Raw genomic sequence first — 57,671 nt, 5'->3', positions numbered from 1 at the left:
TCCACCCCCGGCCGGCTGGTCCTGCTGCCCGCCCTCCCCGCCTCCTGCCGCCAGGGCGAACTCCGGGGCGTGCGCACCCGGTTCGGCGCCTCGCTCGACCTCGGCTGGACACCGGACGGCACCGCGACGGCCGTCCTGCGCCCGGACCGCACCCACCGCATCGAACTCCGGACCCCCTCCGGCGCCGAACCGCTCGACCTCGTCGCCGGTCAGGACCGCGTCATCACGGTCGAGGCGGCACGGTAGTACCGGCGCACGTTCCGCCCCGCCCGGCGTCGGCGTCGGTGTGGGCGTGAGCGTCGGCGTCCACGGAAGCGTGACGCGGCAGGGCGGGAGCCGGGCGGCGCTACGGCCGGACGGGCGCCGGACCGGAGCTGGCCCGGACGGTCAGCTCCGGTGCGAGCAGCACGACCTCGTCGCTGCCGCGCCCGTCGAGCTTGGCCACCAGCTGCCCCACGGCCCGCCGGCCCATCTCCTGCGCGGGCACCGCGACCGAGGTGAGCCGCACCGAGGCCTGGGTGGCGACCTGTTCGGGGCAGACCGCGACCACCGACACGTCCTCCGGCACCGCCCGCCCCTGCTGGCGCAGCAGGGCGAGCAGCGGTTCCACCGCCGACTCGTTCTGGACGACGAACCCCGTGGTGTCGGGGCGCTCGTCGAAGACGCGGGCCAGTGTCGCGGCCATCGCGTCGTACCCGCCCTCGCAGGGCCGGTGCAGCAGCCGCAGTCCCAGCTCGCGCGCGCGGGTGCGCAGACCGTCGAGGGTGCGCTCGGCGAAGCCGGTGTGCCGTTCGTACACGGCGGCGGCCTCACCGATGACGGCGATGTCCCGGTGCCCCAGCTGCGCCAGATGCTCCACGCACAGCGCACCGGTCGCCCGGAAGTCCAAGTCGACGCAGGTGAGGCCTTCGGTGCTGGCGGGGAGTCCGATCAGTACGGACGGCTGGTGGGTGTCGCGGAGGAGGGGGAGCCGCTCGTCGTCGAGTTCGACGTCCATGAGGATCATCGCGTCGGCCAGTCCGCTGCCGGTGACGCGGCGCACCGCGTCGGGGCCCTCCTCGCCGGTGAGCAGCAGGATGTCGTACCCGTGGGTGCGCGCGCCGGCCGCGACCGCGATGGCGATCTCCATCATCACCGGCACGTACATGTCGGTGCGCAGCGGGATCATGAGGGCGATGATGTTCGACCTGCTGCTGGCCAGTGCGCGGGCGCCCGCGTTCGGGTGGTAGCCGAGCTTCCGGATGCTCTCCTCGACCCGCTGCCGGGTGGTGGTGGAGATGGACCGCTTGCCGCTGAGGACATAGCTCACCGTGCTGGCCGAGACTCCGGCGTGCTGGGCGACCTCGGCGAGGGTGACCATCCAGCTCTCCAAGTGGTGTGAAGCGCTTCGACAGCGCGCGGGACCGATAGGGGTGGGCGAGGGTGGTTCGACAGTAGCCGCAGTGGGGGACGGGTGTCCATAGGATGTCGAAGCGCTTCGACAGTGTAGTCCACCGCCATGGTCGACAGCCTTTTCCACCGCTTCCGCCGTCGCGTTCCCTTCTCCCGGTCCCCTCACGCAGTATCGGCCGAACGGCCGCACGAAGGGTGGCTGGGTCGCCCGGGATCGGGTACATACGATCGGGTAGCACCGACTAGTAACGTACGTCCGCAAGTTCGCGCAGGACGAATCGCGGCGAGGTGAGCCCCATGTCCGCACCACCCACCCCCTCCTCCCGACCCACCGTCACCGAACGTGAAGCCCGAGAGGTCGCGGAGGCGGCCCGGGAACAGGACTGGCGCAAGCCCAGTTTCGCCAAGGAACTCTTCCTCGGCCGCTTCCGCCTCGACCTCCTCCACCCCCACCCGCTCCCGGCCGAAGAGGACGTCCAGCGGGGCGAGGAGTTCCTCGCCAAACTGCGCGACTTCTGCGAGACGAAGATCGACGGCGCGGTGATCGAGCGCGACGCGCGGATCCCCGACGACGTGATCACCGGGCTGAAGGAGCTGGGCGCCTTCGGCATGAAGATCGACACCAAGTACGGCGGCCTCGGCCTGACCCAGGTCTACTACAACAAGGCCCTCGCCCTGGTCGGCTCCGCGAACCCCGCGATCGGCGCGCTGCTCTCCGCCCACCAGTCGATCGGCGTGCCGCAGCCGCTGAAGATGTTCGGCACCCAGGAGCAGAAGGACACCTTCCTGCCGCGCTGCGCCCGCACCGACATCTCGGCCTTCCTGCTGACCGAGCCGGACGTCGGCTCCGACCCGGCCCGGCTGGCCACCACCGCCGTCCGGGACGGCGACGACTACGTCCTCGACGGCGTGAAGCTGTGGACCACCAACGGCGTCGTCGCCGACCTGCTCGTGGTCATGGCCCGCGTCCCGAAGCCCGAGGGCGGCAAGGACGCGGCGGGCGGCAGGGGAGGCATCACCGCGTTCGTGGTCGAGGCCGCCTCCGAGGGCATCACGGTGGAGAACCGCAACGCCTTCATGGGCCTGCGCGGCCTGGAGAACGGCGTCACCCGCTTCCACCGCGTCCGCGTCCCGGCGGCCCACCGCATCGGACCCGAGGGCGCGGGCCTGAAGATCGCCCTCACCACCCTCAACACCGGCCGCCTCTCCCTTCCCGCGATGTGCGTCGGCGCCGGCAAGTGGTGCCTGAAGATCGCCCGTGAGTGGTCGGCGGTGCGCGAGCAGTGGGGCAAGCCGGTCGCGCTGCACGAGGCGGTCGGCGCCAAGATCTCCTTCATCGCGGCGACCACCTTCGCCCTCGAAGCCGTCCTGGACCTCTCCTCCCAGATGGCCGACGAGGACCGCAACGACATCCGCATCGAGGCCGCCCTCGCCAAGCTCTACGGCTCCGAGATGGCCTGCCTGATGGCCGACGAACTGGTCCAGATCCGCGGCGGCCGGGGCTTCGAGACCGCGGCCTCCCTCGAAGCCCGCGGCGAGCGCGCGGTCCCCGCCGAGCAACTCCTGCGGGACCTGCGCATCAACCGCATCTTCGAGGGCTCCACCGAGATCATGCACCTGCTGATCGCGCGCGAGGCCGTCGACGCCCACCTCTCGGTCGCCGGCGACCTCATCGACCCCGACAAGACCCTCTCGGACAAGGCGCGGGCGGGCGCGCAGGCCGGCGTCTTCTACGCCAAGTGGCTGCCGAAGCTCGTCGCGGGCCCCGGCCAACTCCCGCGCTCGTACGCCGACTTCCACCCCTCCGGCCATCCCGACCTCTCCGGCCACCTGCGCTACGTCGAACGCACCGCCCGCAAGCTCGCCCGCTCCACCTTCTACGCCATGTCGCGCTGGCAGGGCCGGATGGAGACCAAGCAGGGCTTCCTGGGCCGGATCGTCGACATCGGCGCGGAGCTGTTCGCGATGAGCGCCGCCTGTGTACGCGCCGAGCACCTGCGCACCAAGGGCGAGCACGGCCGCGAGGCCTACCAGCTCGCCGACGCCTTCTGCCGCCAGTCCCGCATCCGCGTCGAGGAACTCTTCGGCCGCCTGTGGAGCAACACCGACGACCTGGACCGCAAGGTCGTCAAGGGCGTCCTTGGCGGCGCGTACGAGTGGCTGGAGCAGGGCGTCGTCGACCCGTCGGGCGACGGCCCGTGGATCGCGGACGCGACACCGGGCGTCAGCACCAAGGCGAACGTCCGCCGCGCCATCGGCTGAGGCCAGGGCGCGGCCCGAAGACGGGTGGCGGGCCGGGGCCCCGTCGCGGGTGCGGGCCGGCCGTCGAGGAGCGCCCCGGCGTCCGGCCGGGAGCCGTGACCGTCCGCCGGCGCCGGGCGCAACGGTCTGGAGCGAGGCCAGTCGGTGTCCCGGCCGTTCCTCGTCCTGGGCGGGGCGCGCGCCGCCGAGCCGCGCCGGGGTGGGCGGAGCACGCTCGGACGCCCTGGCCCCGACCCCGGTCCACCTGGGGGCGGCCCGACCCGACCCCCGGCCCACGTGGGGGCGGCCCGACCCGACCCCCGGCCCATGTGGGGGGCGGCCCGGCGACTTGGCCCCGCAGCCGGGCCGGTCGTCGGCGGCGCCGAGCCGCGGCCCGAGCGGGCCCCGGGGCTCGTGCCGCCCGCCGTCCGCCCTGGCCCGTTCGGGCAAGCTCCCGGATTCCGCCTCCTGCCCCGACCCCTTGCGGGCGGGAGGGGGCCGGAAGGGCGTCCCGGCGATCCCCGGCGCGGGCGCGCGACACCCGGCCGAGGGACGCGCTGTCCTCCCGGAGGGCCGTTGCGGACACAATGGGGGGATGAGCGACAGTCCAGCCCCACTCGCCGACCCCCACCTCGTCTACGACCCGGTGGCGGGCGACGGCCCGAAGGACGTGGTGATCCTCGGGTCCACCGGGTCGATCGGGACCCAGGCCATCGACCTCGTGCTGCGCAACCCGGACCGCTTCCGGGTCACCGCCCTGTCCGCCAACGGCGGCCGGGTCGCCCTCCTCGCCGAGCAGGCGTACCGGCTGAGGGCGCGGACCGTCGCCGTCGCCCGCGAGGACGTCGTACCGGCGCTGCGGGAGGCGCTCACCGCGCAGTACGGCGCGGGCGAGCAGCTGCCCGAGATCCTCGCCGGACCGGAGGCGGCCACCCAGGTCGCGGCCTCCGACTGCCACACCGTGCTCAACGGCATCACCGGCTCCATCGGACTCGCGCCGACCCTCGCCGCGCTGGAGGCGGGCCGCACCCTCGCGCTGGCCAACAAGGAGTCGCTCATCGTCGGCGGCCCGCTGGTCAAGGCGCTGGCCAAGCCGGGCCAGATCATCCCGGTCGACTCCGAGCACGCCGCCCTCTTCCAGGCGCTGGCCGCCGGCACCCGCGCCGACGTGCGCAAGCTGGTCGTCACCGCCTCCGGCGGCCCGTTCCGGGGCCGTACCAGGGACGAGCTGGCGGCGGTCACCGTCGAGGACGCGCTCGCCCACCCCACCTGGGCCATGGGCCCGGTGATCACGATCAACTCCGCGACCCTCGTCAACAAGGGCCTGGAGGTGATCGAGGCCCACCTGCTCTACGACATTCCCTTCGACCGCATTGAGGTGGTCGTGCACCCGCAGTCGTATGTCCACTCGATGGTTGAGTACACGGACGGATCGACCCTGGCCCACGCCACGCCCCCCGACATGGGCGGGCCCATCGCCGTGGGCCTCGGCTGGCCCGAACGCGTCCCCGACGCCGCGCCCGCCTTCGACTGGAGCAAGGCCTCGACCTGGGAGTTCTTCCCGCTCGACAACGAGGCCTTCCCCTCCGTCGACCTGGCCCGGCACGTCGGACAGCTCGCGGGCACGGCCCCGGCGGTGTTCAATGCCGCCAACGAGGAGTGCGTCGAGGCGTTCCGCTCCGGCGCGCTGCCGTTTCTCGGGATCATGGAGACCGTCACGCGGGTGGTCGAGGAGCACGGCACCCCCCGTACGGGAACCTCGCTCACCGTCGCGGACGTCCTCGAAGCGGAGACCTGGGCACGCGCCCGGGCCCGGCAACTGGCGGCACAGACGGCGGAGGCCCGTGCATGACGACCCTGATGTTCATCCTCGGCATAGTCCTCTTCGCCGTCGGCCTGCTCTTCTCCATCGCCTGGCACGAGCTGGGCCACCTGTCCACGGCCAAGATGTTCGGCATCCGGGTGCCGCAGTACATGGTGGGCTTCGGGCCGACGCTCTTCTCGAAGCGGAAGGGCGACACCGAGTACGGGGTCAAGGCCATCCCGTTCGGCGGCTACATCCGCATGATCGGCATGTTCCCGCCCGGCGCCGACGGCCGCCTGGAAGCACGCTCCACCTCGCCCTGGCGCGGGATGATAGAGGACGCCCGCTCGGCCGCCTTCGAGGAACTTCAGCCCGGTGACGAGAAGCGCCTCTTCTACACGCGCAAGCCGTGGAAGCGCGTCATCGTGATGTTCGCCGGCCCGTTCATGAACCTGATCCTCGCGGTGGTGCTCTTCCTCACGGTGCTGATGGGCTTCGGCATCTCCCAGCAGACCACCACCGTCAGCTCCGTCTCGCAGTGCGTCATCTCGCAGAGCGAGAACCGCGACGACTGCACCAAGGCCGACCCGGCCTCCCCGGCCGCCGCGGCGGGCCTGCGGGCCGGCGACAAGATCCTCGCCTTCGACGGCGTACGCACCGACGACTGGGACAGGCTGTCCGACCTGATCCGCGCCAACCCCGGTGAGGACGTGCCGGTCGTCGTCGAGCGCAAGGGCGAGGAGATCACCCTCCACGCGACCATCGCCACCAACAAGGTCGCCAAGAAGGACTCCAACGGGCAGATCGTCCAGGGCGAGTACGTCACCGCGGGTTTCCTCGGCTTCAGCTCCGCCACCGGCGTGGTGAAGCAGGACTTCGGTCAGTCCGTGACCTGGATGGGCGACCGGATCGGCGACGCCGTCGACAACCTCGCCGCCCTGCCCGCCAAGATCCCCGCCCTGTGGGACGCGGCCTTCGGCGACGGACCCCGCGAGGCCGACTCCCCGATGGGCGTCGTCGGCGCCGCCCGCGTCGGCGGCGAGATCGCCACCCTGGACATCCCGCCCACCCAGCAGCTCGCCATGTTCGTGATGCTGGTGGCCGGCTTCAACCTCTCCCTGTTCCTCTTCAACATGCTCCCGCTGCTGCCGCTCGACGGCGGCCACATCGCGGGCGCCCTGTGGGAGTCGCTGCGCCGCGGCACCGCGAAGGTGCTGCGCAGGCCCGACCCCGGGCCCTTCGACGTGGCGAAGCTGATGCCGGTGGCCTACGTGGTGGCGGGCGTCTTCGTCTGCTTCACGCTGCTCGTGCTGGTGGCGGACGTCGTCAACCCGGTGCGCATCACCTGACGCCCGGACGGCCGGCGCAGGCGGGACCGAGCACCCGATCCGCTGACGGTCCGACGATCCGACGAGAAGCCCGATCCGGAGAGCATGTCCCTCCGGACCGGGCTTCAGTCGCCTCACCCGGCAGATGGACGCCAAAGGGTGCATCTCCCGTACGCCGCGTGCCCGGCGTTCATGTCGGTGCCGTAATCTCGAAGGCCGGAGCCCGCCGCTGAACGGGACCGGACCTTGATCCACGACTTGGGGTTGCACAGCAGATGACTGCGATTTCTCTCGGCATGCCGGACGTTCCGACCAGGCTCGCGGAGCGCCGCAAGAGCCGGCAGATCCAGGTCGGGACCGTGGCGGTGGGCGGCGACGCCCCCGTGTCGGTCCAGTCCATGACCACGACCCGCACCTCCGACATCGGCGCGACGCTCCAGCAGATCGCCGAGCTGACGGCGTCCGGCTGCCAGATCGTCCGCGTGGCCTGCCCCACCCAGGACGACGCCGACGCGCTGCCCGTCATCGCGAAGAAGTCGCAGATCCCGGTGATCGCGGACATCCACTTCCAGCCCAAGTACGTCTTCGCCGCGATCGAGGCGGGCTGCGCCGCGGTCCGGGTGAACCCGGGCAACATCAAGCAGTTCGACGACAAGGTCAAGGAGATCGCCAAGGCGGCCAAGGACCACGGCACGCCCATCCGCATCGGCGTGAACGCCGGCTCCCTCGACCGCCGCCTGCTCCAGAAGTACGGCAGGGCGACCCCCGAGGCCCTCGCCGAGTCCGCCCTCTGGGAGGCGTCGCTCTTCGAGGAGCACGACTTCCGCGACATCAAGATCTCGGTCAAGCACAACGACCCGGTCGTCATGGTCGAGGCCTACCGCCAGCTCGCCGCCCAGTGCGACTACCCGCTCCACCTCGGCGTCACCGAGGCCGGCCCGGCCTTCCAGGGCACGATCAAGTCGGCCGTCGCCTTCGGCGCGCTCCTCTCCCAGGGCATCGGCGACACCATCCGGGTCTCCCTCTCGGCCCCGCCGGTCGAGGAGATCAAGGTCGGCATCCAGATCCTGGAGTCGCTGAACCTGCGCCAGCGCGGCCTGGAGATCGTCTCCTGCCCGTCCTGCGGCCGCGCCCAGGTCGACGTCTACAAGCTGGCGGAGGAGGTCACCGCCGGTCTGGAGGGCATGGAGGTCCCCCTCCGCGTCGCCGTCATGGGCTGCGTCGTCAACGGTCCCGGCGAGGCCCGCGAGGCCGACCTCGGTGTCGCCTCCGGCAACGGCAAGGGCCAGATCTTCGTCAAGGGCGAGGTCATCAAGACCGTCCCCGAGTCCAAGATCGTGGAGACCCTCATCGACGAGGCCATGAAGATCGCCGAGCAGATGGAGAAGGACGGCGTGATCTCCGGCGAGCCCTCGGTCTCCGTCGCGGGCTGATCCGCCCGACCCTGCCGCGTCGCCCGGGGGGCGGCGCGGCATATGCACGACAGGTACAGTGCGGAGACCAGCTGATCTCAGGGTGAGGCCGCCGCACGTGTTGACGCAGACCACCTCCCGCGTGCTCGAACCGGGTGACCTGGAGGCCGCGCTCGCCGTCCTCGACCGCGAGCCGGTCGCCAACGCCTTCGTGACCGCACGCGTGCAGGTCGCCGGCCTCGACCCGTGGCGCCTGGGCGGCGAGATGTGGGGCTGGTACGAGCACGGCATGCTGACCTCGCTGTGCTACGCGGGCGCCAACCTCGTCCCCATCTGCGCCACTCCGCGCGCCGTCCGCGCCTTCGCCGACCGTGCCCGCCGGGCCGGCCGCCGCTGCTCCTCGATCGTCGGCCCCGCCGGCCCGACCGCCCAGCTCTGGCGACTCCTCGAACCGGGCTGGGGCCCCGCCCGCGAGGTCCGCACCCGCCAGCCCCTCATGGTCACCGACCGGCTGCCCGACGACATCGCCCCGGACCCCTACGTCCGCCGCGTCCGCAAGGACGAGATGGAGCGGATCATGCCGGCCTGTGTGGCGATGTTCACCGAGGAGGTCGGCATCTCCCCGATGGCCGGCGACGGCGGCCTGCTCTACCAGGCCCGGGTCGCCGAACTCGTCGGCTCCGGCCGCTCCTTCGCCCGCTTCGACGCCGACGGCAAGGTCGTCTTCAAGGCCGAGATCGGCGCCGCCACCGACCGCGCCTGCCAGATCCAGGGCGTGTGGGTGCACCCCGAGTACCGCGGCAAGGGCCTGGCGGCACCCGGCATGGCGGCGGTCCTGCGCTACGCCCTCGCGGACACCGCCCCGGTGGCGAGCCTCTACGTCAATGACTTCAACACGGCGGCCCGACGGACGTACCTCCGGGTGGGGTTCCATGAGGTCGGCGCCTTCATGAGCGTCCTGTTCTGAACCCGGCCCGGACGGCGGCCCGCTCCCGGACGACAACCGGAACGCCCCTGTAGGCTCCCCGCCATGGACCTCGTGATCGGCCCACTGGACCTCTCCGCGCACGTGGACGAGGCGCTGGCCGTCCAAGCCGCCGCGTTCGGCCTCGGCCCCGACGAGGTGGCCGTCCGCCGCCAGATCGTCCTGCGCCACATGACCTACGCGGGCGCCAGGGCCCTCGGCGCCACCGTCGAGGGCCGCCTTGTCGGCTTCGTCTACGGCATGCCCAACGACCGCGCCCACTGGTGGTCCACGGTCGTCGAGCCCTACCTCCGCGACCGGGGCACCGACGCCTGGCTCGACGACTCCTTCGTCATCACGGAACTCCACGTCCACCCGGCGCACCAGAACCGCGGCGCGGGCCGCGCCCTGATCACCACGATCACCGACGCCGCCGCCCAGCCCCGCTCGATCCTCTCCGCGATCGACCGGGACAGCCCCGCCCGCGGCCTCTACCACTCCCTCGGCTACCAGGACCTCGCCCGTCAGGTCCTCTTCCCGAGCGCCCCCAAGCCGTACGCGGTGATGGGCGCCACGCTCCCGCTGCGCAGGCGGTCACCGGCCGGTCGATAACCGATTTCCACCGCACCGGACCACCCGGCTAACCTCCTAGCACCACCCTTACGCAGCAGGAGACACGAGAACCATGGCCAACGCACCGGTCCAGCGCATGTCGAAGTTGATGGCGAAGACGCTGCGCGACGACCCGGCGGACGCCGAGGTCCTCAGCCACAAGCTGCTGGTCCGCGCCGGCTACGTGCGCCGCACCGCCGCCGGCCTGTGGAGCTGGCTGCCCCTCGGCAAGAAGGTCCTCGGCAACATCGAGCGCATCGTCCGCGAGGAGATGGACGCCATCGGCGCCCAGGAGGTCCAGCTCCCCGCCCTGCTGCCGCGCGAGCCGTACGAGGCGACGGGCCGCTGGGACGAGTACGGCCCCGAACTCTTCCGCCTCCAGGACCGCAAGGGCGGCGACTACCTCCTCGGCCCCACCCACGAGGAGATCTTCACCCTCCTCGTCAAGGACCAGGCGTCCTCCTACAAGGACCTGCCGGTCATCCTCTACCAGATCCAGAACAAGTACCGCGACGAGGCCCGCCCCCGGGCCGGCATCCTGCGCGGCCGCGAGTTCCTCATGAAGGACTCCTACTCCTTCGACGTCGCCGACGAGGGCCTCGCCGAGTCCTACGCCCTGCACCGCGCCGCCTACCAGCGCATCTTCGAGCGCCTGGGCCTCGACTACCGCATCGTCGCGGCCACCGCCGGTGCCATGGGCGGCTCCAAGTCCGAGGAGTTCCTGGCCCCCGCGGAGGCCGGCGAGGACACCTTCGCCGACTGCCCGAACTGCGACTACGCCGCCAACACCGAGGCGATCACCTACACGCTCACCCCGGTGGACGCGACCGGCGTCCCGGCCGCCGAGGACATCCCCACCCCCGACACCCCCACGATCGAGACCCTGGCCGCCTCCCTCGGCGTACCGGCCTCGGCCACCCTCAAGAACCTCCTCGTCAAGGTGGACGGCGAGATCGTGGCCGTGGGCGTGCCGGGCGACCGCGAGGTCGACATGGACAAGGTCGAGGCGCACTTCGCCCCGGCCGCCGTCGAGCTGGTCACCGCCGAGGACTTCGTCGGCCGCCCCGACCTGGTCCGCGGCTACGTCGGCCCGCAGGGCCTGGGCGAGAAGGTCACGTACATCGCCGACCCCCGTGTCGCGCCGGGCACCGCGTGGATCACGGGCGCCAACAAGGCCGACACCCACGCCAGGAACGTCGTGGCGGGCCGCGACTTCGAGGTCGACGCCTACGCCGACGTGGTCGTGGTCCGCGAGGGCGACCCCTGCCCGAAGTGCGGCACGGGCCTGAAGCTGGACCGCGCCATCGAGATCGGCCACATCTTCCAGCTGGGGCGCAAGTACGCGGACGCCCTCAAGCTCGACGTCCTCGGCCAGAACGGCAAGCCGGCCCGCGTCACCATGGGCTCCTACGGCATCGGCGTCTCCCGCGCGGTGGCCGCGCTCGCCGAGCAGCACGCCGACGACAAGGGCCTCGTCTGGTCCAAGGAGGTCGCCCCGGCCGACGTGCACGTCGTCGCCGCGGGCAAGGCGGTGCAGACCGAGCTGGCCCTGGAGGTCTCCGACAAGCTGGCCGCGGCCGGCGTCCGCGTCCTGGTGGACGACCGGGCGGGGGTCTCTCCCGGCGTGAAGTTCACCGACGCGGAGCTCATCGGCGTCCCCCAGATCCTGGTGGCCGGCCGCCGCTCCGCCGAGGGCGTCGTCGAACTGAAGGACCGCCGCACGGGCGAGCGCGAGGAAGTGACGGTCGAGGAGGCCATCACCCGCCTCACCAGCTGACCGGCACCGCGTTCCCCCGGGCGCGGGCCCGGGGCGACGCGGCCCGGCGTCGTCCGGTCACCCGGCGCGGGTGCGGGCGCGGGGTGGGGTGCGCGGCCCGGCGTAGCGGGGTGCCGCCGCGCCCACCCGTGCCGCCCCAGCGGCACGACTGCCCGCAGCGGCGGGCGGCGTGGCGACTGCCCGCAGACCAGCGAGGGCGGAGAGCCGCGCACGGCGGGGCGGGGCACTCAGGTGAGGCGGCCGGCAGGCGCGTACGGCGAGCAGGGACGTGTCGGGGGGTGTCCGCCCGCAGCGGTTGGCGCGTCAACGCCCCGCGCCTCTTCAAGCAACCGATTCCGCGCCGTTCCGAGGACGGACACCCCCCGGCGCGGCCCGACCCCCAGACAACGCACCGCGCTACGCGCACCCCCACAACCCGCACAGGCGCCGCAGGCATCCGCACCACCGCCGCAGGCACCCGCGCAGGCACCCGCAGGCATCCCGCGCCACCGCCGGAGGCACCCGCGCAGGCACCCGCAGGCATCCCGCGCCACAGCCGGAGGCACCCGTGCAGGCCTCCGCAGGCACCCGCGCCACAGCCGGAGGCACCCGTGCAGGCCTCCGCAGGCATCCCGCGCCACAGCCGCAGGCACCCGCAGGCATCCCGAGCCACCGTCGGAGACATCCCGCGCGACCGCCGGAGGCCCCGTCACAACCAGCCCGCGAACTCCAGCAACAGCTCCGCGTCCCGCTCCCGGCCCACCCGCCGGGCCCGTACCCCCGACTCCACCGCCCGGAACAGCGTCCAGCCGCGCAGCCGCTCCTGATCGACCTCCAGCGACTCCGCGAGCCGCTTGATCCGCCGCCGCGTCGTCGACGCCCCCGACGGCTGGGCGATCAGATCCTCCACCCGGTCCCGCACCAGCCGCGCCAGATCGAACGCGCTCTCCCCGACCACCGGATCGGGCCCCACCGCCAGCCACGGCATCCGGTCCCCGGCGAGCACCTTGCTCTGCCGGAACGTGCCGTGCAGCAGCCGCTGTTCCGACGGCCCGGCCAGCAACTCCTCGCGAGCCGCGAGCGCCGCGTCGACCAGCGGAGCCACCTCCGCGTCGGCCGCCGCGCCCGCCCGCATGGCCGCCGCCTGGCGCCCGGTCCGCTCGGCCACGGTCTCGAAGGAATGAGAGGCGGGCGGCTCCACCCACAGCCGCCGCAACGTCCCCGCCGCCTCCAGCAACGCCTTGGCCTCCGGCAACGACCGCACCGACACGTCCGGATGCAGCCGCTCGAGCAGCAGGACGCCCTCCTCGTCGCCCCCCTCGCGCACCTGCACGGCGCCCAGCCCGCCCCAGTGCGCGAGCGCGGCCCGCTCACTCTCCGGACGCGCCCGGGGAGGGGCGAGCTTCAGCACCGCCGGCGCCCCCTCGGCCGTCCGCACCAGCACCACCAGGCTGCTGCGCCCGCCGGGCACCTGCACCCGCTCCGCGGTCAGCCCCCGCACCGCCACGGCCCGCTCCGCCGCTTCGGGCAGCTTCGCCAGCCAGTCGTCACCGTCCGGCGCCGTCTCGCCGAGCGCCCTGATCAAACGCCGCGGCGGTTCGAATGCCATGCGCGAGCCGTTCCCTTCCCGTACGGAAAGCCGTACGCGTTACGCAGTCGGTGAAGCCGTCGCCGACGAGGCCGCCGGTCCCGTCGCCGTGTCGGAGGCATCCGGAGCGGGCCCCCGCCCGGTCGGCGTGCCGGCCCGCTCGGCGAGCCCAGGGAAGGCTACGCTCCCGCGCCGCCAGCGTGCCGCGCGGACCGCGGCCTCCCGCAGCCCACCGGCCGCCGTGGCCCGCAGGTCGCCCTCGGCCGCCCGCACCAGGTCGGAGTAGACCCCGGCCACCCGGTCCTCCAGCTGGGCCGCCAGCCGTACCGCCGCCGCCGAGTCCGGCACCGAGAACGGCAGCGCGTACCCGGCCGCCGCGGCGACCGGCTCACCGCCCAGGTCCCGCACGTCGCGCGCCAGCGCGTCCCGCCGCGCCCGGTGCGCGTCGTACGCCGCCCGTGCCTCGGTGCGTCGTTCCTCACCGATCCGCCCGCCGACGACCCCGTAGCCGTACACCGCCGCGTGCTCCGCCGCCAGCGCCGCCTGGACGGCGTCCAGCCGCCCGTCCTCCGCCTTGCTCACCCGTCACCCTCCGTCAGCAGGAACACGTGGGCCGCCCCGGCCGCCGCGACCGAGGCCAGCAGCCGCGCCGTCTCACCCGGCACGTCGAGCAGTGCATCGGCCCGCCGGTCGGCCAGCTTCCGCTCGGCGTCGGCGAGCATGCCCAGGGCGCCCTTCTCGTCCGCGGGCACGGCACCGGCGTCACGGGCCGCCGGCCCGGCGGCCCGGGCGGAGACCGAGGGCGAGACCGAAGCGGACGCGGCCGACGACGCGGCCGACGACGCGGCCGACGTCGCGGTCGACGACGCCCGAGGCGAGGCAGCCGCCCGCTCACCGCCGAAGGCCTCCGCGTGCCGTACGACCTCATCCCGCAGCGGCCCCAGCCGCTCCGCCAGCCCGGGATGCGCCGCGATCACCGCCGCGTACCGCCCGGCCAGGGCCTCGCTGTCCCGGGCCGCACGCGCGCGTGCCCGGTCGGCGGCCGACGGGCCGGCCCCAGGGCCGTCGGAGTCCGACCCCCCGGTACAGCCGACGAGCAGGACGGTCCCGGCGGCCCCGGCGGCCGACGCGAGCAGGCTCCTTCTGCGCGGCCCCCGGAACGGGCGCGGCGATGGGGGAAGCGACACGGCAGACGTCCTCGACAGGCTCGTACGGAAGCGGAGGCAAAGCGACGGCAGAGCGGCGGGCGACGCGTCGGAAACCGCGGTGCGGCCTGCGGCCCGCCCGTGATCACGGTACCCGTGCCCCGCCCGGGCACCACTCATCGGCAGCACCACGCCCCCGAACCGATACGGGGTGGACGGCAACACCCCCCGCGACCGGATACCCTTTGACCAGACACGCGCACCGTCCCACAACAGCACACGCGGCCGAGGAGTCACCCGGATGAGCACCACCCAGAGCGAGAGGCTGCGAGAGCTGCTGGAGCCGCTCGTCGCCTCCCAGGGACTGGACCTCGAAGAGATCGCGGTGGACTCGGTCGGCCGCAGGCGGGTGCTGAGCGTGGTCGTCGACTCCGACACCGGAGCGGACCTGGACCGCATCGCCGATGTGAGCCGCGCGCTCTCGGCGAAGCTCGACGAGACCGACGCGATGGGCGAGGGGGAGTACACCCTCGAGGTCGGCACCCCGGGCGCGGAGCGCTCGCTCACCCAGCACCGCCACTACGTGCGCGCCACGGACCGCCTGGTCCGGTTCCAGCTGCACGAGGGCGGCGAGCTGGTCGCCCGCATCCTCGCCGTGGACGAGGACGGACTCGACCTCGAAGTACCAGGAGTGAAGGGCCGCAAGCCCACCACCCGCAGACTGCCCTTCGGCGACATCGACAAGGCACGCGTCCAGGTCGAGTTCAACCGCAAGGACACCAAGAACACCGAGAACACTGACCACACCGAGAACACCGAGAACACCGAGAACACCGACAACAAGACGGAAGAGGAGGAGGCGTAGCCGTGGACATCGACATGAGCGCCCTGCGGGGCTTGGTGCGGGAGAAGGAGATCTCCTTCGACCTGCTGGTCGAAGCGATCGAGTCGGCCCTCCTCATCGCCTACCACCGCACCGAGGGAAGCCGCCGGCACGCGCGCGTGGAGCTCGACCGGAACACCGGACACGTGACCGTGTGGGCGAAGGAGGACCCCGACGACCTCGAGGAGGGCCAGGCGGCCCGCGAGTTCGACGACACCCCGTCCGACTTCGGCCGCATCGCCGCGACCACCGCCAAGCAGGTCATCCTGCAGCGCCTGCGCGACGCCGAGGACGACGCGACGCTCGGCGAGTACGCCGGCCGTGAGGGCGACATCGTCACCGGCGTGGTCCAGCAGGGCCGCGACCCGAAGAACGTGCTGGTCGACATCGGCAAGCTGGAGGCCATCCTGCCGGTGCAGGAGCAGGTGCCCGGCGAGACCTACCCGCACGGCACACGCCTGCGCTCGTACGTCGTCCGCGTGGCCAAGGGCGTGCGCGGCCCGTCCGTGACGCTGTCCCGCACGCACCCCAACCTGGTGAAGAAGCTGTTCGCCCTCGAGGTGCCGGAGATCGCCGACGGGTCCGTCGAGATCTCCGCGATCGCCCGCGAGGCCGGCCACCGCACCAAGATCGCCGTACGCTCCACCCGCTCGGGCCTGAACGCCAAGGGTGCCTGCATCGGCCCCATGGGCGGCCGGGTGCGCAACGTGATGGGTGAGCTGAACGGCGAGAAGATCGACATCGTCGACTGGTCGGACGACCCGGCCGAGATGGTGGCGAACGCACTCTCTCCGGCCCGCGTCTCCAAGGTGGAGGTCGTGGACCTCGCGGCCCGCTCCGCGCGCGTGATCGTGCCCGACTACCAGCTGTCGCTGGCCATCGGCAAGGAGGGCCAGAACGCCCGGCTCGCGGCCCGGCTGACCGGCTGGCGGATCGACATCCGCCCGGACACCGAGCAGCCGGACGACCGGCGCGACGACGAGCGTGCCGACCGGCGGGACGACCGGCCGTCCGAGTAGCCGGGGAATAGATCCAAGCCGCACGCCGCTGAGATCACGACAGCTTTGCGTGCGGCACGTGTTCGATTCTTGCCCCGAAGGGGTGAGGTCGGTCCGGGGAGGTAGACTTAGCAGTGTCTGGCCGGACACGTACCCGAGCATGCCCCGAGCGCACCTGCGTGGGGTGCCGGGAGCGAGCGGTCAAGAGCGAGCTGTTGCGCACCGTCGCGGACGGGGGTCATTGCACCCCTGATCCACGCGGTACGCTGCCCGGCCGGGGTGCGTACGTACATCCCGTCCCGGTCTGTGTCGACCAGGCAGTGCGCCGCAAGGCGTTCCCGCGGGCGCTCCGCGTCCCGGGTCCGCTCGACGTAAAGGCGTTGCGCCACTACGTCGAGCAGGCACAAGGTTGCGACAAGGCTGCTGACAGCAGCGTGTGAGCAACATGGTAAGGAAGACATGCCGCGCGAGACCCCGCGCGGCTTGGTACCTCGCGAGTCGAAAGCAGGTCGAGATTGCGATGAGCACTCGATGAGTACGCGATGAGTACGCCCATGAACTAGCGACGGTCCGGACGCAACCCGGACCTCAGAGGAGCGAAGTGGCTAAGGTCCGGGTCTACGAACTCGCCAAGGAGTTCGGCGTCGAGAGCAAGGTCGTCATGGCCAAGCTCCAGGAACTCGGTGAATTCGTCCGTTCGGCGTCTTCGACGATCGAAGCGCCCGTAGTACGCAAGCTGACAGACGCCTTCCAGCAGGGTGGCGGAAACGGCCGGTCCGCCGGTCGTCCCGCGGCCCCGAAGAAGGCTGCCCCCAGGCCGGCGGCGCCCTCCCCGGCGCAGGCGGCCCGTCCGGCTGCGCCCCGTCCGGGTCCCGCGGCTCCGGCGGCTCCCAAGCCTCCGGCCGCCCAGGAGCCCGCGGCTCCGTCGGCCCCCGCGCCGGCGCCGTCCCAGGGTCCGCGCCCGACGCCGGGCCCCAAGCCCGCGCCGCGTCCGGCCCCGGCCGCGCCGGAGTTCACCGCTCCGCCGGCCGCTCCGGCCGCCCCGGCCGCCCCGGCCGCTTCGTCCCAGGCTCCGGCCGGTCCGAAGCCCGGTGGCGCGCGTCCCGGTGCCCCCAAGCCCGGCGGTGCCCGTCCGTCCGGTCCGGGTCAGGACCGCGGTCAGCAGGGCGGCCAGGGCCGTCCCGGTGGCCAGCGTCCCGGCGCTCCGGGCCAGCGTCCCGGCGGCCGTCCCGGCGGTCCGCGTCCGGGCAACAACCCCTTCACGTCCGGCGGCAACGCCGGCATGGCGCGCCCGCAGGCGCCCCGTCCGCAGGGCGGGCCCCGCCCGGGCGGTCCCGGTGGTGCTCCCGGCGGCGGTCCCCGTCCGCAGGGTCCCGGCGGCCAGGGCGGCGGTCCCCGTCCCCAGGCTCCGGGCGGCAACCGCCCGACCCCGGGCTCGATGCCGCGTCCGCAGGGCGGCGGCGCAGGTCCCCGTCCCGGCGGCGGTCCGCGTCCGAACCCCGGCATGATGCCGCAGCGTCCTGCTGCCGGCCCGCGTCCCGGCCCCGGTGGCGGCGGTCGCGGTCCCGGCGGTGCCGGTCGTCCCGGCGGCGGCGGTCGTCCCGGTGGCGGCGGCGGTTTCGCCGGTCGTCCCGGTGGCGGCGGTGGCGGTCGTCCGGGTGGCGGCGGCGGTTTCGCCGGTCGTCCCGGCGGTGGCTTCGGTGGCGGCGGTGGCCGTCCCGGCTTCGGCGGTCGTCCCGGCGGTCCCGGTGGCCGTGGTGGCACGCAGGGCGCCTTCGGTCGTCCCGGTGGTCCCGCGCGTCGCGGTCGCAAGTCGAAGCGGCAGAGGCGCCAGGAGTACGAGGCCATGCAGGCCCCGTCGGTCGGCGGCGTGATGCTGCCCCGCGGCAACGGCGAGACCATTCGCCTGTCGCGCGGTGCGTCGCTCACCGACTTCGCGGAGAAGATCAACGCCAACCCGGCGTCGCTCGTCGCGGTCATGATGAACCTCGGCGAGATGGTCACCGCGACCCAGTCCGTCTCCGACGAGACGCTCCAGCTCCTCGCCGGCGAGATGAACTACACGGTTCAGATCGTCAGCCCGGAGGAGGAGGACCGCGAGCTGCTCGAGTCCTTCGACCTGGAGTTCGGCGAGGACGAGGGCTCCGACGAGGACCTGGTCGTCCGTCCGCCGGTCGTGACCGTCATGGGCCACGTCGACCACGGAAAGACCCGACTGCTCGACGCCATCCGCAAGACGAACGTCATCGCGGGCGAGGCCGGCGGCATCACCCAGCACATCGGTGCCTACCAGGTAGCGACCGAGGTCAACGAAGAGGATCGCAAGATCACCTTCATCGACACCCCGGGTCACGAGGCGTTCACCGCCATGCGTGCCCGTGGTGCGCGGTCGACCGACATCGCGATCCTGGTCGTCGCGGCCAACGACGGCGTCATGCCGCAGACGGTCGAGGCGCTCAACCACGCCCAGGCGGCCGACGTCCCGATCGTCGTCGCGGTCAACAAGATCGACGTCGAGGGTGCCGACCCGACCAAGGTGCGCGGTCAGCTGACCGAGTACGGCCTGGTGGCCGAGGAGTTCGGCGGCGACACCATGTTCGTCGACATCTCCGCCAAGCAGGGTCAGAACATCGACTCGCTGCTGGAGGCCGTGATCCTCACGGCCGACGCCTCGCTCGACCTGCGGGCCAACCCGGACCAGGACGCGCAGGGCATCTCGATCGAGTCCCGTCTCGACCGCGGCCGCGGTGCCGTGGCGACGGTCCTCGTGCAGCGAGGCACCCTGCGGGTCGGCGACACGATGGTGGTGGGCGACGCCTACGGCCGCGTCCGCGCCATGCTCGACGACAACGGCAACAACGTCGCCGAGGCGGGTCCGTCCACGCCGGTCCAGGTGCTGGGTCTGACCAACGTCCCGGGCGCCGGTGACAACTTCATCGTGGTTGACGAGGACCGTACGGCCCGCCAGATCGCGGAGAAGCGCGCCGCCCGCGAGCGGAACGCCGCGTTCGCCAAGCGCACGCGTCGCGTGTCCCTGGAGGACCTGGACAAGGTGCTGAAGGCCGGCGAGGTCCAGCAGCTGAACCTGATCATCAAGGGCGACGCGTCCGGATCGGTCGAGGCGCTGGAATCCTCCCTGCTCCAGCTGGACGTCGGCGAAGAGGTCGACATCCGCGTCCTGCACCGCGGTGTCGGTGCGGTCACGGAGTCCGACATCGACCTGGCGATGGGCTCCGACGCCATCGTGATCGGCTTCAACGTGCGCGCCGCAGGGCGTGCCGCGCAGATGGCCGAGCGCGAAGGCGTGGACGTCCGGTACTACTCGGTCATCTACCAGGCGATCGAGGAGATCGAGGCGGCCCTCAAGGGCATGCTCAAGCCGGAGTACGAAGAGGTCGAGCTGGGCACGGCGGAGATCCGGGAGATCTTCCGCTCGTCCAAGCTGGGCAACATCGCGGGTGTTCTCATCCGCTCCGGCGAGGTCAAGCGCAACACCAAGGCGCGTCTGCTGCGCGATGGCAAGGTCATCGCGGAGAGCCTCAACATCGTGGGCCTGCGTCGCTTCAAGGACGACGTCACCGAGATCCGCGAAGGCTTCGAGGGCGGTATCAACCTCGGAAACTTCAACGACATCAAGGTCGACGACGTCATCGCGACGTACGAGATGCGCGAGAAGCCGCGGGTGTAAGTACCGCGACTTCCGGGAGTGACCGGTCCGGGGCCGGTCGGCGGAGCACAATATCCGTCGATCGGCCCCGGCCGTTCGTTGTACGGTTCAGATGATCCCGCCCGTTCGCGGCGGGGCCATCGATCCCGGACCGGCGGGTGAACCGGTTTCACATGTATGTGGGGACGCTGTCCTTCGACCTCCTCCTCGGCGACGTACATTCGCTGAAGGAGAAGCGCTCCGTCGTCCGCCCGATCGTCGCCGAACTCCAGCGGAAGTACGCGGTGAGCGCGGCGGAGGTGGAGCACATGAACCTCCATCGCCGGGCCGTCGTCGGCCTGGCCCTGGTGTCCGGCGACGCGGGCCACCTCAGCGACGTGCTCGACCGGTGCGAACGGCTGGTGGCCGGCCGCCCCGAGGTGGAACTGCTGTCGGTGAGGCGGCGCTTCCACGGCGACGACGACTGACCAGACCGGGCAGCAGACCGGATCGACCGGATCGGGCAAGAGAAGCCGGATCGGGCAAGAGAAGAAAGAACGGGAGACGGACCAGTGGCCGACAACGCGCGGGCGAAAAGGCTGGCGGACCTCATCCGAGAGGTGGTGGCCCAGAAGCTGCAGCGCGGGATCAAGGACCCGCGGCTCGGCACGCACGTCACCATCACGGACACCCGGGTCACCGGTGACCTGCGGGAGGCGACCGTCTTCTACACGGTCTACGGGGACGACGAGGAGCGCAAGGCCGCCGCGGCGGGCCTGGAGAGCGCCAAGGGCATCCTGCGCTCCGAGGTCGGCAAGGCGGCGGGCGTGAAGTTCACGCCGACCCTGACCTTCGTCATGGACGCCCTGCCGGACACCGCCCGCAACATCGAGGACCTCCTCGACCGGGCGCGGCAGTCCGACGAGAAGGTGCGCGAGGCGTCCGCGGGCGCCGCGTACGCGGGCGAGGCGGACCCGTACCGCAAGCCGGGCGAGGACGAGACGGAGCCCGAGACCGGGGCCGACGAGACGGACGACACCGCTAAATGAGCGAGAAGCACACCACGCCCGACGGCCTTGTCATCGTCGACAAGCCGTCGGGCTTCACTTCGCACGACGTCGTCGCCAAGATGCGGGGCATCGCCCGCACCCGGCGCGTCGGGCACGCCGGCACGCTCGACCCGATGGCGACGGGCGTCCTGGTCCTCGGGGTGGAGCGGGCGACCAAGCTCCTCGGGCACCTCGCCCTCACCGAGAAGGAGTACCTGGGCACCATCCGGCTCGGGCAGACGACGCTCACCGACGACGCCGAGGGCGAGATCACGGGGTCGCGGGACGCCTCGAAGGTCACCCGGGAGGCGATCGACGCCGGCGTCGCCGAGCTGAGCGGCGCCATCATGCAGGTGCCGTCCAAGGTCAGCGCCATCAAGATCAAGGGCGTGCGCTCCTACAAACGGGCCCGCGAGGGCGAGGACTTCGAGATCCCCGCCCGCCCCGTCACCGTCTCCTCCTTCGCGGTGTACGACGTCCGGGACGCCGTCGCCGAGGACGGCACCCCGGTGCTCGACCTGGTGGTCTCGGTGACCTGCTCCTCCGGCACCTACATCCGGGCCCTCGCCCGCGACCTGGGCGCCGGTCTCGGCGTCGGCGGGCACCTCACGGCGCTGCGCCGCACCCGCGTCGGCCCGTACAAGCTGGACGGCGCCCGGACGCTGGACCAGCTCCAGCAGGACCTCACCGTCATGCCCGTCGCGGACGCGGCCGACGCGGCCTTCCGCCGCTGGGACGTCGACACCAGGCGCGCCCGACTGCTCACCAACGGCGTACGGCTGGAGATGCCCGAGCAGTACGCGGGCGCCGGTGCCGTCGCCGTCTTCGATCCCGACGGGCGCCTCCTCGCGCTCGTGGAGGAGCACAAGGGCAAGGCGAAGAGCCTGGCCGTCTTCGGCTGAGCCGACGGGCCGTCAAGTCCGCCCGTGGAGCGGCGATCACGGGGACTACCACTGCCGCCGCTCCACGGTCCCCCCTCGGTTCCCCCACCTCCTAGGGTCTATCCAACCCACCCCTTCTGTTCACCCGTCCGGGCAGGCGCTCGGAGTGAACCGGGGGAGTGGAAGGGGGCGCGTTCGCCAGGGGATCTGTCCCGCTGATCATCACGCGCCTACCGTCGCACACACAGCACGGGTGTACGGCGGGGAGGTTCGACGATGGCGTCGCGGAACCGGTCCCGGGAGGCGACGGGCGGCACGGCGGGGGAGCGGCCCGGGGACGGCTCCCGGGAGGCGCGGGGCGGCTTGCCGGCCGTCCGGGAGGCCGACCCCGCGGGACACCCGCCCGATGCCGCCCTGATCCGCGTCCACGACCTCGCCGGCCGCCCCCGGGGCACCGGATGCGTCGCCGACCACCACGGCACGGTGCTCACCAGCCACGAAGCCGTCGACGGCCTGTCCCGGCTGGTCCTGAGCACCGCCGGGGACCGCCGCCGCGTGGTGGCCGCCGCCGACGTGACCCCGCTGCCCGCCCTCGGCCTGGCCCTCGTCCGCACCGAGGGCCTCGGCGTCGACCCGCTGCCCCTGAGCACGCGGGACCGCGTCGAGGCCGGGACCTACGTCCGCATCGCCGCGGGCGGCTGGCGCGAGGCCCGGGTCCTGGGCGCCACCGACGTCACCTACACGGCCACCGACCGCTTCCACCTCCTCGGCGACGCCCTGGAGCTGGCCGTCGGCACGTCCGGGCGGGACGCCCTGCGCCTCGGCGGCGGCGCGGCCGGCGGACCCGTCCTCGACGTGACGACCGGCGCCGTCCTCGGTGTCGTCGGCACCGCCCTCAGCTCCGGCCACAGCGACGTCGGCTTCGCCGTACCGCTGCGCCGCGCGGCCACCGGCCCGCTCGCCGACCTCCTCGCCGAGAACGCGGCGACGGTCCCGGCGTACGGCGCCGACCTCAACCTGGCCGGGGTGCTCGCCCTCACGGCGACATCGGTCACGGAGGGGAACCCCGCCGCCGGTCCGGTCGGCGGAGCGGACGCGGCGCGACCGGTGCGCCGCGCGGCGACGGCCGCCGCCTTCGCCGCCTTCGCCGCGGGCCCCGCCCGCGTCCTCGGCCTGGTCGGCGCGCCGGGCAGCGGCCGCACGACCGAGCTGGCGGCCCTCGCCGCCCGCCGTTCCCGGGGCCCGGAGGCGGCGCCCACGCTGTGGCTGCGCGGGGCCGATCTGCACGACGACGACATGTCGCTGGCCGACGCGGCCCGCCGGACGCTGGCCAGGGCGGCCCGCATCGTGGCCACCTCGGCCCCCTCCCGCCCCGCCGGCCTCGGCGACATCACCCCGGAACGCCTCGCCCACCTGGCCCGCACCGCCGGACGGCCCCTCCTGGTCCTCCTGGACGGCCCCGAAGAGATGCCGCCCGTCCTGGCCCACCGCCTCCCCGAGTGGACCGAGGGCACGGCCGGCTGGCTGCGGGAGACGGGAGCACGGCTCGTGGTGGCCTGCCGCGCCGAGTACTGGGAGCACGCGGGGGCGGAGTTCCCCAGGGAGCTGCTGTACGGGCCGGACACCGGGGGAGCGGGGTTCGTCAATGCCGGTGCCGACGGCCGAGCGGCGGGGGCCGCGGGGGAGGGGTGGCTGTCCGGGCCGGCCGGGGGCGCGCGGGGGCTTCCCCAGCTCCGGGAGCCCCGGGAGCCCCGAAAACCGGCGTCCGGCGCGGACCGCGCCGTGCCGCCGCGCGGCGCGGCCGACAGGGCACCGTCGCGGGGGCTGGCCGGCGCCGCATCGGCATCGGGGGCGGCCCATGAGTCGGTGCCGGCACCCGGGGCGGCCCTCGACGCGGCGTGGCCGCGCCCCGCCGCCGGTGCGCCGGGACCTGCGTCCGGGCCGGCCGGGGGCACGCGAGGGCTTCCGGAGCCCCGGAAGCCGGCATCCGGCGTGGCAGACAGGGCACCGTCGCGGGGGCCGGCCGGCGCGGCGCCGGCAGCGGGGACGATCCGTGGGGCCGCATCGGCACCGGGGGCGGCCCATGGCGCAGCCGCGCAGGCACCGGGGGCGACCCATGAGTCGGCGCCGGCACCCGGGGCGGCCCCCGACGCGGCGTGGCCGTCCCCCGCCGCCGGTGCGCCGGGAACGGAACCGGCGTCCGGCGTTCCGGCCGGGCTCCCGCCCTGCGTCCGTCTCGGCGACCTGTGCGGCGACGAGGCCCGCGAGGCGCGCGCACGCCACCGCGTACCGGAAGGTGTCCTCGCGGAACCGGACGCCGGGCACCCCCTCACCCTCCGCCTGCTCTCGGAGGTCCACGCCGCCCTCCCCGGCACCCCGGCCCCGGTACCCGTCACCCGCGACGCGGTCTTCGCGGCGTACCTCGACCTGATGTGCCTGCGGGTCGCCGACCGCCTGGCCGGGGAGAACGGCCTGCGCGGCAGCGCCGTGCGCCGGCTCGCGGCGAAGGTCTCCGGGCAGGTCCACGAAGCCGCCCGGCGCAGCCTCGGGCCCGGGCAGGGCGCCCTCGACCGGGAGTCCTTCGAGGCGCTGTTCCCGTGGGGGCCGGCGCCCGCCCGGCTGGGCGGCGGCACCGGCTGGGCGCCCGCCGTGCTCGCCGAGGGCCTGTTCGTCCCCGCGGGCAGCGGCTACCGCTTCGCGCACGAGGAAGTCGCCGACTGGATCCAGGGCACCCACCTCGACCTGGACGAGGCCCTGCGCGCCCTCGTCCACCGCCGTGACACCCCGCACGGCACGCACACCCTCCCTGTCCCCCACCACCGCATCGGCTCCGTCGTCGAGGCGGTCCTGCTCCTCGCCCGGCAGCACGGCGTCCCCCAACTCGCCCTGACCCTCGAAGAGCTGGTGCACGCCCTCGACCTCGACCCGCACTCCTGGTGGGCCGCCCGGCTGCTCGCCGAAGTGCTGACCCGCGTACCCGACGCGACGCCGTACACGGAGGTGCTGCGCCTGCTCGCCGACGGCATCGCGGAACGGGGAGGAGAAGGCCGGCCGACGCCTCAGGACTTCGGGCCCGGATTCTGGACGTCCCTGCGCCTGCCCGGGACCACCCGCCTCGACCTGCTGCGCCGCCTCGTCCTGGCCGACGGCCCCCCGCACGCGCCCGGCCCCCGCCACCTCGACACCGTGGCCGGACTGCTCACCGCCGACCCCGCGGCCGTACAACCGCTGCTCGTCCGCTGGTTCGACGACGACCGGCCGCTGCCCGCCACGCCGCACGCCACCGTCGCCACGGCCGCACAGGCGCTGCTGCACACCCACCGGCACCGCGGCCTGGACGGCCTCACCGAGGTGCTCGTCGACAGCGCGCACCGACGCGCCGACGAACTGCTCGGCGTCCTGGCCGAGGAGGAGCCGTCGGCGCTCTGCCGCGCGGTGGAGCGGTGGGCGCGCGACGAGCGCCCGGAGCGGCAGACCGCGGCGGTCACCCACGGGCTGCGCACCGCCCCGCACGCACGCACCGGCGCCGACCGCACCCTGCTCCGCCACGCCGCCCTGATGCTGCTCGCCGGCCCCTCCGCCAGTCCCCTGCGCGGCGGCGCGCTCGCCCTGCTCGTCCAGGACCCCGGCTGCCGCGACCGCCACCTGCCCAGAGCCCTCGACCACTTCGCCGCCTCCGACCCCTACCTCCCGCCGAGCGCGGTGGCCACCGCCCTGCCGACCCACCCCGAGCCCGTCCTCGAAGCCTTCCGGGCCCGCCTGCTCGGCCCGGACGCCGGCGAGGCGCTGCGCACGCTCGCCGACGCCACCACGCCCGCGCTGGCCCACCGGGTGGCCGACCTCGTCGGGCGGGCCGTCGCGGAGCGCCCCGAGACCGCCGGGCATCTGGCCGCGTACGTCGACCGCCGCCTCGACCGGGACCCCGCATCCGGCGCCGTACTGCTCCCGCTGGTCACCCGCCTCCTGGACGACGGTCCCGAGCCCGTGCGGGCCGCGCTCGCCGGGATCCTCGCCGCCGACGGCGCCGCGGCGGGCGCCCCGCTCCGCCGTGAACTGCGGGAGCACCTGTTCGCCCACGAGTACGAACCCGCCGTCCTGGACGCGCTGCTGCACGCCGCCGCCCGGTGCGCGGGCGAGGAGCTGCGGGGCATGGTCCACCGCACCGGGCTGCTCCTGGTCCGCAGCCCGGACGGCGCCACTCGCTTCGACCGTGCCCTGGTCGACCTGGCCCGCCACCTGCCCGGGTTCGCGACCCGGCTGACCGGCTGGCTCACCGACGCGCCCCAGGACTGGGCCGCGCTGGTGGGCCCGAGCACCCGGCGCACGATCGAGCGCCTGGCGGGCGTCCGCGTCCCCGCCTGACCGGCCGCGCCCCCGCCACGGCCCTCGCCGGGCCCGCACGGCGTGCACCCGGTCACAGCGCCGATGCCGATGCGGGCGGGAGCCGGACGGCATGGCACCCTTAGTCCTGCGCAAGGGTCACCACGGAAACCATGGAAACCACGGAAGCACCAAGGAGCGGACACAGTGCAGCGCTGGCGTGGCTTGGAGGACATCCCCGAGGACTGGGGACGCAGCGTCGTCACCATCGGCTCCTACGACGGTGTCCACCGCGGGCACCAGCTGATCATCAGGCACGCCGTGGACCGGGCCCGCGAGCTGGGCGTCCCGGCCGTCGTCGTCACCTTCGACCCGCACCCCAGTGAGGTCGTCCGCCCCGGCAGCCACCCGCCGCTGCTCGCCCCGCACCACCGCCGGGCCGAACTGATGGCCGACCTGGGCGTGGACGCGGTGCTGATCCTCCCCTTCACCAAGGAGTTCTCGAAGCTCTCCGCGGCCGACTTCGTGGTCAAGGTCCTGGTCGACCGGCTGCGCGCCAAGGCGGTCGTCGAGGGCCCCAACTTCCGCTTCGGCCACAAAGCCGCCGGGAACGTCGACTTCCTCATCGAGCAGGGCAAGGTCTACGACTTCGAGGTCGAGGTCGTCGACCTGTACGTCACCGGCGAGGCGGGCGGCGGCGAGCCGTTCTCCTCCACCCTGACCCGCCGCCTGGTCGCCGAGGGCGACGTGGCCGGCGCCGCCGAGATCCTGGGCCGCCCGCACCGCGTCGAGGGCGTGGTCGTCCGGGGCGCCCAGCGCGGCCGTGAGATGGGCTTCCCCACGGCCAACGTCGAGACCCTCCCGCACACCGCGATCCCCGCCGACGGCGTCTACGCCGGCTGGCTGCACGCCCAGGGCGAGGCGATGCCGGCCGCGATCTCCGTCGGCACCAACCCGCAGTTCGAGGGGACCGAGCGCACGGTCGAGGCATACGCCATCGACCGCGTGGACCTCGAGCTGTACGGCCTGCACGTCGCCGTGGACTTCGTGGCCTTCGTACGCGGGCAGGCGAAGTTCGAGACGCTGGACGCGCTGCTCGTGCAGATGGCCGCGGACGTGGACAGGTGCCGCGAGATCACCGCGGCGGACGCCCCCAGGCCCTGAGGACGCCCTCCCCTCGTCGGCGTCGGCGTCGGCGTCGGTGTCGGCGTCGGTGTCGGCCCGCCGGCCGTCGCCGGCGTGCCCGTCGGCGTCAGCCCGCCCGTTCGGCGGCGGGCCGCTCCGCACGGGCCCAGTGGCACGCGACCTGCGACTCGTCGCCGCCGCGCAGGATCTCCAGCTCCCCGTTCCGGCAGGCCTCCGCGACGCCGGCCCGTCCGGCCTCGCCGCCCGCCAGGACCGGGCAGCGGACGTGGAAGCGACAGCCGCCGGGGATGTACGACGGGTCCGGCGGCTCGCCCGTGAGCACCACCGGGGCGCCGGGCGCCTCCGGAAGCACGGACAGCAGCGCCTGGGTGTACGGGTGCCGCGGGGCCGTCAGCACCTGCTCCACCGCGCCCGTCTCGACGATCCGGCCGAGGTACATCACCGCGACCCGGTCGGCGATGTTCCAGGCCAGCCCCAGGTCGTGGGTCACCACCAGGGCGGCCAGGCCCAGCTCGGTGCGCAGCCGCAGCAGCAGCGCCAGGATCTCGCCGCGCACCGACGCGTCGAGGGACGCCACCGGTTCGTCGGCGACGAGGAGTTCGGGCCGCAGGACCAGCGCGCCCGCGATGACGACCCGCTGACGCTGGCCGCCGGACAGCTCGTGCGGGTAACGCAGGAAGAAGCGCTCCGGCGGCCGCAGCCCGGCCCGCGCCAGCGCCTCGGCGACCGCCGTCCGCTCGTCCCCGGCGTGACCGTGAATGCGCAGGCCCTCGGCGACGATGTCGTACACCGTGTGCCGCGGGTTCAGTGAGCCGCTCGGATCCTGGAGGACCAGCTGCGCCCGCCTGCGGTACGCCTTGAGGGCCCGGGCGGAGTACCCGAGAGGTGCACCGTCGAAGGTGACGCGTCCCCCGGTCGGCCTGACCAGGCCCAGCAGCGAACGGGCGAGAGTCGTCTTGCCGCAGCCCGACTCGCCGACCAGCGCGACGATCTCACCCCGCCGGATGTCGAGGTCGACCCCGTCCACGGCTCGCGCGGCGGCTGCCCCGCGCCGGCCGGGGAAGGTGACGTGCAGTCCCTGGACGCTCAGCAGCGGGGGTGCGGCACCGGTGGGGGTGCGGCCGGGCGCGTCGCCGGACGTGCTGCTGCTGGTGCTGCTCATGGGGTGCTGCTCCTCACTCCGTCGTCCTCCGCCGCCCCGGTCCCACCAGGGCCGCCACCGGCGACGGCACCGCTCCCGCCGCCGTTCCCGCCGTCGCTCCCGGGTGGCTCCGTGACGTCGGTGGATGGCGGGCTGCCGGTGGTGGCGCCGTTGCCGGCGGGTTCCGAGTGCTGGGCGGGCTCCGCGCGTTCGGCGGGCCCTGCGGGACCGTCGGATTCCGCGCGTCCGGCGGGTTCCGCGTGACCGTCGGGCTCCACGCGCTCGGCGGGCTCCGCGCGCTCGGCGGGCTCCGCGCGCTCGGCGGGCTCCGCGCGCTCGGCGGTGGCCCGGCCCTCGCCGGGTGTCGCGGTGCCGGCGGCCCTTCCGGCTCCGGGAGGCGTTCTGCCGTCACCGGCGGACGTGTTCTCGTCGGGTACGCCGCGTTCGGCAGCGGCAGTCCCGCGCCCGGCGGTCCTCCCGCCGTCGCCGGCGGCCTCGCCGCCGCCCGACGTTCCCCTGCCGTCCGGCCCCACGTGCACGCACGCCGCCCGGCGCCGCGGGCCCGCCTCCCGCAGCGCCGGGTCCTCGGTGGCACAGAGGTCCAGCGCGACCGGGCACCTCGGATGGAAGGCACACCCGGACGGCACGGCCGCCGGGTCGGGCGGATCGCCCGGCAGCCCGCGAGGCGCGAACCGCGAGGCCGGGTCCCCGATCCTGGGGAACGCCCCCGACAGGGCCCGGCCGTAGGGATGCCGCGCGTCGTCGTAGACCTGCCGGGCCGGGCCCTCCTCGACCACGCGGCCCGCGTACATCACCGCGAGCCGGTCGCAGGTGTCGGCCAGCACGGCGAGATCGTGGCTGATCATGACCAGGCCGACGTCCTGCGCGCCCACCAGGCCCTCGATCAGCCGCAGGATCTGCGCCTGGATCATCACGTCCAGCGCCGTGGTCGGCTCGTCGGCGACGATCAGACGGGGGTCGCAGGCCAGCGCCATCGCGATCATCACCCGCTGCCGCTGGCCGCCGGACAGCTCGTGCGGGTAGGCACTCGCCCGCGCGGCCGGCAGCCCCACCTGCTCCAGCAGCTCACGGGTCCTCGTGCGCGCCCCGGCCGACGTGGCCCTGCGGTGCAACAGGATCGGCTCGGCGATCTGGTCGCCGACGCGGTGGACGGCGTTCAGGGAGTGCATCGCGCCCTGGAAGACGATCGACGCCCCCGCCCACCGGACCGCCCGCAGCCGGCCCCACTTCATGGTGAGGACGTCCTCGCCGTCCAGCAGGATCTCCCCGCCCACCCGCGCACCCGGCGGCAGCAGCCGCAGCAGCGCCAGTGCCAGCGTGGACTTGCCGCAGCCGGACTCGCCCGCGATGCCGAGCTTCCCGCCCGCCTCCAGGGACAGGTCGACCCCGCGCACCGCGGCCGCACCGCCGGGATACGTCACCTTCAGGTCCCGGACCTCGAGCAGACTCAACGGGACACCCCCAGCCTGGGATTGAGAACGGCCTCCACCGCACGCCCGCACAGCGTGAACGCCAGCGCCACGGCGGCGATCCCGATGCCCGGCGGCACCAGGTACCACCAGTCGCCGGAACTCACCGACCCCGCCTCCCGCGCGTCCTGAAGCAGCCCGCCCCAGGACACCACCATCGGATCCCCGAGCCCGAGGAAGGCCAGCGTCGCCTCGGCCAGGATCGCGGAGGAGATGATCAGGGTCGTCTGCGCGAGGATCAGCGGCATGACGTTGGGCAGCACGTGCCGCGACATGATGTGCCAGTGCCCGCCCCCGAGCGCCTTCGCCCGCTCGATGTACGGCCGGGACTCCACCGCCAGCGTCTGCGCCCGCACCAGACGCGCCGTGGTCGGCCAGGTGGTCACGCCGATCGCCAGCACGATCGTGCCGAGCGACCGGGACAGCACCGTAGCCAGCACGATCGCGAGCACCAGCGTCGGCATCACCAGGAACCAGTCCGTGATCCGCATCATCACCGTGGCGTACCAGCCCCGGAAGTGCCCGGCCGTGATCCCGATGAGCGCGCCGATCAGCACTGACAGCGCCGCCGCGAGCAGCCCGACCAGGAGCGAGACCCGCGAGCCCCACACCAGCAGCCCCAGCAGGCTCCGCCCGAACTGGTCGGTGCCCAGCGGGAACCGCCCGCTCGGGCTCTCCAGCGGCTTCCCCGGAGCGTCGGTCACGCTGTCGACGTCCGACCCGACGGTCAGCGGCGCGGTCAGCGCCACGAGCACGAACAGCACCAGCGCCGCCAGCCCGAACACCCCCGCACGGTGCCGCCGGTACTCCCTCCAGAAACGGACGACGGAGGCACGTCGCCGCCGCCGGGCGAGGGCACGCGCACCCGGTTCACCTGGTTCACCCGGCTTCACCGGCGGCTCGGTGGTCTCGGCGCTCATCGGCCCACCCTCGGATCGAGCATCGGATACAACAGGTCGGCCAGCGTGTTCATCAGGATCACCGCGGCGGCGAAGACGAAGAACAACCCCTGCACCAACGGGAGATCGGGCACACTCAGCGCCTGGTAGAACAGCCCGCCGAGACCCGGCCAGGAGAAGACCGTCTCCACGAGGATGACCCCCGCCACGGTCCGCCCCAGATTGACGAAGACCAGCGTCACGGTCGGCAGCAGCGCGTTGGGCACCGCGTGCCGGCGCCGGACCAGGTCGTCCCTGAGCCCCTTGGCCCGCGCGGTCGTCAGATAGTCGCTGCCCATCTCGTCCAGCAGCGCCGACCGGGTCACCAGCAGCGTCTGCCCGTACTCCACGGCGACCAGCGTCACCACCGGCAGCACCAGATGGTGCGCCACGTCGAGCACATGGGCGAGGCCCTCCTCACGGCCCGACTCCATCCCCCCGGTCGGGAACAGCCCCGGGATCGGATCCACCCCGACCGACAGCACGATGATGAGCAGCAGCCCCAGCCAGAAGGACGGGATGGAGTAGAGCGTCAGCGCCAGACCGGTGTTGAGCCGGTCGCCGGGCCCCCCGTGCCGCCACGCCGAGCGGGTGCCCAGGAAGGCACCCAGCGCGGTGTACAGCACGAAGGCCGTACCGGTCAGCAGCAGCGTGTTCGGCAGGGCCTCGGTGATCTTGTCGACGACGGGTGCGTGGAACTGGTACGACGTCCCGAGGTCCCCCGTCAGCGCCTTGACGCAGTAGTCCGTGAACTGCTCCCACAGCGGCAGGTCGAGCCCGAACTCCTCCTTGTACACGGCGAGCTGCTCGGCCGAGACCGGACGGCCACCGGTCATGAACTTCACCGGGTCGCCGGGGATCAGCCGGAAGAGGAAGAAACTGGTGACGAGGACGGCGAACAGGGAGACGACCGCGCCCGCCAACTTGCCCGCCACGTACAGCGGGTACGCGCTGCGGGTACGCCCCCGCGGCGTCGTGGCTGCCGCCGCGGAAGCCTGCTTCTCGACGGCGGAGCCGGTGGCGCTACTCACGGTCGTCGGCCGACGCCCGGCGGCGGACGGCGAAGAACACGCCGAGACCGACGAGGACGACGACGCCCGCGGCGATCCCGACCACGGTCCCGGTCGACGACGAACTGCCGCCGGAGCCACCGGAGTCGGCGGGCACCGCCGACCACCAGCTCCAGTAGCCGTCCTGCCCGTAGATGTTGCCCGCGTCGGACGGCATCGTCGTGATCGACTCGATCTGGTCCGTGCGGTAGGCCTCGACGGCGTTCGGGTACGCCATGACGTTCATGTACCCGGTGTCGTACAGCCGGGACTCCATCCGCTTGACGATCTCCGCGCGCCTGCCGGCGTCGTACTCGCCCAACTGCTGCGCGTACAGCTCGTCGTACTTCTCGTCGCAGATGAAGTTGTCGGTGGCGCCGGTATCCTTCGGCGTCGCCGGGAGCGCGTCGCAGGTGTGGATGGAGAGCACGAAGTCCGGGTCCGGGTTGACGGACCAGCCGTCGAAGGCGAGGTCGTACTCGCCGGCCAGCCACGGGTCGGTCACGTTGTCCAGACAGTCGAGGGTGATGGAGATGCCCAGCTCGCCCCACCACTCCTGGAGGTACTTCCCGACCGCCTTGTCGTTCGGGTCGGTGGCGTGGCACAGGACGCGGTAGTTCAGCGGCTTGCCGTCCTTGCCGAGGCGCTTGCCGTCGGCGTTCGTCCGGTAGCCCGCCTCGTCGAGCAGCTCGGCGGCCGCCTCCGGGTCGTAAGCCAACTTCTGGTCGGCCGACGGCTCGAAGAAGTACGAGGAGAAGCGCGGCGGAATGTAACCCGCCCCCTCGACCGCGTGCCCCTGGAAGACCTTGTCGACGATCGCCTTGCGGTCCACCGCCATGAACAGCGCGTTGCGCACCCGCTGGTCCAGCAGCGACGGATCGCCGTCACCGAACCTCGTCCCGTCCTTCGCCCGCGCGCCCGGATTGGTGGCGAGGGCGTAGAAGCGGCGGCCGGGGGCGTCGTTGACGTGGATGTCCTCCTCGTCCTTGAGCGAGTCCGCCTGGGCCGGCGTCAGCGACGGCGAACCGGCGACGAACGACACCTCTCCCTTGCGCAGGGCGGCGACGGCGGCGTCCTGGTCCTTGTAGTACCGGAAGACCAGCTCGTCGAACTTCGGTGCGCCGCGCCAGAAGTCCTTGTTGGCCTTCAGCCGCACATAACTGTCCGGCTTGTAGTCGGTGAGCACGAACGGCCCGTTGCCGACGACGGGGAAGTCCTTGTCGTTGTTGAACTTCGAGAAGTCGTCGACCTTCTCCCAGACGTGCTGGGGCACGATCGGCACGTCCAGCGCGGTCATCGTGGCCTGCGGCTTCTTCAACCTGATCACCAGCTGGGTCGGGCTGGGCGCGGTCACCTTCGCGAAGTTGCCGACGAAGCTGCCGTTGGCGGTGGCGGCCCCCGGGTCGGTCATCATCTTGTTGAACGTCCACGCCGCGTCCTCGGCGGTCGCCTGCTCGCCGTCCGACCACTTGGAGTCCGACCGGATCGTGTACGTCCAGGTCAGCTTGTCCGGCGAGGACTTCCACTCGGTGGCGAGCCCGGGTATGACGTGGTTGTCCTTGGGGTCGTAGTTGGTCAGGTACTCGTACGTCAGCCGGTGGATGCTCGTGCTGAGCAGCCGGACCGCCAGGAAGGGACTGAGCGAGTCCACGCTCTGCGCCACGGCGACGGTGAGCACCTGGTCGCCCCCGTCACCTCCGTCGCCCTCCTTCGCCGAAACCGAGGGGGCGAACGCGCCCGACGCGAGAAGCAGCGCGCCGGCGCCTGCTGCCGCGAGGAGGCGGGTTCTCCACCGTCGGTGGGAGGGACGTCCGCTGCCGTGCTGATCGTGTCTGTTCATGACTACCTGACCTCGCGTCATCGCACGCGCAGACGCCGGGCATCCTCGCGTGGGGCGGGCTCGAACGGTGGTGAACGCGGAATGGAGTGTGTCTACCAGCGGCATTCTGCGCGCGTCAACGGTCTGGCAAACCCCATGTGGCCTGCGGAAACGGCTGGTTGCCCCACGTGCGGCCCTCATTGGCGCAGACCACTGGTGCCTGCCTGGTGAGAGGGTGACGCCTGGGGCGGGCGTTACCGATCGCACACGCGAGAAGGCCCGCGCCGTCGGAACGGCGCGGGCCTTCGGAGGGGGCTGGAGCTACTGCTGCGGCGGCGGAGGGGGCGCCTGCCCGGGCTGCCCCGGCTGCCCGGGGTGCGCCTGTTGTCCCTGTTGTCCCGGCTGTCCCTGCTGCGGGTATCCGTACCCGGGCTGGGCGTAGGGCTGCTGCTGTCCGTAGCCGGGCTGCGGATACGGCTGCTGTCCGGCTCCGGGCCCGGGCTGCGGCGGGTACGGCTGTCCCGGCTGCGGCGGGTACGGCTGGCCCGGCACCGGTTGTCCCGGCTGCGGCTGGGGCGGGTACGGCTGGCCGGGCGTCGACTGGCCCGGCATGGGCGGGGCGGCGACCGGCGGCGGGTTGCCGTCGGACGTCCACAGGCCGTGCGACTGCTGGTGGCGGACGAAGTCCTCGGCGACCATCGCCGAGAGGTTGAAGTACGCCTCCCGCACCTTCGGCCGCATCATGTCGAGGTCGACCTCGGCGCCCGCGGACAGGTGCTCGTCGAACGGGACCACGACGACGCCCCGGCACCGGGTCTGGAAGTGCCCGACGATGTCGTCGACCTTGATCATCTTGCCGGTCTCACGGACTCCGGAGATGACCGTGATGGAACGGGAGACGAGGTCGGCGTACCCGTGCGCGGACAGCCAGTCCAGCGTCGTACTGGCGCTGCTCGCGCCGTCCACGGAGGGCGTCGAGATGATGATGAGCTGGTCCGCGAGGTCGAGCACGCCACGCATGGCGCTGTAGAGCAGGCCGGTGCCCGAGTCGGTGAGGATGATCGGATACTGCTGGCCGAGCACGTCGATCGCGCGCCGGTAGTCCTCGTCGTTGAAGGTCGTGGACACGGCGGGGTCGACGTCGTTGGCGATGATCTCGAGCCCGGACGAGGCCTGCGAGGTGAACCGCCGGATGTCCATGTACGAGTTGAGGTGCGGGATCGCCTGGACGAGGTCACGGATGGTGGCCCCGGTCTCCCGGCGCACCCGGCGGCCGAGCGTACCGGCGTCCGGGTTGGCGTCGATCGCGAGGATCTTGTCCTGCCGCTCGGTGGCGAGCGTGGAACCGAGCGCGGTGGTGGTCGTCGTCTTGCCCACACCGCCCTTGAGGCTGATCACGGCGATGCGGTAGCAGGACAGCACCGGGGTGCGGATCAGGTCCAGCTTCCGCTGCCGCTCCGCCTCCTCCTTCTTCCCGCCCAGCTTGAACCGCGAACCGCCGGCCGCCGGGCGGCTGCTCTTCGCCTTCTGCCGCTTGTTGTTCACCAGCCGGTCGGACGACAGCTCCACGGCCGCGGTGTAACCGAGCGGCGCGGCCCCCGGGTTGGTGGCCTGCCGCTGGTCGTGCTGCATGGGCTGCGGCCACGCGGCACCGAGCCGGGGGTCGGCGGGCTGCTGTGCTTGATGCGGCTGCGGCTGCGGTGCCTGCGGCTGGTGCGGCTGGGGCTGGTACTCCGGCTGCTGCCCTGGCTGAGGCATTGCCTGGGGCGCCTGGGGCGTCTGAGGTGCCTGGGGGTTCGTCTGGGGCACGTGGGGGCCCTGACCCGGCTGGGCAGGTGGCATCTGCTGTGCCTGCGGGGGCTGCTGTGCGTGGGTCTGCTGCGGCACGCCGGGGTACGGCTGCTGCGGCGACGGCCCGTGCGGCGCCTGCGGGAAGCCGTAACCGCCAGGCTGGGCGGGGGAGTGCGGCTGAGCCGGAGGCGCGGGCTGCTGAGCCTGGACACCGGGCTGGGGGAAGCCGTATCCGGCCGGCGGACTGGCAGGCGGAGAGGCCGGCTGGTCGGGCGGGACCGGCGCGGCGGCCGGCTGGTGCCACCCGGCGGGCGCCGGCTGCGGGGCCTGCGGCTGGAACGGAGGCTGCTGAGCCGGAACCGCCGGCTGCTCGGGAGCAGCGGGAGTAACGGGGGCGGCGGGAGCGGCGGGAGCGGGCTGCGGCTGTGCGGGCCACTGCTGGGCCGGCGCGGGCGCGACCGGCGGGTACGACGGAGGCAACGGCGGCATTCCGCCGGGTGCCGGGGGCGTGGCGTCCTGCGGAACGGCGTCCTGGGGCGCGCTGTCGGCGGGGGGCGCGGCGTCGGCGGGTGAGGCGGCATCGGCGGGCACCGCGTCCGCGGGCTCGTCGCCCGGCGCGTCCTCGGACACGGGCTCAGGGTCGGGTACGACGGCCGGGGCGGCCGGCTCCGGCTCGGCGTCCTGGACCGGCCCGCCGAGGCGGGGGTCGTCCTCCACGTCGCCGTCCCCGGCACTGGCGACCGCGTCGGACGCGTCGTCGGAAGCCATGTCGGCAGTGGGGTCGGAGTCGGAGTCGGAGTCGGAGTGGGGATGGGAGTCGGGGTCGGCGTCGTCCCGCCCGGTGGACTCCGAACCACCGACGCCGCCCTCGGGCTCCGCGGTCCCGTCGGCAAGCACGGACACCTCGTCCGAAGTGTCCTCGGCCTCGTCGGAACCGGCGGCAGGCTCCGCCTCGGCGGCCTCCTCCGCGGCGGCCCGTTCGGCGATCTCACGCTTGAGGGCGACCGAGGAGAAGCGCATGGTGGCGCCGCTGTCGAGATCGCCGTTGTCGAGATCCCCGATGCCGGACTGGGGTTCAGCGGCGGCCACGGGTTCAGTGGCCGCCGCGGGCTCGGTGACCGCCGCGGGCTCCTCGGCCGGGGGCGGCGGAGCGGGGGCCTGGAGCTGGAACCCGCCGGCCGGAAACGCCGGCAGGGCGGTGGGAGACGCGAGCCCCGCGGCAGGCGCCGGGTCGGCCTCCGGCCCGGGCTCGGGCCCCTCAGGCGCCGACTGCTGTGGCGCCGACGGTTGCGGAGCCGATGGCTGCGGCTCGAACCCGCTCCCCACCGGCAGCCTGGGCACCCCGGCCGGCCCCCCGCTCGGCGGCGCCGGCGGCGTGAACGGCGCACCGGGCCCCGGAGGCGGAGGCGGCGTGAACGCGGTACCCGGAGCGGGAGCCGGTGGCGGCGTGAACGGCGCCCCCGGCGCGGGAGCCGGAGCGAAGGGAGCCCCGTTGGGCGTCGCGTGCGGCGGCGGAGTCAGCCCCGGCAACGGCGGAACGGGACCGCGAGGAGCAGGCGGAACGGACGGCCCAGGCGGAACGCCCGGACCGGACGGAGAGGAGGAGACGGCCGAACCGGAGGTGTCGGCGGACGAAGCGGACGAATCGGAAGCCGCCCCGGCCCCCTCACTCTCACCCTCCCCGTGCCCGCTGTCGCCGGACGCATTCTGCGTGTACCAGGCGGGCGGCGCGTAGTCGATGGTGAACTCGCCGGTCGTCTCGATGGAGGACTCCGCTTCGGGTTGGTCATCGCCGGGTGTGGCCCAGCCCCCGCGGATCCCGTCCCGGTCGCTGCTCACAGTTCCTCCTGGTGTGGTCGAGCACCCTCAAGCCGTGCTGGGGCGACCCTTGCTCGTCATTCGAAGTTGTCCGAGGTCGTCCGATCCACCGGTTCTCCCCCTGAGACGCCGACGCCCGCTGACGGGTTCTGGTGTCGCGCCCGACACCAGCCTAATCATCACGAGCCCCGCCCCGGCAGCCCCCGCCCTCCTCCGAGGCCCCGCCCATCGCGTCACAGGCGTCCCGTATGCCTCGCGCCGCTTCATCTGCCCACCCCCGTACGGAGGATGACCATGTCCGTCACCACCCGGTTCCGACGAGTGATCGTGGGCCCGGCATAGTTGGGGACGATCTCCGTCATCCCGTCGCACGAATTCCATGACAGAACCACCGGAATTCCCAGAAAGAGGAAGAGGCCCCGAGTGAGCTTCGGCCCGCCCCCGTCCATGCCTTCAGGCCCACCGACCGCCGTTGTGCCCACGGAGAGCCGGCACGGCCCCCACGGCAGCGGCAACGGCACAGGACGGAAGGGCCCCCGGAAGCTGCTGATCGCGCTGCTCGCACTGGTCCTCGCCGGGACGCTGGGCACCGGCGGCTGGCTGCTGTGGGGGCGCGGCGTCGGAGGCTCCGATGCATCGGGCAAGTCGCAGGATCCGGTCGCACAGGGACCGCTCGACGTCCGCGAGACGGTCGAGAGACCGCCCGCGAGCATCAACGGCAAGATGGCCTTCCGGTTCTCAGTGGACGACATGAAGCCCGGGGAGCATGTGGAGATGCCCGGGATGTGGGCCACGGACCGCATCCTCGCCAAGGGCATCAACAAGACACTCGTCGGCATGAGCATCGGCACCGACGCCGCGCCGGGCGACGAGAAGTGGCGGCTCGCACTCGACGGCCCGATCTGCGGCTACACACGCCACGTCACCGGCGACAACCGCACCGCCGTCCTCTTCCGGGCGAACGACCGGACGGACGAAGCCCTGTGCAACCAGGTCGCCTTCGTCGACCTCGACGACGGCCGCTTGGTGTGGGAAGCCCGATTCCCCGTCTCCCAGGCCGGATCCGAGTCGGCCGACGCCACGGGCACCGACAAGGACCGCCCCGGCGTGACCCTCGCCCACGGCACGGTGGCCGTCACCTGGGGCGGTGGAACCCTCGGCTACGACATGAAGAACGGTGACACCCGCTGGTCCACGACAACCACCGCGCCCTGCCAGGACATGGGCGTCGCGGGCGGCCGCGGACTGATCGTCCGGGAACAGTGCGTGAGCGGCGAGGACCCGCTCTCCGTGGGAGTCTGGCGGTCCATCACGTACAAGCTGCGCAAGCTGGACCCGGCCACGGGCAAGGCCTTGTGGACGTATTCCCTGGACCAGGGCGTCCGCGACGTTCAGGTACCATCCGTCGACCCGGCGGTCGTAGCCGTGTCCGCCGGTGACAGCGAGGTCACCGACCTCATCTCCCTCGACGACCAGGGCCACAACCGCGCCACCATCAGTCTCCGCAACGGCGCCTACGTCGCCGAGTGCCTCCTCACCGACTATCTACTGATCGACGACTGTCCGACCATCACGGTGGGCAAGGACCAGGTCTTCATCCGGAGCAAGGACCAGCCCGAGGTGCCGACGTGGAACTGGATCATCGGCTTCGACCTCGCCACCGGGAAGACCACCAAGAAGTTCGACTCCGGTCGGGGCGCACTGCTCTACCCGGTACGCATGAGCGGTGACCAGTTCCTGGCCCTACGGGTGAGCGAGGACAACATCGCCCCGAACTCGCTCGTCGCCCTGGAACCGAGCACGGACGAGGAGGTGCCGTACCTCTACTTCGGGCTGCCGTACGAGGCGCGACTGATGACGATGATGGAGCACAACGACATCATCGTCCAGAACGGCCGCCTCTTCTTCGGTGTCAAGTCCGCGCAAGTCCCCACCGATGCCAAGACCAAGCAGTGGATGTACCTCGTACTGGGCATCGAAGGCAGCGCACCGGAGAAGTCCTGACGGACCGCCCGGACCGATGGGGTGAGGTACCCGGTGATCAGTCCATCCGGCGCGCCGTGCCCAGCAGCCCGGTCTCCACATCGGTCGGCTGCGTCATCACGTACTGCCGGTCCCGCTCCGTACACCACAGGGTGACCCCATCGGCGAGGGTCGGCAACGCCTCGTACTCGGAGCGGGGCAGGCCGGTCACTCGCCCGATCTCCACCGACTCGTCCGGCGAGACACGCTGCACGCCCACCAGGCGCGCCTGACGCATCAACCGCGGGGCGAGGGGACTCAGGTAGGGCAGCAGCGTCAGCACGGACTGCCAGGGCGCGGAAACCACCCGTCCACGGGGCGGACGCATGCCGCAGTCCCGGATGACGAGGACCGGAGTCGTCGCCGACGCGCCCTGGGGAGGGACCCGGCCCACCTCGTGCACGGTCATGCCGGACTGACCGCCGCCGACCGCCTGCACCACCTGTGCCCAGTGCGCCGGGCGTCCGGTCTCCACGGCCACCCGGGCCCCGGTCGCCGCCACGCGCAGCGCCAGGACCTGCGTGGTCCAGAGTCCGCCGATCAGCAGGATGTCGAAGGGCGTCGGGCGGTTCACCCCGAGCACGGCGGGCTGGCCCTCGCCGTTGACCCCCACCACGACACCGTCGTCCCCGACGGGCAGACCGAGCGTGTCGACCTGCGCCATGGAGAGCGTGTGCCGCGGATGACGTGGGCCCAGGAGTCCGAACCCGGCCCGCAGACGCTCCCGGAGCGTCGCGACCGGCTGCCCCGGGGTGGCCGCCGCCGGGGGGATGGGAGCAGTGGACGGCGTAGCAGCCATCAGCGGGCACCTCCGAGGGGCAGGGTGGCGAGCAGGCCGGGCAGCTGTTCGCGGTCCAGACGCACGAGTCCGGTCCGCGCCTGGCGTGCGAGGTTCTCCAGACCCCGGCGTACGTCGGCCAGCTCCTGGCTGCTGCGGCCGGTCACCCGCACGTGCCCGGTGATCGCCACGTCCTGTTGCCCGCTCGGCGCCAGGGTGAGGCTGAACGAGGTCGCCAGCGCGGGCACCGCGGTCAACTGGGCCACCAACTGGGGCAGACCGACACCCTGACCGCCCAACTGCGGCCAGCGGCGCACCCAGTACGTGGTGTGCCGCCGGTTGTCACAGCGCCAGCTGCGGCTCGACTCCTCGGTCCGCCGCCGGGGCGTGTCGCCCTGACCCGACTGGACGGTCACCATCGGGTTGGCGCACATCGAGGTGGCGAGGGCGGACGACACCTCTTCCTCGGTGAGCAGGTTCACCCGGAAACCGGCACCGGTGAGCCGGCTGGAGAGGTGCTCGGCCGACCGCACCAGGCACTTCTGCGCGCCCGGCAGTCCGCCGCCGCGCGCGGCCACCGCGTCGGGGCACAGTTCGGGATCGAGCTTCAACGCGATCCACATGATGCGGACGGCGGGGGCAGCGATCTCGGACTGCAACTGCGCGTAGTTGGCCACCACCACCGACTGCCGCGGCAGATGGGGCGCGGGCGCGGTCTGCGTGTGCAACACGATCTGCGCCGACTCCAGACGAATGCCGTCCACGTCGAGCGCGTCCCGAACCAGGGCCAGCGGGAGTGGTCTGCGGCCGCGCTCGGCGCGCAGCGCCCCGGCGTCGGCCTCCACCTGGAGCACGGCGGTGAGGAAGCCGCCGTCACCCACCATGCCGACCGGCCGACGATCGCGCTCGTCCCGGTGAACGAAGCTGTACGTGCGCAGGTTCGGTTCGCACTCCACCGCCGGGACCAGGCTGGGGTCGATGTCCTGCGGCACCGGAGTCTGCGGTGCAGCGCGCCGACGGGCACGCAGGGCAAGATGGCTGGCCAGCCACTCGGGAAGTGAGCGCCGACGTCGGCGTACCACCGCCAGCAGCACCAGCACCACGGCGACGGCGACCGACGGCACCATCGCCACCGGCCCGACGAGCCAGCCGCACACCGCCAGCGCGGCGGCCAACTCGAGCAGTACCAACCGCTGCAGAACGGAGGAACCACCGCGTGCCGGCCGCGCCCGCAGCTGCGGTGTGACAGTGGCTCGGGCAGCCGACGCCGTGCGACCGGCGTCCGGCGGAGCATCGGCCCGACGGGGCGCCGAATGCGTGCGTGACCGGGTCCGCGATGCGGAAGCCATCACTCCAAATCCCCCGAACTCTCACCGAAGACATCGTGCTCAGCACACGGCAGGCCCCGGAAGCCTACCCGTGGCTCCCGCACCGTTCGGCAACAGGCATAGTAGGTGCCGGGTCCGACAGCCGAGGTTCCGGAGGCAACCGGAGCGGGAGAGGGAATTCAGTGGCGTCCACTGCGCCCCCGCTCCGCCAAGCCCGCGTACGGGGAGACGACGAACACACATGGCATCACGGCGCGATGAACTGAACGCCTACACCTTCGCGAAGCGCCGCACACTCGCATCCTTTCTGCAGCCCTCACCCTCCGGTTCGGAGGAAGGCGCCCCCCGGCCGCTGCGGGCGATCGTGCCCGGCGCGGTCGTCGGCGTCGTCGTCCTCGCCGTGTTCGGTGCGGTCGGACTGTTCAGCCCGACCGCACCGAAGGGCTGGGACGACGTCGGAGGGCACGTGATCGTGGCCAGCGACTCCACGACGCGGTACGTCGTCCTGAAGACCGACGGCAAGAAGCAGTTGCACCCGGTCCTCAACATGGCCTCCGCCAAGCTCCTCCTCGACCCCGACAAGGACGCCGTCATCACGGTCGACGAGGGCGTCCTCGACAGCGGCGAGCCCCCGCACGGCGCCACGATCGGCATCCCCTACGCCCCCGACCGCCTGCCCGGCCCCGACGAGGCCGAGAAGGCCAAGCGCTGGGCGGTCTGCGAACGCCCCGGCCCCGGCGGCCGGGCCATCCAGAAGGCGGCGTTCGTATTCGCCGAGAAGGAATGGCCCAGGACGGAGGGCAAGAACAAACTCGCCGGGGGCGACTTGATGTACGTCGTCGGACCGGACGGCACGTCGCCCTACGTGGTCGACTCCCGCGGCTCCGCCTATCCTCTGGCCGACCCTGCCGACAAGGAACTCCTCAAGGCCCTGGACACCCAGGGCCGGGCTCCGCAGCGCGTCTCCCAGGAGTGGCTGGACACCCTCCACAAGGGCGACCCGATCGAGATCCCGGAGATCAAGGGCACGCCCGGCGCGGACGCGGGAGCCTCCGACACGCTCGGGGAGTACAACAAGGTCGGCATGGTCATCAAGGCGTACGACGGCCGACGCATGCAGTACTACGTCGTGCAGAGCGGCGCCGTGGCCCGCGTCTCGGAGTTCACGGCCACCCTGCTCCTCAACAGCGGCGCCCTCGTCGATGTCGGGCAGGCAGGCGAGGCCCAGCAGGTCAGCCCGGGCGCGGTCGTCGACAGCGTCGAGTTCGAGGGTCAACAAAACTGGCCGTCGTACCGCCCGAAGACCGTCAACGACGGCACCTCCGCGAACTCCGGGCGCAACACCGTCTGCAACGTCCTGCGCGCGGTGAACGCCAAGAGCGGCACGACGACCCTGTCCACCTGGGCGAGCACCGACTTCCCGGCCCAACTGCCCACCGGCTCCTCCAGCGCGTACGTGACCCCGGGCTCCGGCCAGCTGTACCGCCAGTTCCAGGGCAGCGAGACGAAGGCGGGCGGGGTCTTCCTCGTCACCGACACCGGACTGCGCTACGCCCTGCAGTCCAACAGCGACAGCGCCGGTGACGACAAGGGGATCGGCACCTCCGAGAAGAAGCGCGAGAAGCAGCTGAGCGAGTCCCGGATCGCCCAGACGCGGCTCGGCTACGAGAACGTGGAACCGTCGCCCGTCCCGGCCCAGTGGTCCACGTTCCTGCCCACCGGCCCACGCCTGTCCGAGGCGGCCGCACGCCAGCCGCAGGGCTCGTGACGAAGTGGCTCCCCGGAAGACGGAAACCATGCAGAAGCAGCGGACCAGCCCCCGCACCCGCCCCCGTACACGGAGCATGACGACGGCCATGCTCACCGCCACCGTGCTGGCCGCACCGACCGTACTCACGCTCCTCCCGGCCGCCCCCGCGGCGCGTGCGGCCGAGTGCACCTTCCCCTCCAAGAACTACGAGGGCAGGCCCTGGTCCCTCCAGCGCGTCAACCTGGACGAGTTGTGGGCGCAGTCGAAGGGCAAGGGCGTCCAGGTCGCGGTGATCGACACGGGCGTGGACGTGAAGAACCCCCAACTCACCGACGCCGTCGACGCGTCGAAGGGCAAGAACTACCTGCCCGAGAAGAACGACAAGGGCGAGAAGATCGACCGGGGCAACGCCCACGGGACCACCGACACCGTCGGCCACGGCACACGCGTGGCCGGTATCATCGCGGCCCGCCCCGCCAAGGACACCGGATTCGTCGGCCTGGCCCCGGAGTCCACGATCATCCCCATCAAGCAGAACGACGCGGAAGGCAACGGTACGGCCGGCACCCTCGCCACGTCGATCCGTTACGCCGTGGACGCCGGCGCCGACGTCATCAACATCTCCCAGGACACGGCCAAGGCGATCAAACCCGACTCGACCCTGGAGTCGGCCGTCGACTACGCCCTGGGCAAGGAGGTCGTGGTCGTCGCCTCGGCGGGCAACGACGGCCTCGGCGGCAAGGACAAGACGACCTACCCGGCCTCGTACGAAGGCGTACTCGCCGTCGCCTCCTCCGACCGCAACAACGAACGCGCACCCTTCTCCCAGGCCGGCGAGTTCGTCGGCGTGGCGGCCCCCGGCGTCGACATGATCTCCACCGTCCCCGGCGGAGGCCACTGCTCGGACAACGGCACCAGTTTCTCCGCGCCCTACGTGGCCGGGGTGGCGGCCCTGCTGAAGTCGGCCCACCCCAAGTGGACGGCCGAGCAGATCGTCGCCCAGATCGAGCAGACGGCCGAACGCTCCATCCCCGGCCACGACCGTCTCGTCGGCTGGGGCGTGATCGACCCGGTCAGGGCCCTGACCGCCGTGGACCCCGCCCACCCGGTGGAGTCCCCCGCAGTCGAACAACCAGACGTCCACGCCAAAGCCCCCGACGTCCCCCCTCTCCACCTCGGCGAAACCGCGGAGGAACGCAACACCCGCCTGGGCACCTACGTAGCCGTCGGCGCCTTGGTCCTGGCCGCCGGCCTGGGCGGCACAGCGGTGGCGGTACGGGACTCACGGAGGCAGCGGGGCAGCGGGCGGGGGAGCCACGACTGACGGCGCCGTGGGAGACCGAGGACGGGGCCGCATCGGCGCTCGCTGAGGAAACTCAGTGGCGACTGTAGAAACTCTTCAGAATCCCTCAATTCGGCTGAGTGCACTCCAGTTTCGCCTCATCAGAGGATGTGGAGAACTAGGTGCGCCCTATCGGTAGTGAAGCGCATCACCCGTTTGGGCACCGCTCGAAGCGTTACGACGTACTGATCGTGCACTGACCGGAATCCTTGACTGCTGCGGTGTAGGCAGTGATCAGGCGCTTCATGGCATCAGGGTCGTTATTCTCTGATGTCTGGAACTGCAGTGCAGTGTACAGTTCCTGATCACGCCTTTCGTTCACACAGTCTTCCACCTTCCCGAATCCTTCGTTCCCGGAATATCGGTATCGCCCCGAGTCGGATGAAAGGCTGACCTTTTTGAGCGTCTGCCCTGACGCAAAGTAGGCCGTGGTCTTCTCTTTTGCCACCCATGCTTGCGTGGCGATAAGGGCGAGCTTTTTATCAACGACCACTTTGCAGATTTCAGTCCCGAGGTGGTCTTCCTTTTGTACTGTGATGCTCTCTCCCGCTGGGAGGAAGGGGCTGATTTCATCAGAACTGACCGGCGTCCCGCACAAGTTGCTGGGTACTGAGTAGTCGCGACCTCTTTCGCTGCCGCCGCACGCTGAAGTCATACCCAAAGCGGTGATCGCAGCGACAAGAGACAGAGCAGTAAACGCACTATTCTTCGCGGCTGCCAGGCGGTGGTTCCCCGCATCGCTTCCTCGGCTTTTAATCATGAGTACCCCGTGATGCTTCCAGGTGCCTGCCCCTCGAGAATGGCCCGAGCGTTGATGTAGCCCTGACGGCTGGCCTCCCCGGCATACGACGCCGCGTCACTCGGTTCCAGAGTATGGTGCCCCTCCGCAGATTCTCGCGCTGCCAATTGTGCGATATCCATCCCTCTTACCAAGCCTTGCTGCCAATACTGTCCCCCAGTGACTTGAGCTTCGGCTTTCGCCTTTCCCTCGGCATCCTGGAAAAGTTCCTCGAGGACGATGCTCGTCACGGTTCCTGCACCGCCTCCAGCTACGGCGCCGACCCAGGGCGTTGCGACGAAAGAAGTGCCCACTCCGACCACTGTGCCTACCACACCTGAGATCATATTCTTTCGCTGCGCGATCGAATGCTCGAATTCTTTGTCCTTGTCTGACGCTTCCTTCCCGATGTATTCCTGCGCTCCGAGTCCGAGAGTCCCGGACACTTCGCCGGATCGTCCCGCGATCTTTTCCACAATATTTTGATAGTTTTCAGAACTGCGTCGATCTTCTGGTAGATCGGGGTTCAAGTGGTAGTCCATGAGGCGCCCCATGTAATCCTTCTGGCCAACCTCGATTGCGGCGTACCCCTCTGCGTTTTGTCCGACCGAGAATAGAAGCTTGGTAACGTCTGTGTGTGCAAGTTTGGCTTCTTCTCCGGCAACGGGGTACAGCTTCTCGACGTCTTTCCAGTCTTTTGAACCCCGTTCCTCGTCGGTCATGGCGCGGTTCAGGTCAGGGAGATATTCAGATGTAATCTGACCGATGCTGTCAGACATGTAGCCGTGACCCGTCAGGCGCTCCGGATCGTCTGCGATGGATGAGACCAAACTCTCCATGAGTTTCGCCTGTTGCGCATTATGGGGCGATGTGTCTGCTGAAGGAAGCTCGCCCGCTGGATGTCCGGTAGTGGCAGCTTCCAGCGCTAGTGCCAGATTGTTCTGCCCAGTGTGCAGGTCGTCGCCCTTGAGGTTCGTCTCCTCTGGCCAGTCCCGCTCTTCGAACAGGTACTGGAAGTTAGACAGCGGGACTTTACCCATCTTCCCGTCGCCGTCGGTGTCGTGCTCGAACGGGTTGTCGGGGTCGTCCTTCGACAGGAACTGCTGGTTGAAGAAGTCGGTGGCGGCGTCCGGGCTGTTGGACAGCCCTTTCAAGTAACCCGTCAGCGGGTCCGAGCCGCTGTCGTCCCCGATTCGGTTCAGAGACGGGTCCATACCCGTGCGGCGCCACATGAGGTTGGGGTGCTCTCCGTTGCCGGTGAGCTTCCGTTCGGTCTCCATGAGCTTGGTGCCGTAGTCCCGGAGGAACCCGTCGTCGTAGTCACCGGTCCGCATCAGATTGCTCATGACCTGAAAGCCCATCGGCCCACCCCGGTCGCCGTACAAAGGCTTGTCACCGATGTCGATCATCGTGTGCTTCCAAGTACCCATCGCGGTCGAATCGCTCTGGGAGGCGGTGGCCAACGTCATGCCAAGGCTGCGCTGCAAGTCGTCGAACTGATCAAGACGCTCACGTCCCAAGTCCCAGTTCCCCCGCTGCGGGTCGGTGACCCCGGTCCAGAACTCCAACGTCCCCTTGGGACCCAGCGTCGTGGCGAACCGCTCGGCGAACAGCTCGTCGCCGGCGTACTTCTTGAGTCCCGCGGTGAGTCTGTCGAAGTCCTTGACACTGAGGTCGTCGGGATCCTTCTTCGCCAGCGCCGCCAACTCCTCGGCCCGTTTGACGGCTTCGGCAGCGGAGTCCCGGTCCTTGTAGCTGGCGTCGGAGAAGCCCAGCGTGCTCTGATCGGCGATGGCTTGGAGGACGGTTTTGGCCGACTCGTCGCTCTCGGTGGCCTTGTTGAGGATGCCCTGGATCTGGTCCCGCAGCGTGGTGATGTCGCCCTTGTTGTCCTGATCCATCTTGCTGCGCGCTTCGGGCGGCGCATTCGTGGTGACAGTGAATCCGCCCTCGTAGCCGATGACCGTGAGGTTCTTCTTACGGCCCCCCTCAAGGGCATCGAGGAGCTGCTGATGGTAGTCCTTCAGCTCCCCGACCGTGTCGTTGAGGATCTTGTAGATGGATTTTGCCTGGGTGTGGGCGTCCGTGAACTCGCCGGCCGTCTTCCCGATGAACTCTTTGGACACCTTGGCGTTGACGCCGGCCCAGTCGGCTTTGTTGGCGCCCTGGTGCAGGTTGTCCTCGGCGTCCTTCTTCATCTCCGCGAGACTGCCGACGAGCGTCGACCAGTCCGTCAAAGCATCGTCGATCAGCTTGAAGTTGGCATCGCGCAGCGCTTCGAGTTCCATCGAGCTATTCGTTCCTCATGAGTTGGAGACGAGGGAGAACCGGGATCGCCCACGCCGCACAGCAGTGGGCGTGGCGCGTCAGTCCTTCTTCTTCTCCTTGCTCTGCTCGCCGTAGATCTCGTTGTGCTTCCCAGGCGGCCCGACCCGCTCGTCGAAACCTGCGTCCAGCGTCGCGATGCTGCTCATCTGCCTCAGGATGTAGCCCTCGTCACCGTCATGGGTCTTCTTGGTGACCTGCATGTGGTTGGAGATCTGGGCGCACGCGTCCATCAGGGACTTCAGCTGCTCGTCCCACCGCGTCGACACGTGCTTGAGTCCTGAGCCCAGGGCGAAGCCCTGCTTCGACAGGTCGCCGGCGGCGCCGTCGCTGCTGACGATGTGGACCCGTGCCTTGTCCCACAACTGGTTGTACAGGGTGTGAGCGTCCTTGCCGACCTTGGTGAGGGCGTCGTTCTGCACCTTCAGGTCCCCGTACTGGCTCGGTGGTCTGACGGGACCACCGCCGTCCAGCTGGTTCAACTGCATGTGCGCGGAGCCGCCCTGCTGCCGGTCCAACGCGTCGGCCTTGAGCTGCTCCCACTCGTCCCATGCCATGGACGGCTACCTTCCCCGTGTGCAGGACCGTCGACGCCCCGCGGATCGGAGGGCGCCGTGCGGTGACCGGACTGCGCCATAACCTAGCAACGGCTGGGCGAGGGGGCGTAGGTCCCGGGGTCAGCGGCGGACGTGCGAGCCTTCGCCGATGGCTCTCGGAGGGGACTCCTGACCATGACGCAACCCCGAGCCCGGCGACAATGTTGGAGAAGGGCAGGCCTCACGTGTCGGAACTGACAGGGCTGACGATCTTCCTGTTCGTGCTCGCTGCCTTGCTGGTCCTCATGGCCTGCATCAAGGCGGACCGCGTACGTTCCTGGCGCGAGTCGCTGAACCCCTCCGCTCCTGATCTCCCGGACGCGGCCTTCGTGGTCGGGCGAGCCGTCCTGATCGTCATGGCCGTCGTCTGTGTCGTCGTCGGTTTCCAGGGGCTGGCCGTGCAGGACGACGCGGAGTGGAGCGACGACGAACTGACGAGCGCGGTCGAGGGCGCGACTCAAGCCCTGGACGGCAGTTTCGACTACGGAGACTCCCTGGAGGGCGAGGCCCCGGCCGACTTCGACGGTGACTACGCCAGGAAGATCGAGCAGGAAGTCATCGAGCATGGTGGCGGGGACGCGCCGCAACTGGGCGTGGCCGCCACATCGCTCGGCCCGGCGGTGTCCGACCAGGGCGAGTACCGCATCTCAGCCGACGGGGCCGACGCGGTCTTCTGCATGGACGTCAAGCGTACGCACGACGGGTACATCGAGACCGTGGCGCCCGGACTCTCCGGTGACGCGGCGGTGGTGAAGCTGCCGAAGTACACGTTCGCCGTATCGAGCAGAGCAGGTGATTGCTGAGACGTCCCGGTCACCGTCCCCCGAGCCGCTCACGCAGGTTGTACGCCATGTTGCCGAGCTTCCCCAGCTCGTGGTTGTGGACGACGAGGCCCGAGGAGCCACGGCCCCGCCACGTCCAGGCTCCGCCGGACGCTGACTGAGCTCCACGTGCGCCGACTGTCCCTCGGCGGCGGAGGACTTGAGTTGTCCCCACCCTTCCCCGGCTACTCGGTCGTACCTTCCCCTCCAGGGCTGCGACTGTCCGGTGGCTGAGGTAGTGGGGAGCCTGGTGGCATCGCACCTTGTAGGTGCGGTCGGCTCCGGAAGTGAGTACGCGTACTCATGGCACTTCCGTGACGCAATGGCCAGGCTTGGCGCAGGCGCTCTGCTCGTGCAGTTGGGTCGGAGGTACGTTCCCCGACGGGGAAGCGTGTCCGATGAACTCGTGGCGGGCTGCTGCTCGACAGTCGGGCCGGCGGGAAACGGCGGGGTTCGACGCCTGAATAGTAGAACTTGCAACCATTACTTCATTGCAACAAGGCCGGCACGAATGGCGGTTGGGTTCGGACTACCCGGCGACTACAGTGACGAAGCCTTGAGGTTACGATCAGTTGTGGGCGCGAGCCGTTCCGTCTGGCTCGGCCGATGGGTGTACGGGGGAGCGGGGGAGGTAGCAGCATGCTTCCGGCTGAAATGGTGGGAGGGGTGTCCGCCGGCAGGGCGGCCAACCTGGAGGTCACTGGCGAGGCACTGTCGACGTTCGTGAAGCGGGTGGACAGCGCGCTTCGCAATCTCGAAGGGTCGGCGGGCGACCCGACGCACATCGGCGCACAGAGGATCAAGCCCTCTTCACTCAACAGCGGCAGCACGGCCGCCTTCCCTGAGGCCCACGCGTTGTATCTGCAGTACAACCGGGTCCACGAAGAGCTCACCAGCCTCTCCAGGACGCTGCACCTTCAGATCGAGGCCATCGGCATCGCCGTCAGGGGCGCGCACGTGGGCTTCGACAACCTCGAAGAGGAACAGCGCCGCCGCTTCGCGCAGATCCAGACGGAGATCAGAAAGATCGAGGGCGCCAAGGGCGAAGCTCTGCACAGCAATCAGGCGGCTACCAGCGGGAGTCTCTAAGCGATGTCCGACAAGCATCATGAGGCGGACTACGACCGAGTCTCTCAGCAGAACGCCGCTGCGGATCTGACCCGAGGCCTGGAAGAGCGCCCCTCGTTCAGGCTTTTCGGCGGCATGCTGAAGTCGGCTGTCGAATCGACGCCGCTGGGCTCGGCCATGAAGGGCCGAACAAACTTCGAGAACCACGACCTCAACGAGATGCTCGAGCTCGTGGAACAGACGAATCCGGAAGATCTGGAGAGCTCTGGCAAAGCACTGTGGGATGCACGAGACGCCATCAAGGAGGCCGCCAAGGAGCTGGACGGTCACATCGGTAACGTCCATTGGGTGGGCGAGGCGGGCGAAGCGTTTCGCAAGTGGGGGCGCTCTCTCGTCACCAGCACGCACGCCCTGAGTACCTTTGCCGGCGGGGCAGGAGACCAGATCACCGCTGCTGCTGTGGGCTTGGCGAATGTGCGCACGGCCATGCCGGAACGTGATACGAGGCCGACGAGCAAGGCGCTGCGCCCCGAGCAGATTCCGACGCCTATGCAGGTCGATGGCAACAGCGAGTACGCAGCAGCGGTCCGTGTCGAGAAAAACCGCCAAGAGGCGATCAACCAGATGAACCGGTTGTCGTCCTACTACGCCGTGTCGGAGGAGATGCTGGCGGGGCTGGAACCGCCGACGTTCAAGGCTATGCCGGATGTGGGAGTTCCGAAGCCTCGAGTCGCGCGCCGCGTCGGCGTGCCGACCGATCCTCCGCCGCGTCGCATCCAGGGAAGCGAGAGCGGGAACTTCTCAGACGGTCATTCGACGTCGGTCATGGAGGGCCGGACTCAGCCGCATGCAGCGGACGGTTCAGTCATTTCAACTACGGGCATCACACGGCAGAATGTTTACACTGATGTTCCTGTCGGGACGAACATCGACAGTGTCGGCACGCCGACGCTTCCCACGTCTCCCGTTTCCGGTCACACGTTGCCGACCACGCTGCCCCAGAGCGACGGTGGTGGACCTACTGGGCCGTTCGGTCCGGGTTTCGGCACTCCGCTGCCCCGTGGCGGCCCCGGCCGGACCGATGGTGGAACCGGCCGTACCAAGGCACCGTTTTCCGCTCAGGGGCGTGTGACTCCTCCCAGTGCGGGTGGGGGCCCGGGTCCGGGACGTCCTGGCAACCAGGGTCCCTATCAGGTGGGACGTCCGACGCCTGCTGGGCAGCAGCCGGGAGCTAAGGGGATCACGTCAGGAGCCAAGCCCTCCCCCATGGGGCACGGGGTGAGCGGCGGTACACCACGTCCCAATCCCACGATGACGCCGAGACCGGCGGGTGGCCCGGTCACTGGAGCCGGCCGGACCGGTGGTGTGGTTGGCGGTCGGCCAGCGAGCACTATAGGCGTAGCGGGACGAAGTGGTCCGAAGCTCCCCCGCGGCACGGTCGTCGGGGCCGACGCCGAGTCTCAGTCGGGCAAGGGCCGCTCCGCGGCGAAGCCCGGTATCACCGGTGTGCCTGCGGGGTCGAGGTCTGCCGCCCGCGCCGAACGGAACGGCATGACCCGTGGTGGTGCGGGGCTCGTACGCGGTCCCGGCGGACGTGGGCGCGGTCGTGACGAACGCAGGGAGGAAGGCACGGAGCGCCCCGACTACCTGGTCGAGGACGAAGAGACACACCTGCCTACGAATCCGCGGCGCGATGTGCCGCCGGTTGTCAACTGAGCGCGAGCGAGGACTCACCCCATCATGAAGTCAGCAACACGCCGAGGGCTGCGAGTGCGCGTAGCGGGCTCTGTCGCGAGCGCCCTGATCGTCGTCGGCGTGAGCTTTGCTCCTGGTGCCACTGCGGCCGACGTGCAGTCGGAGCAGTGGTACCTGGGGCCGATGCAGGCCGAGAAGATGTGGAAGACCAGCACGGGGGAGGGTATCAAGGTCGCCGTGATCGACACTGGCGTGAACCCCGACACGCCTTCCCTCAGAGGCCGGGTCCTCGCCGGCGAAGTGCCGAAGCAAGTTGCGTACGGTGCCACGGACGATGATGTTGGCCATGGGACGACCATGGCAGAGTTGATCGCTGGTAGCGGCGCGGACGGGCGACTCCAAGGCCTGGCGCCTGATGCGCAAATTGTGCCGTACAAAGCGGCATTGGGAGACTCGCCCAGCGCCAAGGATGATGAATTGGCACCCACTTTGCAGGAAGCGATCAGGGCCGCTGCGGACACCGACGTGCGCATCATCAGCATGTCCGTCGGAAACGAGTTCTACGGGGCAGGAGAAGCAGCAGCGGTAAGGTATGCCGCATCCAAGGGAAAAATTCTGATCGCGAGCGTCGGCAACAGTGGCCAGGACAGTGGCTACATCGAATATCCAGCGGCGTACGAATACGTTATTGGTGTGTCGTCGATCGACGAGAACAGTCGCATCTCGGACTTCGGTCAGTCGGGTGGCCAGGTCGACTTGGTGGCGCCGGGTGAAGGCCTGCCCGCCTATTGCAATGGGAACTTCCACGCGTACTGCCACAACCTCAACGGTACCAGTTTCAGCACCGCCATCACCTCCGCCGCAGCCGCCCTCATCTGGTCCGCGCACCCGGACTGGACGGCGAACCAGGTCACCCGCTCCCTGATCGACACGGCCGGTCGCAAGTGGCCCAAGGACAAGCCGACCTCGACCGCCGGCTACGGAACCATCCGGCCTCGGTCGGTGCTGGCGAACCCGGACTACGACCCCGGCGAGCCGTACTCCGACCCGCTCCGGAAGGAGAACACGCAGGAGGGGGAGAAGCTGGTCACGGAGATTCCGCCGGCGTCCGCCTCCGCCAAGCCGTCCGCGGGGACAACAGCCACGTCACAAGGTGCGGAAGGGGCTCCCAAGGACAAGCAGGCGGCTGCAGGATCGGCTGATGCGAAGGACGTGGCGGCAGACGCGTCGAGCGACAGCAGCACGCTGTGGATCGCGCTCGCCGCCGCCGCCGTGGTCGTGATCGGAGGCGGTGCCTTCGCCGTACTGCGGGCGAGGCGCGCGAACTGACACCGGCGTCGTCGGTGTCGTAACGAAGAAGGAACAGGGAAGGCAGGGGCGGATCGTGGCCGACCAGAAGCTCGAAGACCTAGCAGTAGACAAGCTGCAGAAGGACATCTACGAGAAGTTCGAGAACATCCGCAAGCGGGTGCACAATCTGCAGGGCGTGATCGACACTCTCGAGACTGGTGGTCAGTGGCAGGGCGTCGGCCGTGCCGCGTTCGACAAGAAGCAGCTCGAGATCAACATGTCGCTGCAGAACATGGGCCGCATCCTCGCGGACGTCGTGGACGGGATCACCGCGACGCGCAAGATCAAGGACAGCAAGGAAGACGAAGTCCTTGCCGCCGTGAACAAGATCGACGTCTACGAAGGTGCTGCCTCGCTTCGGTCGTCGCCCCTCAGCTCGTTCTGAGAGGAACGGCCACTAGGGCGCCGAAGCACTGTTTGGGCACCAATCGGGATGCAGACATCAGCTACAGCCGGAGCATCTCCGGAACGAAACGAGGTAGGCAGAGATGGGGCGTAACGCCGACGGTCTGGCGGTAACGTACGACGGACTCGACTTCGCGGCGACGAACCTCGCCAACGAGGCGAAGCTCCTCGACGAGGACATTCAGCATCTCACCAAGCTGGTGCAGGACTGCCAGCAGTACTGGGAGGGCAAGGCCCACGGCGCCTTCAACGTCAAGCTGACGGCCTGGCGCACGGAGACCACCGCCATTCACGAGGCCCTCATGGGCATCGGACATGTCGTCGGCACCTCCGGTGGTACGTACATGGAGGGCGACCTGGCGGCGTCCAAGTACCTGCAGTAGACGTAAGTGTGGCGGTGAAGCGGTAAGACCGTAGCCGTAGCGGTCCGAGCCGCCGCGGCAACGAGGGTGGGCGTGCGCGGGAGACGCCCACCCTCTGTCGCGTTCGGGGCAGTTCAACCTGAGGCGGTTCCCCGAGCCGACCGCAGCCGGCTCACCGCTCGCCGTCGCCCTCCATCAATCCCACCTGAACCAACGGCTTCCCCCGCCGCCGCGACACGAACACGCCCCGGCCCGCCGGCATCGGACGCGGCCGCACCCCGCCCAGCAGGTCGCCCTCGGCCGGGTCGCCGCCGAGGACGACGCCCTGGGCGCCGAGTTCCTTGAGGCGCTGCGTGAAGGCCTCGTAGCCGGCGCGGCCCGCGCCCGCGGTCGAGCGGGCGATGATGAAGCGCACGCCGACGTCGCGGGCGAAGGGCAGGAGCTCGGTGAGGTGGGCCAGCGGGTTGCCGCTGGACGTGGCGACCAGGTCGAAGTCGTCGATGATGATGTACACCGTCGGCCCCTGCCACCAACTGCGGTCGCGCAACTGCTCCGGCGTGACGTCGGCGGTCGGCGTGCGGCGCTGCATCAGCTCGGCCAGCGCGTCCATGTGATGTTGCATCTGGTTCGACATGGGCACGTACTCGGCCAGGTGCGACGGCGGGGTGACGCCCAGCAGCGTACGGCGGTTGTCGATGACGAACAGCTTGCAGGAGTCGCCGTCGTAGCGCTCGGAGAGCCGCCGGATGAGGAGCTTCAGCAGGTTCGACTTGCCGGACTCGCTCTCGCCGAAGATGAGGAAGAACGGGTCCTGCTCGAAGTCGACGAACACCGGTTCCAGGTTGTCCTCGTCGAGTGCGAAGGACACCCCACGTCGCGGGAACCGGTCCCCCGGGGGGAGCTGGTGCGCCGGGAACTCGCGCGGCAGCAGCCGTACCGCGGGCGCGCCCGGCTGCTGCCAGTGCCGCGTGACCTCGGTTCCGAGTGCCTGTGTGGCCTCGGCGAGGTCCGTGTCGGAGGAGAGCCCGTCGATGCGCGGGACCGCCGCCATGAAGTGCTGCTTCTGCGGCGTCTGGCCGCGACCGGGTACGCCCGTCGGCACGTTCGCCGCGACCTTGCGGTCGAACTCCGAGTCCATGGTGTCCCCGAGCCGCAGTTCGAGGCGGTTCATCAGGTGGTCCTTGAGGTTGCTGCGGACCTCCATGGAGCGGGACGCGGTGAGGATCACGTGGACGCCATAGCCGAGGCCGCGTGCCGCGATGTCCAGGACCAGCGGCTCCAGGCCGTCGTAGTCCGTGCGGAAGTTCCCCCAGCCGTCGATGACGAGGAAGACGTCGCCCCACGGCTGGTCGGTCACCGAGATGTCCCCTCGCGCGCGGCGGGCGCGGAACTCCGCGATCGAGGAGATGCCGGCCGTGCGGAAGTACTCCTCGCGGCGGGTCAGCACGCCGTAGACCTCGGCCGTCGTACGTCGTACCTTCTCGGGGTCGAGACGTGAGGCCACGCCTCCGACGTGGGGCAGACCGGCCACCGCCGACAGACCGCCACCACCGAAGTCCAGTCCGTAGAACTGCACTTCGTGCGGAGTGTGCGTGAGCGCGAAGGACGCGACGATCGCGCGCAGCAGCGTCGACTTGCCGGACTGCGGGCCGCCCAGGATCTGCATGTGACCGGCCGCACCGCCGAAGTTCAACCAGAGCGGGTCCCGGCGCTGCTCGTACGGCTTGTCGACGATGCCGGCGGGCACGACGAGCTGCCCCGCGCCCTCGTACCCGGGCTGGGTCAGCCCGCGCCCCGCCACCTGGGCGAGACCGGGCAGGAGCGTGTCGAGCGAGGGCGGGCTGTCCAGCGGCGGCAGCCACACCTGGTGGGCCGCCGGACCCTGCGCCTCCAGGCGCCGGACGACGACGTCGAGCACGGTGTCGGCGAGGGCGTCGCCCGTCTCGTCCGGAGTCTCCTCGCGCTGCGGCGGCACCGCCAGGTACCGCACCGGGACCTCGGCGGCGGTGAACAGGACGGGACGCCGGTCGACCGGTCGAGGACCGCCGGGTGCCGCCGCCTGCTGAGCAGTCGTGCGGTACACGCCCGAGACGTACGCGGCCTTGAAGCGCACCATTTCGTCCGTACCGAACTTCAGGAAGCCGGAACCGGGGACGTTCGGCAGTTCGTAGGCGTCCGGGACACCGAGAGCGGACCGGGACTCCGCCGCGGAGAAGGTGCGCAGACCGATGCGGTACGACAGGTAGGTCTCCAGGCCGCGCAGGCGGCCTTCCTCCAGGCGCTGCGAAGCGAGCAGCAGGTGGACACCCAAGGACCGGCCGATACGGCCGATCTGGACGAACATCTCGATGAAGTCCGGCTTCGCCGTGAGCAGCTCGCTGAACTCGTCGATGACGAGGACGAGGGAGGGGATGGGCTGCAGCGCGGCGCCGGCCGCGCGGGCCTTCTCGTAGTCGTGGATGTTGGCGTAGTTGCCCGCGTCCCGGAGCATCTCCTGGCGGCGGTTGAGCTCGCCGCGGATGGAGTCGCCCATCCGGTCGACCAGGGTCAGGTCGTCGGCGAGGTTGGTGATCACGGCTGCCACGTGCGGCAGTTGCGCCATGCCGGCGAAGGTCGCGCCGCCCTTGAAGTCGGCGAGTACGAAGTTGAGGGTCTCGGAGGAGTGGGTCACCGCCAGGCCGAGGACCAGGGTGCGCAGCAGCTCCGACTTGCCGGAACCGGTCGCGCCCACGCACAGGCCGTGCGGACCCATGCCCTCCTGCGCCGCTTCCTTGAGGTCGAGCATCACGGGCCGGCCGTCCTCGCCGACGCCGATCGGTACCCTGAGCCGTTCGGACTGGGAGCGGGGCCGCCAGGTCCGACGTGGATCGACGGATGCGGCGTCGCCGAGGTTGAGGAGGTCGGTGAACTCCAGGTTGGCGAGCAACGGCTCGTCGTCGTCACCGCCCGTGCCCGCGCGCAACGGCGCGAGCTGCCTCGCCACGGCCTCCGCGCTCTCCTGGGACAGCACGTCGGGGGTGCCCTCGTAGACCGCTCCGTGGACGGCCTCCAGGCGGAGTTCGTCCGGCTGTACGACGACCGAGAGGTCTCCGCGTCCGGTGGTGAGGGTGCCGGGGACCAGCTCGAGGACCGTCACCCCCTGCAGGCCCTCGGGGCTCGCCAGCAGCGACGTCGGTGGCAGGGAGACCCCGTCGAGGACGATGACCAGGTGAGGCTGGTCGGGCACCGGTCGGCCCTGCGGATGGAACCGGGGGCGGCCTTCGAGACGCGCGCCGAGCAGCTCTTCCAGCGCGGTCGGATCGGCCGTCATCAGACGCCGGGAGCCCGCGCCGTCCGCCTCGCCCCCCGCCTGAGCGTGCGGGAGCCACTTGGCCCACTCCCATTCCACCGCCGCCTCCTGCCCCGTGGCGACCGCGATCACCAGGTCCTCGGGGGAGTGCAGCGCGGCGAGTGAAGCAGTGACGGCCCGCGCCGTGCCGCGCACGGTGACCGGCTCGCCGCTGATCGTCAGGTGGTAGAACGCCCGCAGAGAGACCGCCATCGGGAGGTGCTCGAGGGTGCTGTGTGTGGCGAGGAAGCGGTGCATGGCACCGGCGGTCAGCGGTTCCAGCTCGTCCACCGGAGCGGTCTCCGGGGGTACCAGGGGAGTGGCCAGGGCCTGCGGGCCGAGACCCACGCGCACCTGGGCGAAGTCCTCGTCGCCCGTGCGCCGCTCCCAGAGCCGGCTGCCCTCGGCGACCAGCGCCCACAGCTGGTCCGGCGAAGGATGCAGGTAGTACTGCGCGTCACGCTGGGCCTTCGCCGTCTCGTGGGCGGTGCGTCTGGTCTGCGACAGATAGC

At 71.2% G+C, this 57,671-nt stretch carries 41 protein-coding genes and 2 pseudogenes (2 of these 43 cut by a window edge); 26 read left to right on the top strand and 17 right to left on the bottom strand.

The window, feature by feature from the left end; genetic code table 11:
- Positions 1–246 carry the final stretch of a glycosyl hydrolase family 95 catalytic domain-containing protein gene (locus tag OHA99_RS09855; RefSeq protein ID WP_405695391.1) on the top strand. The gene continues 1,989 nt to the left of window position 1, outside the view, so only the last 246 of its 2,235 coding nucleotides appear in the window; its start codon lies off the left edge, out of view; the stop codon is at positions 244–246.
- A gap of 100 nt (positions 247–346) precedes the next feature.
- Here OHA99_RS09855 and OHA99_RS09850 read toward each other — a convergent pair whose 3' ends face one another.
- Entirely contained in the window at positions 347–1,360 is a 1,014-nt protein-coding gene (locus OHA99_RS09850; protein ID WP_405695388.1) for a LacI family DNA-binding transcriptional regulator, read from the bottom strand.
- Between the two features lie 329 nt (positions 1,361–1,689).
- Between OHA99_RS09850 and OHA99_RS09845 the strand changes: the two genes are divergently transcribed.
- The 7 genes from OHA99_RS09845 (at position 1,690) to OHA99_RS09815 (ending at position 11,530) form a co-directional block, all read left to right on the top strand.
- The gene (locus tag OHA99_RS09845; RefSeq protein ID WP_153177702.1) at positions 1,690–3,654 is read left to right on the top strand and encodes an acyl-CoA dehydrogenase family protein; all 1,965 of its coding nucleotides are present in this window, start codon (positions 1,690–1,692) and stop codon (positions 3,652–3,654) included.
- A gap of 574 nt (positions 3,655–4,228) precedes the next feature.
- The gene (gene dxr / locus OHA99_RS09840) at positions 4,229–5,485 is read left to right on the top strand and encodes a 1-deoxy-D-xylulose-5-phosphate reductoisomerase (RefSeq protein ID WP_153177701.1); all 1,257 of its coding nucleotides are present in this window, start codon (positions 4,229–4,231) and stop codon (positions 5,483–5,485) included.
- Positions 5,486–5,493: 8 nt separating this feature from the next.
- Positions 5,494–6,786 carry a M50 family metallopeptidase gene (locus OHA99_RS09835; RefSeq protein ID WP_405698931.1) on the top strand — a complete coding sequence of 431 codons (1,293 nt, stop codon included), beginning with the start codon at positions 5,494–5,496 and terminating at the stop codon, positions 6,784–6,786.
- A 254-nt stretch (positions 6,787–7,040) separates the two neighbouring features.
- On the top strand, positions 7,041–8,198 hold the full coding sequence (gene ispG / locus OHA99_RS09830) for a flavodoxin-dependent (E)-4-hydroxy-3-methylbut-2-enyl-diphosphate synthase (protein ID WP_153177700.1): 1,158 nt from the start codon (positions 7,041–7,043) through the stop codon (positions 8,196–8,198).
- Positions 8,199–8,295: 97 nt separating this feature from the next.
- Positions 8,296–9,144 (top strand): GNAT family N-acetyltransferase, encoded by an 849-nt coding sequence (locus OHA99_RS09825; RefSeq protein WP_194279902.1) that lies wholly within the window; start codon positions 8,296–8,298, stop codon positions 9,142–9,144.
- A 63-nt stretch (positions 9,145–9,207) separates the two neighbouring features.
- Positions 9,208–9,753 carry a GNAT family N-acetyltransferase gene (locus tag OHA99_RS09820; RefSeq protein WP_007387719.1) on the top strand — a complete coding sequence of 182 codons (546 nt, stop codon included), beginning with the start codon at positions 9,208–9,210 and terminating at the stop codon, positions 9,751–9,753.
- A 73-nt stretch (positions 9,754–9,826) separates the two neighbouring features.
- Complete coding sequence (locus OHA99_RS09815; protein WP_153177698.1) at positions 9,827–11,530, top strand: proline--tRNA ligase; 1,704 nt, start codon at positions 9,827–9,829, stop codon at positions 11,528–11,530.
- A gap of 688 nt (positions 11,531–12,218) precedes the next feature.
- Here OHA99_RS09815 and OHA99_RS09810 read toward each other — a convergent pair.
- From OHA99_RS09810 to OHA99_RS09800, 3 genes are read right to left on the bottom strand one after another with little or no spacing between them, the layout of a single operon-like run.
- Positions 12,219–13,118: an aminoglycoside phosphotransferase family protein gene (locus OHA99_RS09810; RefSeq protein WP_153177697.1), complete on the bottom strand. Its 900-nt coding sequence runs from the start codon at positions 13,116–13,118 to the stop codon at positions 12,219–12,221.
- Between the two features lie 39 nt (positions 13,119–13,157).
- Positions 13,158–13,679, bottom strand: coding sequence for a ferritin-like domain-containing protein (locus OHA99_RS09805; RefSeq protein ID WP_165684686.1), 522 nt, complete (start codon positions 13,677–13,679; stop codon positions 13,158–13,160).
- The gene (locus tag OHA99_RS09800; protein ID WP_405695381.1) at positions 13,676–14,284 is read right to left on the bottom strand and encodes a hypothetical protein; all 609 of its coding nucleotides are present in this window, start codon (positions 14,282–14,284) and stop codon (positions 13,676–13,678) included. The genes OHA99_RS09805 and OHA99_RS09800 overlap by 4 nt, the downstream gene beginning before the upstream one ends.
- A gap of 259 nt (positions 14,285–14,543) precedes the next feature.
- On the opposite strand from OHA99_RS09800, the gene rimP reads away from it, so the two are divergent.
- The 9 genes from rimP (at position 14,544) to OHA99_RS09755 (ending at position 27,183) form a co-directional block, all read left to right on the top strand.
- Positions 14,544–15,107: a ribosome maturation factor RimP gene (rimP, locus tag OHA99_RS09795; protein ID WP_405695378.1), complete on the top strand. Its 564-nt coding sequence runs from the start codon at positions 14,544–14,546 to the stop codon at positions 15,105–15,107.
- Between the two features lie 2 nt (positions 15,108–15,109).
- Complete coding sequence (gene nusA / locus OHA99_RS09790) at positions 15,110–16,144, top strand: transcription termination factor NusA (protein WP_153177693.1); 1,035 nt, start codon at positions 15,110–15,112, stop codon at positions 16,142–16,144.
- A 113-nt stretch (positions 16,145–16,257) separates the two neighbouring features.
- Positions 16,258–16,563: a YlxR family protein gene (locus OHA99_RS09785; protein ID WP_153177692.1), complete on the top strand. Its 306-nt coding sequence runs from the start codon at positions 16,258–16,260 to the stop codon at positions 16,561–16,563.
- Positions 16,564–16,724: 161 nt separating this feature from the next.
- Positions 16,725–19,811, top strand: coding sequence for a translation initiation factor IF-2 (infB, locus tag OHA99_RS09780; protein ID WP_405695374.1), 3,087 nt, complete (start codon positions 16,725–16,727; stop codon positions 19,809–19,811).
- A gap of 152 nt (positions 19,812–19,963) precedes the next feature.
- A complete protein-coding gene (locus tag OHA99_RS09775) occupies positions 19,964–20,257 on the top strand; it encodes a DUF503 domain-containing protein (RefSeq protein ID WP_003973319.1) in 294 nt (97 codons plus the stop codon).
- 84 nt (positions 20,258–20,341) lie between these two features.
- On the top strand, positions 20,342–20,818 hold the full coding sequence (gene rbfA, locus OHA99_RS09770) for a 30S ribosome-binding factor RbfA (RefSeq protein WP_153177690.1): 477 nt from the start codon (positions 20,342–20,344) through the stop codon (positions 20,816–20,818).
- On the top strand, positions 20,815–21,720 hold the full coding sequence (truB, locus tag OHA99_RS09765; protein WP_405695370.1) for a tRNA pseudouridine(55) synthase TruB: 906 nt from the start codon (positions 20,815–20,817) through the stop codon (positions 21,718–21,720). Before rbfA ends, truB begins: the two co-directional genes overlap by 4 nt.
- A 255-nt stretch (positions 21,721–21,975) precedes the next feature.
- On the top strand, positions 21,976–26,061 hold the full coding sequence (locus OHA99_RS09760) for a trypsin-like peptidase domain-containing protein (RefSeq protein ID WP_405695367.1): 4,086 nt from the start codon (positions 21,976–21,978) through the stop codon (positions 26,059–26,061).
- Positions 26,062–26,226: 165 nt separating this feature from the next.
- The gene (locus OHA99_RS09755; protein ID WP_007444996.1) at positions 26,227–27,183 is read left to right on the top strand and encodes a bifunctional riboflavin kinase/FAD synthetase; all 957 of its coding nucleotides are present in this window, start codon (positions 26,227–26,229) and stop codon (positions 27,181–27,183) included.
- Between the two features lie 88 nt (positions 27,184–27,271).
- On the opposite strand, the gene OHA99_RS09750 is transcribed toward OHA99_RS09755, so the two are convergent.
- The 7 genes and pseudogenes from OHA99_RS09750 to OHA99_RS09720 all read right to left on the bottom strand — a co-directional run.
- Positions 27,272–28,327 (bottom strand): ABC transporter ATP-binding protein, encoded by a 1,056-nt coding sequence (locus OHA99_RS09750; protein WP_405695364.1) that lies wholly within the window; start codon positions 28,325–28,327, stop codon positions 27,272–27,274.
- Positions 28,328–28,716: 389 nt separating this feature from the next.
- Positions 28,717–29,778, bottom strand: a pseudogene (locus tag OHA99_RS09745) (ABC transporter ATP-binding protein); the annotation flags it as partial.
- A complete protein-coding gene (locus OHA99_RS09740; protein ID WP_153177686.1) occupies positions 29,775–30,716 on the bottom strand; it encodes an ABC transporter permease in 942 nt (313 codons plus the stop codon). The gene OHA99_RS09740 and the pseudogene OHA99_RS09745, both read right to left, overlap by 4 nt.
- On the bottom strand, positions 30,713–31,765 hold the full coding sequence (locus OHA99_RS09735) for an ABC transporter permease (RefSeq protein ID WP_405695361.1): 1,053 nt from the start codon (positions 31,763–31,765) through the stop codon (positions 30,713–30,715). Before OHA99_RS09735 ends, OHA99_RS09740 begins: the two co-directional genes overlap by 4 nt.
- Positions 31,758–33,623 carry an ABC transporter substrate-binding protein gene (locus OHA99_RS09730; protein ID WP_405695357.1) on the bottom strand — a complete coding sequence of 622 codons (1,866 nt, stop codon included), beginning with the start codon at positions 33,621–33,623 and terminating at the stop codon, positions 31,758–31,760. The genes OHA99_RS09735 and OHA99_RS09730 overlap by 8 nt, the downstream gene beginning before the upstream one ends.
- A 300-nt stretch (positions 33,624–33,923) precedes the next feature.
- Positions 33,924–36,482 carry an AAA family ATPase gene (locus OHA99_RS09725; protein ID WP_405698929.1) on the bottom strand — a complete coding sequence of 853 codons (2,559 nt, stop codon included), beginning with the start codon at positions 36,480–36,482 and terminating at the stop codon, positions 33,924–33,926.
- A 621-nt stretch (positions 36,483–37,103) separates the two neighbouring features.
- Positions 37,104–37,232 (bottom strand): annotated as a pseudogene (locus OHA99_RS09720) (SCO5717 family growth-regulating ATPase); the annotation flags it as partial.
- Positions 37,233–37,685: 453 nt separating this feature from the next.
- On the opposite strand from OHA99_RS09720, the gene OHA99_RS09715 reads away from it, so the two are divergent.
- Positions 37,686–39,215, top strand: coding sequence for a PQQ-binding-like beta-propeller repeat protein (locus OHA99_RS09715; protein WP_228126095.1), 1,530 nt, complete (start codon positions 37,686–37,688; stop codon positions 39,213–39,215).
- A gap of 37 nt (positions 39,216–39,252) precedes the next feature.
- Here the strand turns inward: OHA99_RS09715 and OHA99_RS09710 are convergent, their stop codons facing one another.
- Together OHA99_RS09710 and eccE are read right to left on the bottom strand one after the other, a co-directional pair.
- The gene (locus OHA99_RS09710) at positions 39,253–40,032 is read right to left on the bottom strand and encodes a hypothetical protein (protein WP_381501934.1); all 780 of its coding nucleotides are present in this window, start codon (positions 40,030–40,032) and stop codon (positions 39,253–39,255) included.
- Positions 40,032–41,360 carry a type VII secretion protein EccE gene (eccE, locus tag OHA99_RS09705; protein ID WP_194279901.1) on the bottom strand — a complete coding sequence of 443 codons (1,329 nt, stop codon included), beginning with the start codon at positions 41,358–41,360 and terminating at the stop codon, positions 40,032–40,034. The genes OHA99_RS09710 and eccE overlap by 1 nt, the downstream gene beginning before the upstream one ends.
- Positions 41,361–41,580: 220 nt before the next feature.
- Between eccE and eccB the strand changes: the two genes are divergently transcribed.
- Positions 41,581–43,107 carry a type VII secretion protein EccB gene (gene eccB, locus OHA99_RS09700; protein WP_153177679.1) on the top strand — a complete coding sequence of 509 codons (1,527 nt, stop codon included), beginning with the start codon at positions 41,581–41,583 and terminating at the stop codon, positions 43,105–43,107.
- An 88-nt stretch (positions 43,108–43,195) separates the two neighbouring features.
- Positions 43,196–44,413, top strand: coding sequence for a type VII secretion-associated serine protease mycosin (gene mycP, locus OHA99_RS09695; RefSeq protein WP_366473866.1), 1,218 nt, complete (start codon positions 43,196–43,198; stop codon positions 44,411–44,413).
- 193 nt (positions 44,414–44,606) lie between these two features.
- Here the strand turns inward: mycP and OHA99_RS09690 are convergent, their stop codons facing one another.
- The 3 genes from OHA99_RS09690 to OHA99_RS09680 form a co-directional block, all read right to left on the bottom strand.
- Positions 44,607–45,191: a hypothetical protein gene (locus OHA99_RS09690; protein ID WP_405695352.1), complete on the bottom strand. Its 585-nt coding sequence runs from the start codon at positions 45,189–45,191 to the stop codon at positions 44,607–44,609.
- Positions 45,188–47,497: a hypothetical protein gene (locus tag OHA99_RS09685; protein ID WP_405695350.1), complete on the bottom strand. Its 2,310-nt coding sequence runs from the start codon at positions 47,495–47,497 to the stop codon at positions 45,188–45,190. The genes OHA99_RS09690 and OHA99_RS09685 overlap by 4 nt, the downstream gene beginning before the upstream one ends.
- A gap of 78 nt (positions 47,498–47,575) precedes the next feature.
- Positions 47,576–48,091, bottom strand: a complete 516-nt coding sequence (locus OHA99_RS09680; protein ID WP_381501928.1) for a hypothetical protein — start codon at positions 48,089–48,091, stop codon at positions 47,576–47,578.
- 224 nt (positions 48,092–48,315) lie between these two features.
- On the opposite strand from OHA99_RS09680, the gene OHA99_RS09675 reads away from it, so the two are divergent.
- The 6 genes from OHA99_RS09675 to OHA99_RS09650 all read left to right on the top strand — a co-directional run bounded on the left by OHA99_RS09675 (position 48,316) and on the right by OHA99_RS09650 (position 53,852).
- Positions 48,316–48,933: a hypothetical protein gene (locus tag OHA99_RS09675; RefSeq protein ID WP_153177675.1), complete on the top strand. Its 618-nt coding sequence runs from the start codon at positions 48,316–48,318 to the stop codon at positions 48,931–48,933.
- A gap of 657 nt (positions 48,934–49,590) precedes the next feature.
- Positions 49,591–50,040 carry a hypothetical protein gene (locus tag OHA99_RS09670; RefSeq protein WP_405695346.1) on the top strand — a complete coding sequence of 150 codons (450 nt, stop codon included), beginning with the start codon at positions 49,591–49,593 and terminating at the stop codon, positions 50,038–50,040.
- A 3-nt stretch (positions 50,041–50,043) separates the two neighbouring features.
- Positions 50,044–51,735: a WXG100 family type VII secretion target gene (locus OHA99_RS09665; protein WP_405695344.1), complete on the top strand. Its 1,692-nt coding sequence runs from the start codon at positions 50,044–50,046 to the stop codon at positions 51,733–51,735.
- 54 nt (positions 51,736–51,789) lie between these two features.
- On the top strand, positions 51,790–53,043 hold the full coding sequence (locus OHA99_RS09660; RefSeq protein ID WP_381501940.1) for a S8 family serine peptidase: 1,254 nt from the start codon (positions 51,790–51,792) through the stop codon (positions 53,041–53,043).
- 52 nt (positions 53,044–53,095) lie between these two features.
- Complete coding sequence (locus tag OHA99_RS09655; protein ID WP_086014255.1) at positions 53,096–53,449, top strand: WXG100 family type VII secretion target; 354 nt, start codon at positions 53,096–53,098, stop codon at positions 53,447–53,449.
- Positions 53,450–53,552: 103 nt separating this feature from the next.
- Positions 53,553–53,852, top strand: a complete 300-nt coding sequence (locus OHA99_RS09650) for a WXG100 family type VII secretion target (RefSeq protein WP_153177671.1) — start codon at positions 53,553–53,555, stop codon at positions 53,850–53,852.
- A 151-nt stretch (positions 53,853–54,003) separates the two neighbouring features.
- Here OHA99_RS09650 and eccCa read toward each other — a convergent pair whose 3' ends face one another.
- Positions 54,004–57,671: the 3' portion of a type VII secretion protein EccCa gene (eccCa, locus tag OHA99_RS09645; protein ID WP_405695342.1), read on the bottom strand. Its footprint extends 307 nt past the window's final position; only the last 3,668 of its 3,975 coding nucleotides appear in the window; its start codon lies off the right edge, out of view; the stop codon is at positions 54,004–54,006.

Origin of the sequence: Streptomyces coelicoflavus, from assembly GCF_045041415.1 — a bacterium.
Lineage (GTDB): Bacteria > Actinomycetota > Actinomycetes > Streptomycetales > Streptomycetaceae > Streptomyces > Streptomyces coelicoflavus.
Note: the sequence above shows the minus strand (reverse complement) of the source record. Positions and strands in the feature narration are given on the sequence as shown.

What these genes read in the sequence shown, in the direction of transcription:
- OHA99_RS09850 (WP_405695388.1), bottom strand. Translation starts at nt 1,360, where the DNA reads ATGGTCACCCTCGCCGAGGTCGCCCAGCACGCCGGAGTCTCGGCCAGC.
- OHA99_RS09845 (WP_153177702.1), top strand. Translation starts at nt 1,690, where the DNA reads ATGTCCGCACCACCCACCCCCTCCTCCCGACCCACCGTCACCGAACGT.
- dxr (WP_153177701.1), top strand. Translation starts at nt 4,229, where the DNA reads ATGAGCGACAGTCCAGCCCCACTCGCCGACCCCCACCTCGTCTACGAC.
- OHA99_RS09835 (WP_405698931.1), top strand. Translation starts at nt 5,494, where the DNA reads ATGTTCATCCTCGGCATAGTCCTCTTCGCCGTCGGCCTGCTCTTCTCC.
- ispG (WP_153177700.1), top strand. Translation starts at nt 7,041, where the DNA reads ATGACTGCGATTTCTCTCGGCATGCCGGACGTTCCGACCAGGCTCGCG.
- OHA99_RS09820 (WP_007387719.1), top strand. Translation starts at nt 9,208, where the DNA reads ATGGACCTCGTGATCGGCCCACTGGACCTCTCCGCGCACGTGGACGAG.
- OHA99_RS09815 (WP_153177698.1), top strand. Translation starts at nt 9,827, where the DNA reads ATGGCCAACGCACCGGTCCAGCGCATGTCGAAGTTGATGGCGAAGACG.
- OHA99_RS09810 (WP_153177697.1), bottom strand. Translation starts at nt 13,118, where the DNA reads ATGGCATTCGAACCGCCGCGGCGTTTGATCAGGGCGCTCGGCGAGACG.
- rimP (WP_405695378.1), top strand. Translation starts at nt 14,544, where the DNA reads ATGAGCACCACCCAGAGCGAGAGGCTGCGAGAGCTGCTGGAGCCGCTC.
- OHA99_RS09775 (WP_003973319.1), top strand. Translation starts at nt 19,964, where the DNA reads ATGTATGTGGGGACGCTGTCCTTCGACCTCCTCCTCGGCGACGTACAT.
- truB (WP_405695370.1), top strand. Translation starts at nt 20,815, where the DNA reads ATGAGCGAGAAGCACACCACGCCCGACGGCCTTGTCATCGTCGACAAG.
- OHA99_RS09760 (WP_405695367.1), top strand. Translation starts at nt 21,976, where the DNA reads ATGGCGTCGCGGAACCGGTCCCGGGAGGCGACGGGCGGCACGGCGGGG.
- OHA99_RS09750 (WP_405695364.1), bottom strand. Translation starts at nt 28,327, where the DNA reads ATGAGCAGCACCAGCAGCAGCACGTCCGGCGACGCGCCCGGCCGCACC.
- OHA99_RS09740 (WP_153177686.1), bottom strand. Translation starts at nt 30,716, where the DNA reads ATGAGCGCCGAGACCACCGAGCCGCCGGTGAAGCCGGGTGAACCAGGT.
- OHA99_RS09730 (WP_405695357.1), bottom strand. Translation starts at nt 33,623, where the DNA reads ATGAACAGACACGATCAGCACGGCAGCGGACGTCCCTCCCACCGACGG.
- OHA99_RS09710 (WP_381501934.1), bottom strand. Translation starts at nt 40,032, where the DNA reads ATGGCTGCTACGCCGTCCACTGCTCCCATCCCCCCGGCGGCGGCCACC.
- eccE (WP_194279901.1), bottom strand. Translation starts at nt 41,360, where the DNA reads ATGGCTTCCGCATCGCGGACCCGGTCACGCACGCATTCGGCGCCCCGT.
- eccB (WP_153177679.1), top strand. Translation starts at nt 41,581, where the DNA reads ATGGCATCACGGCGCGATGAACTGAACGCCTACACCTTCGCGAAGCGC.
- mycP (WP_366473866.1), top strand. Translation starts at nt 43,196, where the DNA reads ATGCTCACCGCCACCGTGCTGGCCGCACCGACCGTACTCACGCTCCTC.
- OHA99_RS09690 (WP_405695352.1), bottom strand. Translation starts at nt 45,191, where the DNA reads ATGATTAAAAGCCGAGGAAGCGATGCGGGGAACCACCGCCTGGCAGCC.
- OHA99_RS09685 (WP_405695350.1), bottom strand. Translation starts at nt 47,497, where the DNA reads ATGGAACTCGAAGCGCTGCGCGATGCCAACTTCAAGCTGATCGACGAT.
- OHA99_RS09680 (WP_381501928.1), bottom strand. Translation starts at nt 48,091, where the DNA reads ATGGCATGGGACGAGTGGGAGCAGCTCAAGGCCGACGCGTTGGACCGG.
- OHA99_RS09670 (WP_405695346.1), top strand. Translation starts at nt 49,591, where the DNA reads ATGCTTCCGGCTGAAATGGTGGGAGGGGTGTCCGCCGGCAGGGCGGCC.
- OHA99_RS09665 (WP_405695344.1), top strand. Translation starts at nt 50,044, where the DNA reads ATGTCCGACAAGCATCATGAGGCGGACTACGACCGAGTCTCTCAGCAG.
- OHA99_RS09650 (WP_153177671.1), top strand. Translation starts at nt 53,553, where the DNA reads ATGGGGCGTAACGCCGACGGTCTGGCGGTAACGTACGACGGACTCGAC.